At 67.0% G+C, this 55,764-nt stretch carries 55 protein-coding genes (2 of these 55 only partly in view); 39 read left to right on the top strand and 16 right to left on the bottom strand.

From position 1 onward, the window contains the following. Positions 1–282: the 5' end (the start) of a DUF3348 family protein gene (locus ACVOLJ_RS04475; RefSeq protein ID WP_475278998.1), read on the bottom strand. It extends 372 nt beyond the left edge of the window; only the first 282 of its 654 coding nucleotides appear in the window; it begins with the start codon at positions 280–282; the stop codon falls past the left edge of the window. 144 nt (positions 283–426) lie between these two features. Here ACVOLJ_RS04475 and ACVOLJ_RS04470 point away from each other — a divergent pair, with 144 nt between their 5' ends. After that, positions 427–1,344: a M14 family metallopeptidase gene (locus ACVOLJ_RS04470; protein ID WP_481563565.1), complete on the top strand. Its 918-nt coding sequence runs from the start codon at positions 427–429 to the stop codon at positions 1,342–1,344. A gap of 145 nt (positions 1,345–1,489) precedes the next feature. On the opposite strand, the gene ACVOLJ_RS04465 is transcribed toward ACVOLJ_RS04470, so the two are convergent. Next, positions 1,490–2,239 carry a class I SAM-dependent methyltransferase gene (locus tag ACVOLJ_RS04465; protein ID WP_481563564.1) on the bottom strand — a complete coding sequence of 250 codons (750 nt, stop codon included), beginning with the start codon at positions 2,237–2,239 and terminating at the stop codon, positions 1,490–1,492. A gap of 11 nt (positions 2,240–2,250) precedes the next feature. Beyond that, positions 2,251–4,356: a TonB-dependent receptor domain-containing protein gene (locus ACVOLJ_RS04460; RefSeq protein ID WP_481563563.1), complete on the bottom strand. Its 2,106-nt coding sequence runs from the start codon at positions 4,354–4,356 to the stop codon at positions 2,251–2,253. A gap of 219 nt (positions 4,357–4,575) precedes the next feature. Here ACVOLJ_RS04460 and ACVOLJ_RS04455 point away from each other — a divergent pair, with 219 nt between their 5' ends. Next, positions 4,576–5,223 (top strand): hypothetical protein, encoded by a 648-nt coding sequence (locus ACVOLJ_RS04455; RefSeq protein WP_481563562.1) that lies wholly within the window; start codon positions 4,576–4,578, stop codon positions 5,221–5,223. A 14-nt stretch (positions 5,224–5,237) separates the two neighbouring features. Here ACVOLJ_RS04455 and ACVOLJ_RS04450 read toward each other — a convergent pair whose 3' ends face one another. From ACVOLJ_RS04450 to ACVOLJ_RS04425, 6 genes are read right to left on the bottom strand one after another with little or no spacing between them, the layout of a single operon-like run. Continuing rightward, positions 5,238–5,615 carry a GNAT family N-acetyltransferase gene (locus ACVOLJ_RS04450; protein WP_481563583.1) on the bottom strand — a complete coding sequence of 126 codons (378 nt, stop codon included), beginning with the start codon at positions 5,613–5,615 and terminating at the stop codon, positions 5,238–5,240. A gap of 15 nt (positions 5,616–5,630) precedes the next feature. Continuing rightward, entirely contained in the window at positions 5,631–5,777 is a 147-nt protein-coding gene (locus tag ACVOLJ_RS04445; RefSeq protein ID WP_481563561.1) for a hypothetical protein, read from the bottom strand. 37 nt (positions 5,778–5,814) lie between these two features. Then, complete coding sequence (locus ACVOLJ_RS04440) at positions 5,815–7,260, bottom strand: efflux transporter outer membrane subunit (RefSeq protein ID WP_481563560.1); 1,446 nt, start codon at positions 7,258–7,260, stop codon at positions 5,815–5,817. Next, on the bottom strand, positions 7,257–8,141 hold the full coding sequence (locus ACVOLJ_RS04435) for an HlyD family secretion protein (protein ID WP_481563559.1): 885 nt from the start codon (positions 8,139–8,141) through the stop codon (positions 7,257–7,259). Before ACVOLJ_RS04435 ends, ACVOLJ_RS04440 begins: the two co-directional genes overlap by 4 nt. Beyond that, positions 8,138–8,353 carry a DUF1656 domain-containing protein gene (locus ACVOLJ_RS04430; protein WP_481563558.1) on the bottom strand — a complete coding sequence of 72 codons (216 nt, stop codon included), beginning with the start codon at positions 8,351–8,353 and terminating at the stop codon, positions 8,138–8,140. The genes ACVOLJ_RS04435 and ACVOLJ_RS04430 overlap by 4 nt, the downstream gene beginning before the upstream one ends. Positions 8,354–8,357: 4 nt before the next feature. Next, positions 8,358–10,310, bottom strand: coding sequence for an FUSC family protein (locus ACVOLJ_RS04425; RefSeq protein ID WP_481563557.1), 1,953 nt, complete (start codon positions 10,308–10,310; stop codon positions 8,358–8,360). Positions 10,311–10,389: 79 nt separating this feature from the next. Between ACVOLJ_RS04425 and ACVOLJ_RS04420 the strand changes: the two genes are divergently transcribed. Further along, the gene (locus ACVOLJ_RS04420) at positions 10,390–11,211 is read left to right on the top strand and encodes an AraC family transcriptional regulator (RefSeq protein WP_481563556.1); all 822 of its coding nucleotides are present in this window, start codon (positions 10,390–10,392) and stop codon (positions 11,209–11,211) included. On the opposite strand, the gene ACVOLJ_RS04415 is transcribed toward ACVOLJ_RS04420, so the two are convergent. Next, positions 11,178–11,603, bottom strand: a complete 426-nt coding sequence (locus tag ACVOLJ_RS04415) for a YbbD-related protein (RefSeq protein WP_481563555.1) — start codon at positions 11,601–11,603, stop codon at positions 11,178–11,180. The two genes, ACVOLJ_RS04420 and ACVOLJ_RS04415, sit on opposite strands and share 34 nt — an antisense overlap. A gap of 21 nt (positions 11,604–11,624) precedes the next feature. On the opposite strand from ACVOLJ_RS04415, the gene ACVOLJ_RS04410 reads away from it, so the two are divergent. Beyond that, entirely contained in the window at positions 11,625–11,981 is a 357-nt protein-coding gene (locus ACVOLJ_RS04410) for a hypothetical protein (RefSeq protein ID WP_481563554.1), read from the top strand. A 77-nt stretch (positions 11,982–12,058) separates the two neighbouring features. On the opposite strand, the gene ACVOLJ_RS04405 is transcribed toward ACVOLJ_RS04410, so the two are convergent. After that, entirely contained in the window at positions 12,059–12,433 is a 375-nt protein-coding gene (locus ACVOLJ_RS04405; protein ID WP_481563553.1) for a hypothetical protein, read from the bottom strand. Between the two features lie 580 nt (positions 12,434–13,013). Here ACVOLJ_RS04405 and ACVOLJ_RS04400 point away from each other — a divergent pair. Continuing rightward, positions 13,014–13,343 (top strand): hypothetical protein, encoded by a 330-nt coding sequence (locus tag ACVOLJ_RS04400; RefSeq protein WP_475278982.1) that lies wholly within the window; start codon positions 13,014–13,016, stop codon positions 13,341–13,343. On the opposite strand, the gene ACVOLJ_RS04395 is transcribed toward ACVOLJ_RS04400, so the two are convergent. Continuing rightward, positions 13,337–13,741 carry a ribonucleotide reductase subunit alpha gene (locus tag ACVOLJ_RS04395; RefSeq protein ID WP_475279142.1) on the bottom strand — a complete coding sequence of 135 codons (405 nt, stop codon included), beginning with the start codon at positions 13,739–13,741 and terminating at the stop codon, positions 13,337–13,339. The genes ACVOLJ_RS04400 and ACVOLJ_RS04395 overlap by 7 nt on opposite strands. 194 nt (positions 13,742–13,935) lie before the next feature. On the opposite strand from ACVOLJ_RS04395, the gene moaA reads away from it, so the two are divergent. The 19 genes from moaA (at position 13,936) to ACVOLJ_RS04300 (ending at position 33,694) form a co-directional block, all read left to right on the top strand. Beyond that, a complete protein-coding gene (gene moaA, locus ACVOLJ_RS04390; protein ID WP_481563552.1) occupies positions 13,936–14,916 on the top strand; it encodes a GTP 3',8-cyclase MoaA in 981 nt (326 codons plus the stop codon). A gap of 8 nt (positions 14,917–14,924) precedes the next feature. After that, positions 14,925–15,923, top strand: coding sequence for a bifunctional molybdenum cofactor biosynthesis protein MoaC/MoaB (moaCB, locus tag ACVOLJ_RS04385; RefSeq protein WP_481563551.1), 999 nt, complete (start codon positions 14,925–14,927; stop codon positions 15,921–15,923). Continuing rightward, complete coding sequence (locus ACVOLJ_RS04380; protein ID WP_481563550.1) at positions 15,920–17,173, top strand: molybdopterin molybdotransferase MoeA; 1,254 nt, start codon at positions 15,920–15,922, stop codon at positions 17,171–17,173. The genes moaCB and ACVOLJ_RS04380 overlap by 4 nt, the downstream gene beginning before the upstream one ends. Further along, positions 17,173–17,433: a MoaD/ThiS family protein gene (locus ACVOLJ_RS04375; protein WP_475278978.1), complete on the top strand. Its 261-nt coding sequence runs from the start codon at positions 17,173–17,175 to the stop codon at positions 17,431–17,433. The genes ACVOLJ_RS04380 and ACVOLJ_RS04375 overlap by 1 nt, the downstream gene beginning before the upstream one ends. Positions 17,434–17,436: 3 nt before the next feature. Continuing rightward, positions 17,437–17,925 (top strand): molybdenum cofactor biosynthesis protein MoaE, encoded by a 489-nt coding sequence (locus tag ACVOLJ_RS04370; protein WP_475278977.1) that lies wholly within the window; start codon positions 17,437–17,439, stop codon positions 17,923–17,925. A 132-nt stretch (positions 17,926–18,057) separates the two neighbouring features. Next, positions 18,058–18,555: a molybdenum cofactor guanylyltransferase gene (gene mobA / locus ACVOLJ_RS04365; protein ID WP_481563582.1), complete on the top strand. Its 498-nt coding sequence runs from the start codon at positions 18,058–18,060 to the stop codon at positions 18,553–18,555. After that, positions 18,552–18,917, top strand: coding sequence for a hypothetical protein (locus ACVOLJ_RS04360; protein WP_481563549.1), 366 nt, complete (start codon positions 18,552–18,554; stop codon positions 18,915–18,917). The genes mobA and ACVOLJ_RS04360 overlap by 4 nt, the downstream gene beginning before the upstream one ends. A gap of 144 nt (positions 18,918–19,061) precedes the next feature. Further along, on the top strand, positions 19,062–20,480 hold the full coding sequence (locus tag ACVOLJ_RS04355; protein ID WP_481563548.1) for a NarK family nitrate/nitrite MFS transporter: 1,419 nt from the start codon (positions 19,062–19,064) through the stop codon (positions 20,478–20,480). 69 nt (positions 20,481–20,549) lie between these two features. After that, positions 20,550–24,293 (top strand): nitrate reductase subunit alpha, encoded by a 3,744-nt coding sequence (locus tag ACVOLJ_RS04350; protein WP_481563547.1) that lies wholly within the window; start codon positions 20,550–20,552, stop codon positions 24,291–24,293. After that, entirely contained in the window at positions 24,293–25,837 is a 1,545-nt protein-coding gene (gene narH, locus ACVOLJ_RS04345) for a nitrate reductase subunit beta (protein ID WP_475278973.1), read from the top strand. The genes ACVOLJ_RS04350 and narH overlap by 1 nt, the downstream gene beginning before the upstream one ends. Next, a complete protein-coding gene (gene narJ / locus ACVOLJ_RS04340; RefSeq protein ID WP_481563546.1) occupies positions 25,837–26,517 on the top strand; it encodes a nitrate reductase molybdenum cofactor assembly chaperone in 681 nt (226 codons plus the stop codon). The genes narH and narJ overlap by 1 nt, the downstream gene beginning before the upstream one ends. Then, complete coding sequence (narI, locus tag ACVOLJ_RS04335) at positions 26,514–27,221, top strand: respiratory nitrate reductase subunit gamma (protein ID WP_481563545.1); 708 nt, start codon at positions 26,514–26,516, stop codon at positions 27,219–27,221. Before narJ ends, narI begins: the two co-directional genes overlap by 4 nt. 3 nt (positions 27,222–27,224) lie before the next feature. Continuing rightward, on the top strand, positions 27,225–28,124 hold the full coding sequence (locus tag ACVOLJ_RS04330) for a peptidylprolyl isomerase (RefSeq protein ID WP_481563544.1): 900 nt from the start codon (positions 27,225–27,227) through the stop codon (positions 28,122–28,124). A 23-nt stretch (positions 28,125–28,147) separates the two neighbouring features. Then, positions 28,148–29,479 carry an MFS transporter gene (locus tag ACVOLJ_RS04325; RefSeq protein WP_481563543.1) on the top strand — a complete coding sequence of 444 codons (1,332 nt, stop codon included), beginning with the start codon at positions 28,148–28,150 and terminating at the stop codon, positions 29,477–29,479. A 103-nt stretch (positions 29,480–29,582) separates the two neighbouring features. Beyond that, positions 29,583–30,797, top strand: coding sequence for an oxygen-independent coproporphyrinogen III oxidase (locus tag ACVOLJ_RS04320; protein WP_481563542.1), 1,215 nt, complete (start codon positions 29,583–29,585; stop codon positions 30,795–30,797). Between the two features lie 11 nt (positions 30,798–30,808). Then, positions 30,809–31,585: a helix-turn-helix domain-containing protein gene (locus tag ACVOLJ_RS04315; protein ID WP_475278967.1), complete on the top strand. Its 777-nt coding sequence runs from the start codon at positions 30,809–30,811 to the stop codon at positions 31,583–31,585. Between the two features lie 20 nt (positions 31,586–31,605). Beyond that, positions 31,606–32,349: a molybdate ABC transporter substrate-binding protein gene (gene modA, locus ACVOLJ_RS04310; RefSeq protein WP_481563541.1), complete on the top strand. Its 744-nt coding sequence runs from the start codon at positions 31,606–31,608 to the stop codon at positions 32,347–32,349. Between the two features lie 3 nt (positions 32,350–32,352). Next, entirely contained in the window at positions 32,353–33,036 is a 684-nt protein-coding gene (gene modB, locus ACVOLJ_RS04305) for a molybdate ABC transporter permease subunit (protein WP_475278965.1), read from the top strand. Continuing rightward, a complete protein-coding gene (locus ACVOLJ_RS04300) occupies positions 33,026–33,694 on the top strand; it encodes an ATP-binding cassette domain-containing protein (RefSeq protein WP_475278964.1) in 669 nt (222 codons plus the stop codon). Before modB ends, ACVOLJ_RS04300 begins: the two co-directional genes overlap by 11 nt. A gap of 94 nt (positions 33,695–33,788) precedes the next feature. Here the strand turns inward: ACVOLJ_RS04300 and ACVOLJ_RS04295 are convergent, their stop codons facing one another. The 4 genes from ACVOLJ_RS04295 to ACVOLJ_RS04280 form a co-directional block, all read right to left on the bottom strand. After that, positions 33,789–35,318 carry a diflavin oxidoreductase gene (locus ACVOLJ_RS04295; RefSeq protein WP_481563540.1) on the bottom strand — a complete coding sequence of 510 codons (1,530 nt, stop codon included), beginning with the start codon at positions 35,316–35,318 and terminating at the stop codon, positions 33,789–33,791. After that, on the bottom strand, positions 35,315–35,743 hold the full coding sequence (locus tag ACVOLJ_RS04290) for a PAS domain-containing protein (RefSeq protein ID WP_481563539.1): 429 nt from the start codon (positions 35,741–35,743) through the stop codon (positions 35,315–35,317). The genes ACVOLJ_RS04295 and ACVOLJ_RS04290 overlap by 4 nt, the downstream gene beginning before the upstream one ends. 163 nt (positions 35,744–35,906) lie before the next feature. Further along, positions 35,907–36,221: an AzlD family protein gene (locus ACVOLJ_RS04285; protein ID WP_065723444.1), complete on the bottom strand. Its 315-nt coding sequence runs from the start codon at positions 36,219–36,221 to the stop codon at positions 35,907–35,909. Beyond that, complete coding sequence (locus ACVOLJ_RS04280) at positions 36,218–36,952, bottom strand: AzlC family ABC transporter permease (RefSeq protein ID WP_481563538.1); 735 nt, start codon at positions 36,950–36,952, stop codon at positions 36,218–36,220. Before ACVOLJ_RS04280 ends, ACVOLJ_RS04285 begins: the two co-directional genes overlap by 4 nt. Before the next feature lie 127 nt (positions 36,953–37,079). Between ACVOLJ_RS04280 and ACVOLJ_RS04275 the strand changes: the two genes are divergently transcribed. The 15 genes from ACVOLJ_RS04275 to ACVOLJ_RS04205 all read left to right on the top strand — a co-directional run. After that, the gene (locus ACVOLJ_RS04275) at positions 37,080–37,544 is read left to right on the top strand and encodes an Lrp/AsnC family transcriptional regulator (RefSeq protein WP_294996037.1); all 465 of its coding nucleotides are present in this window, start codon (positions 37,080–37,082) and stop codon (positions 37,542–37,544) included. Positions 37,545–37,979: 435 nt separating this feature from the next. Next, a complete protein-coding gene (locus tag ACVOLJ_RS04270; RefSeq protein ID WP_475278961.1) occupies positions 37,980–38,660 on the top strand; it encodes a TonB C-terminal domain-containing protein in 681 nt (226 codons plus the stop codon). Positions 38,661–38,676: 16 nt separating this feature from the next. After that, positions 38,677–39,207, top strand: coding sequence for an RNA polymerase sigma factor (locus ACVOLJ_RS04265; RefSeq protein WP_475278960.1), 531 nt, complete (start codon positions 38,677–38,679; stop codon positions 39,205–39,207). 69 nt (positions 39,208–39,276) lie between these two features. Further along, a complete protein-coding gene (locus ACVOLJ_RS04260) occupies positions 39,277–40,257 on the top strand; it encodes a FecR family protein (RefSeq protein WP_475278959.1) in 981 nt (326 codons plus the stop codon). 58 nt (positions 40,258–40,315) lie between these two features. Then, positions 40,316–40,867 carry a hypothetical protein gene (locus tag ACVOLJ_RS04255; RefSeq protein WP_475278958.1) on the top strand — a complete coding sequence of 184 codons (552 nt, stop codon included), beginning with the start codon at positions 40,316–40,318 and terminating at the stop codon, positions 40,865–40,867. A 120-nt stretch (positions 40,868–40,987) separates the two neighbouring features. Then, positions 40,988–41,572, top strand: a complete 585-nt coding sequence (locus ACVOLJ_RS04250) for a hypothetical protein (protein WP_475278957.1) — start codon at positions 40,988–40,990, stop codon at positions 41,570–41,572. A gap of 57 nt (positions 41,573–41,629) precedes the next feature. Further along, entirely contained in the window at positions 41,630–42,067 is a 438-nt protein-coding gene (gene gspG, locus ACVOLJ_RS04245; protein ID WP_475278956.1) for a type II secretion system major pseudopilin GspG, read from the top strand. Between the two features lie 9 nt (positions 42,068–42,076). After that, positions 42,077–42,982 carry a type II secretion system minor pseudopilin GspK gene (gspK, locus tag ACVOLJ_RS04240; protein ID WP_475278955.1) on the top strand — a complete coding sequence of 302 codons (906 nt, stop codon included), beginning with the start codon at positions 42,077–42,079 and terminating at the stop codon, positions 42,980–42,982. Further along, complete coding sequence (gspL, locus tag ACVOLJ_RS04235; RefSeq protein ID WP_475278954.1) at positions 42,979–44,142, top strand: type II secretion system protein GspL; 1,164 nt, start codon at positions 42,979–42,981, stop codon at positions 44,140–44,142. Before gspK ends, gspL begins: the two co-directional genes overlap by 4 nt. Further along, positions 44,139–44,666: a type II secretion system protein GspM gene (gene gspM / locus ACVOLJ_RS04230; RefSeq protein ID WP_475278953.1), complete on the top strand. Its 528-nt coding sequence runs from the start codon at positions 44,139–44,141 to the stop codon at positions 44,664–44,666. The genes gspL and gspM overlap by 4 nt, the downstream gene beginning before the upstream one ends. After that, on the top strand, positions 44,663–47,044 hold the full coding sequence (gene gspD / locus ACVOLJ_RS04225; RefSeq protein WP_475278952.1) for a type II secretion system secretin GspD: 2,382 nt from the start codon (positions 44,663–44,665) through the stop codon (positions 47,042–47,044). Before gspM ends, gspD begins: the two co-directional genes overlap by 4 nt. Beyond that, a complete protein-coding gene (gspE, locus tag ACVOLJ_RS04220) occupies positions 47,041–48,483 on the top strand; it encodes a type II secretion system ATPase GspE (RefSeq protein ID WP_475278951.1) in 1,443 nt (480 codons plus the stop codon). The genes gspD and gspE overlap by 4 nt, the downstream gene beginning before the upstream one ends. A 7-nt stretch (positions 48,484–48,490) precedes the next feature. Next, on the top strand, positions 48,491–49,690 hold the full coding sequence (gspF, locus tag ACVOLJ_RS04215; protein WP_475278950.1) for a type II secretion system inner membrane protein GspF: 1,200 nt from the start codon (positions 48,491–48,493) through the stop codon (positions 49,688–49,690). A gap of 254 nt (positions 49,691–49,944) precedes the next feature. After that, entirely contained in the window at positions 49,945–51,129 is a 1,185-nt protein-coding gene (locus tag ACVOLJ_RS04210; RefSeq protein WP_475278949.1) for a substrate-binding domain-containing protein, read from the top strand. 190 nt (positions 51,130–51,319) lie between these two features. Continuing rightward, positions 51,320–55,764 carry the beginning of a filamentous haemagglutinin family protein gene (locus tag ACVOLJ_RS04205; RefSeq protein ID WP_481563537.1) on the top strand. The gene runs 7,939 nt beyond the window's last position, so 4,445 of the gene's 12,384 nt are visible here — the first part of the coding sequence; the start codon lies at positions 51,320–51,322; the stop codon falls past the right edge of the window.

Here is a 55,764-nt window from a genome sequence, read left to right as displayed (position 1 = left end):
CAGGCGTTCGGCCTCGGCATCCTCGCTGAGCGAGGCACGCAGGCTGGTTTCGGCCTGGGCACAATCGGCGAGCAGGTCATCCAGCGCTTCAGCGGCCTCGCCAGGCTCGGCCAGGCGGCCATCCAGCGCCCCTGCCAGGGCCACGGCACGGCTCCAGTCCACCCACTGGCCGAGGCGATCGGTCAGGGCGGGACTGGAAGCCGGCATCGCGCCGTCGCTGAGACGGGCGAGCAGACGAAGGAAGTCCGGTCCACCCAGGACCGGCTGCGCTGCGTTCGCCATCAAGGGGGTGGGGGCCAAAAACCGTTGATTTTACAACCAGATGAGCGCGGCCGTATGAAGGGGCGGCCAGGGGGCAGCGCCGATCGGGCCACAGGGCTTAAAATGTCCGGCTGTACCACTGCACCCCGACCCTTGGAGCTTGAGATGACCGTTGCGCAGTTCTACCCGATCGGCACCCCCGGACAGCCCTGGGGCGATGCCGAACGCGCGCAGTGGCGGGCCCGCCAGCAGCGTCAGCGCAGCTACCACGAAGACGTGGTGTCGGCACTGGAACGGCTGGACGAGCGCTTCGACGTGGTGCAGTACGGCCAGCTGGACTACGCGCCTGACCACTACCCGCTGTTTGCGGTGGTGAACCACGAGTGGAACCCGGCGCTGCCGACCGCCCTGGTCACCGGCGGCGTGCACGGTTATGAAACCAGCGGTGTGCATGGCGCCCTGCAGTTCCTGGAACAGCACGCCGAACGCTACCTGGGCCGCTTCAACCTGATCGTGGCGCCGTGCGTCAGCCCCTGGGGCTATGAGCGCATCCAGCGCTGGAACCCGAATGCCATCGACCCCAACCGCAGCTTCCGTGACGGTGGCCTGATCGAGGAAGCCGCCTCGCTGATGCGCTGGGTGGCCGAGCGCAAGGCCAACATCCGCGTCCACCTGGACCTGCACGAGACCACCGACAGCGACCTGCACGAGTTCGATCCGGCGCGCTGCGCCCGCGATGGCAAGCCGTTCGAGCGCGACACCATTCCCGATGGCTTCTATGTGATCGGCAACAGCGAAGACCCGCAGCACGATTTCCAGAAGGCGCTGATTGCCGCCGTAGCGCCGATCACCCACATTGCCCCGGCCGATGCCGAAGGCAATCTGGTGGGCATGCCGCTGCAGTCGCCGGGGGTGGTGTGGGGCGAGTCGCGTTCGATCGGCGCGTGCGCCGGTTTCACCGATGCGCTGTATGCCACCACCACCGAGGTCTACCCGGACAGCCCGAGCACCCACCCGCAGGAATGCAACGACGCGCAGGTGGCGGCAGTGTGTGCAGGCCTGGATTTCGCACTGGCCAACTGATCGGCGAGCTGAACGGCCGGGCCTGTGCTTGGCTGCATCGGCCGGCCGCATGATCAGCCGTCGGTGGTGCACGCGTCGCGGATGGAATAGACCACAGAGAAAATTTTCCAGCCCTCATCACGCCAGCGTGGCTGCGTCGCCGGCCTCAACAGGGCTCGGCCACAATGATGTAGTCGTGGCCGTGCTGCAGCCCGCCCAGTTGCTGCGACAGCGCAAGCGCACGCATCTGCAGGTCGTCCACATGACGCAGCAGCTCCACTGCCAGCCGACGATCGGCCAGCTTGCCCGCGGCGTGGCTGCACATGGCCAGCTGGCTCTGGATGAAGCGCGGGCCATAGGTGATCGGCACCTGCTGCGCGTCAATCACACGGAAGCGTGCGGCCTCCAGGCTGCGCAGCGCCCATTGCAACGGGTACTCGCGGTAGGGGCTGTCGCCGCAAAGCAGCAGGCAGGCATCGCGCAGCCTGCCGATCGCGTTCACCATGGCGCCGGCCGCACCGTCGGGCCGGCCGTGGATGTAGGGCTGCAGTCCGATCATGTACAGCCGTTGCCCCACCAGCGGGCGCAGGCGTTCAAACAGGCGCCCCTGCCAATAGGGCGCAAAGCCCTCGATGGCGCCCAGCAGGTAATCGGCCAGCACGACATCGAAGCACTCGCCCTGCAGCAGGGTGGGGTCCATCCAGTTGCCCACCAGCAGGCGGTCCTGCTCGCGGGGCGGGGCCGTCATCGTGCTGCGCGTCTTTTCTTCCATCTGTGCCGCGCCGGTCACCGCGGTCCAGCGTTGGCTGTTCAGCCCCTGCAGCCACTGCATGGAGGCGGGACCGGTACCGGCGTCCAGCACCGAGTCCCACGGCCGATGGCCGTGGAGCTGGGCGATGCGTTCGTACAACGTCATCGCGTGCGGCCTCAGAACGCGTAGCTGAAGCCGACGGTCACGTTCCGGCCTGGCTGCGGCACCGTGCTGGCCAGGAACGAGGCATGGTTCCAGACCTGTTCGTTCAACAGGTTGCTGCCACGCAGGAATACCCGGCTGTTGCCCACCGACAGGCGGTAGGACACGGTCAGGTTGAGCATGTCGTAGGCCGGCGATTCCACTTCGTAGTCGGCGATATGGGTCTGCCGGTTCACCCGGTACAGTTCCAGCTCGCTGTCGAATGCCCCTATGGCCAGGTTGGCGCGGCCACCGAAGCGTGCAGCGGGAATGCGTGGCACGTTGCCGCCGCCATCGGCGAAGCGCGCACGGGTGCGGTCACCAAACACGGTTACCTTCAGCTGTTCGTTCAACTGCAGGCTTACTTCGGCTTCAACACCGCGGAACTCCACATCGGCCTGGGTGTACTTGATCAGCCGGAAGGCTTCGTGCTGGTCCAGCGTGCGCGCGTAGATGTAGTTGTCCACGTTGTTGGCAAAGGCGCCCACGCTGAAGGTCAGCGGGCCCTCGGTCCTGCGCAGCATCAGCTCGGCGTTCTTCGAGGTTTCCTTGCCGTAGTCGGCGTTGTTGGCCGCGCCGCCGCAGGTCAATGCGCTGGGCAGCAGTCCGCATTCGTAGGTATTGGTGGCCATGTGGATGCCCCGCGCGTACAGCTCCTGCGCGTGTGGCAGGCGCTGCGAGCGCGACAGCGAGAAGGTGAGCGACAGGTCGGGGCGGAACGACCAGATGGCCGCGCCGGAGAACGAGCTTGCGGTGTCGTCGAACTTCGGTCGGTTGCGCGCATCATCGCGCGGGGTATGGGTCAACCATTCGTGGCGCGCGCCCAGTTCGAAGTGCCACTGGTCGTTCACTTCCAGGTGTTCCACCAGGAACAGGCCGGTGGCGCGGGTATCGACCGTCGGCAGGAAGGCTTCCACGCCCTTGGCGGCAAAGGTGGTGTCGCTGTGCTGCACACCGAAGACACCGGTCCAGCCGCCCACTGGCACGTGTTCCAGCTCCACCCGGCTGTCGTAACCCTTGTTGCTGAAGGTGGTGGTCACCTCTTCGCCGTCTACCTCGTCGTGGCTGTAGTCGGTGTGGTTGGCGCGGAATCGGATGCGGCTGATGCCCGCGAACGGATCCGCATATTCACCGCGCAGGTCCACCCGCTTGCTGGTCAGATTGATGGCGGCCACGTGGTCGTGATCGTGGTCATGGCCGTGATCATGGTCGTGCCCGGCTTCGGCGCCATGGTCGTGCGAGCCGCAGTGCAGGGTGCTGCCATGCGGGTGGCAACCCTCGTACTCGTGGCTGTGGCCGGGCAGGCCGTAGTGGTCATCGCGGTAGGAATAGGCCAGGCCGATGTAGCCCTTGTCGGTCACCCAGCTGGCGCCCACGCTGCCGTTCTTCGAGCGGCTGAAGGTGGCATCCACGCGCGATTCGTCCAGGTCCGGCGCGCGATAGTTGTCGGCATCCTTGTAGGAACCTTCGGCATGCAGCACCAGGTTGTTGCCGATCTGGCCGGTGATGGCCGCGGCGGCCACCTGTTCGTCTGCCACGCTGTTGCCGCGCAGCAGCAGGCGACCTTCCAGGCCATTGTCGGGCAGGCGCGAGGGAATCTTGTTGTCCAGCACGTTCACCACGCCACCGATTGCGCCGCCGCCGTAGAGCAGCGTGGCCGGCCCGCGCAGCACCTCGATGCGTTCACCCAGCAGCGGGTCCACGGTTACTGCGTGGTCCGGCGAGATATCCGAAGCGTCCAGTACCGCCGAACTGTCGGACAGCACCTTGACCCGGGGCGCGGTCTGGCCGCGGATGACCGGGCGGCCGGCACCGGCACCGAAGGTATCGGCTCGCACGCCAAGTACGCCGTCGAGCACCTCGCCCAGGGTGCCGCCGCCCTGCTGGATCTTCTCGGCGCTGATGACGCTGACCGGCGAGGCGATCTTGCTGGCGTCTTCCAGCATGCCGGTGACCTGCACAGTGTCCAGCGTGGAGGGCCTGGGTGTGGGGGATTCGGCCCAGGCGGCCTGGGTGGCAAGGCCGGTGGACAGCAGCGCAATGGCGATGCTGGTGGAAAGAGAGGTAGGAGAAGTCGTCATGCGGTTTCCATGGCAGGGAAGAGGTGCCGGCAGTGGCGAGGTCGTCTGGGCGCGCAGCGGCGCCTGGATGGTGAGGCGATGTTATAACATCACATTAACGAATGAGCCAGAGACGATGGTCCCTGTGTCTTCCGGGCCGTAACCGGGCTTCACGGACGGCGAGCGGCGGGCGCGGGAAGATGGAGCGTTCCTGCTCCGCTGCACGAGATGCAACCGCGAATGCTTCAGCAACTGCTTCACCTGGCACCCCTGATCACCGCTGCCATGACCTGTGTGACCGCACTGATCTGGGTGGTCTACCTCAGCGTGTTCCTGCGCAGCTATCGCCGCCAGCAGCGGCCGTCCATCCTGATCACCTCCGGCGCCGGCAAGCACCTGGACGCGCACTGTTTCGTGACCAACCTCGGGCTGGAGCCGGTGTACCTGCTCGATGTGGTGATCGATCTGATCGAACCCGACGGCAACGTGGTGCGAGCGGTCATTCCCGAGCGCACCGAGCACGTCAGCAAGGGGCCGGCGGCCGAGGATGAGGACATCCGCCGCGCGACCAACGTGGGCCCGCTGAGCAGCGGGGGCGAGCGCGATCTGGGCCGGTTCCGCACCCTCATCGAGCGCGCCAGCACCGAGAATCCCGCGATCAAGGCCGGGGTTGCCTTCACCAGCCTGGAGATCACGGTGGTGCTGGTCACTGCCAGCCAGGCTGAACTGTGTGGCGCCTCACGCTGCTATCGCATTGAACACCCGGCCGCAGGCGAGCCGCGGCTGCATGCACGCACCATCAAGGCGCGGCAGCTGCAGGGCTACTTCGCACGGCGCAACCTGTCGGGGTTGCTGACGGCACAATTGCGCGCCGGGGCCGAGGGTTAAGCCCGCGCGCGTGCCTATGCTGTGGCGGCCGGCAGGAACAGGTACCAGTACAGCGCGACGTCGGCGCTGACATCGCCGGGCAACTGGCTGTACAGGAAGCGGTCCGAACCGCCCAGTACGAAGCCGCAGCGGGCATAGAAGCGGCACGCCGCCACATTGGATGACTGCGTTTCCAGGCGGATCGCGCGCAGCTTCAACGCTGTCGCCCACGCCACCGCGCTGTCCATGAGTTGTGCGGCCACACCCGCGCGACGGCAGCGCCGCGACACCGCAATGTCGTCGATGCTCGCGCAGCCGTTCCAGCTCACCGTGGCCAGCAGGTAACCGGCGAGCTCCTCGCCGTGCCATGCAGCCAGCAGCAACCGCTCCGGGTCGGCTGCGGCATCACTCAGCGACGTATCGCTGTCCTAGCGCTTGGTGCGTGGCGCCACGGCTTCCACGCGGGGCATTCCCGGGCCGTCGAACGGTGGCACCGCCGCCTCGGCGATCTCGAAGGAGAAGTCCGCAGCGGCCAACGCCTGCGCGGAAATGCTGTCAACGCGTTCGATCCGCATGCAGGCTCCGGCCCTGGGCGTCCATCATCGGCAGCTACTATCTCAGCCTGCTGGCCGCGCCTGCAATCGTGTCCGCGTCGGTCCAGCCGCCGCCCAAGGCGAGGAACACATCCACCTGCCGATCCACCTGTTGCGAACGCGACGCGGCCAGTGCCGACTCAGCGTCTGCAAGGGCAGCCTCGGCAGCAAGCACATCGATGAAGCCGACCCTGCCGAAGCGATACAGCTGCCCGGCCTGACCGCTTGCGCGCGCTGCATCATCGCGGGCCAGGGCCAGGCTGTGCTCGCGCTCGATCTCCTGCGAATAGGCCGACAGTGCGGTTTCGGTCTGCCGCAGCGCGTCCAGTACCGCGCCATCGAACGCGGCCAGTGCGGCATCGGCAGCAGCACCGGCAGCATCGATGCGCGCCCTGGCCATCCGCCGGTCCGGCCAGCGCCACGACAGCAGTGGCCCGATGCTGGCGCCCACGCTGTTGCTGGACAGCAGGTGCCTGAACGCGTTCGCCATCCCCGCCGATGCGCCGATGCTCACCTGCGGATAGAGACCCGCCGTTTCCACGCCGATGGTGGCGGTGGCGGCCGCAAGCGTGCGCTCGGCCGCGCGCAGGTCGGGGCGTCGCTGCAGCAGGTGCCAGCCATCGCCCACCGGAATGGCGTGCTGCAGGTGCGGGGGCTGCGGGCACTCCGCCACGTCCTGCGGGTAGTTGGCAGGGGCACGGCCCATCAGCGCGGCCAACTCGAACAGGGCAGCCTGCCGCTCTGCCAGCAGGCGTGGCACGGCTGCCGCACTACGGTTGACCGCTGCACGGGCCCGGCTCACGTCGAAGTCCGTACCGCGGCCACCGGCCGCCAGCCGCACCGTGGCATCCAGGGTGGCGCGCTGCGTGCCCAGCACCCGCCGCGTTGCCGCCAGGGTGTCGTTGCTCGAACAGATGTCCACGTAGGCGCGGGTAACGGCGGCGGCAACCACCACCCGTACCTGGTCGCGCGCTGCCGCTACGGCCTCTGCATCCGCGCTGGCCGCTTCGATACCGCGGCGGATGCCGCCGGCCAGATCCAACGGGTAGGACAGCTGGATGCCCAGGGCATACACCTGCGGCGAGGCCGAAGGCTGGGTGTAGCCACCGGCATGGGTCAGCGTGCCCGATGCACTGACCTCGGTACTCGGTGCGCCTTGCGCCCGGTACTGCAGCACCACCGCTGACGCGCGGCGCAGGTTGGCGTCAGCGGCGCGTAGATCGGTGTTGGCGCGCAGTGCTTCTGTCACGTACGCATCCAGTCGCGGGTCGTCATACAGCTGCCACCAGCGGTCTGCGGGTTCGGCCTGCGTATACGCCGCAGACTGGCTGGAAACGAAGGCGCGCCCAGCCTCGGGCGCTGCGGCCATCGCGTTGGCGGGCAGATGATAGTCCGGGCCGGAAACACAGCCGGCCAGCGACAGTGCCAGCGTGGCCGCAGCCACGCGGCAAGGCGTGCTGATCATTCACAGGCCCCCGGCGTACGCGGCACAAGGGTAACGCTGGCAGTGCGGCCGACGATGAGGCGGGTCTGTGGCGAGGCATCATCGATGCGGATGCGCACCGGGATGCGTTGCGCCAGACGCACCCACGAATAAGTGGGGGTAACCGCCGGCAGCAGGTTGTGGGTGCTCGACCGCTGGTCATCGGCAATGCCTGCGGCGATGCTCTCCACATGCCCGTGCACTTCGCGGTCATCGCCCATCAGCCGTGCAATGGCGGCATCGCCTTCGTTGATGCAGTTGAGCTTGGTTTCCTCGAAGTAGCCTTCGATGCGCAGGCTGCCGGTATCGACCAGCGCCATGGCCTGCGCCCCCGGTTGCAGGAAATCACCCGCGTGCAGGTCCAGGTTGGTCACGACGCCATCGGTGCTGGCGCGCACTTCGGTACGTTGCACGTTCAACAGCGCCACGCGTCGTTCGGCGCGGGCCTGGGCCAGGCTGGCCAGTTCCGTTTGCACCTTTGCCATATTGCGTTCGCGGGTTTCCGAAGCGACCAGGTTGCCCAGTGCACCGTCGCGTTCTGATTCGCGGCGGGCCAGCGTGAGCGCGGCCTGCGCGCTGCTCACGGCGGCATCGGCCTTGTCCAGTGCGGCGGAAAACCGCGGCTGGTCCAGTACCAGCAGCAGCTGCCCGGCAGTGACGTGCTGGTTGTCACGCACCAGCACCTGGGTCACCAACCCACCCATGTCCGAAGCGATCCGCACTACGTCCGCGCGCACCCGCCCATCGCGCGTCCAGGGTTGCTTCTCGTAACGGTTCCAGATGGACAGGGCCGCGATACTGGCGATGGCGAACAGGCAGAGCGTTGCGCTCCAGCGTCCAATGACGGCAAGCAGGTGTTTCATTGCAGTTTCTCTAGCAGGGGCACAAGCCGGATCAGCAGCTCGGCGAAGATCACAAACAGCGACAGACCTACCAACGGGCGATAGGCGAACAGGCGATACAGGCCCAGGTTGGCCAGCAGGCGCGATACCAGCATCGACAGCACCAGTGCGATGAGCGCCAGCGCCAGCAGGCCGGGAATGAAGACGCCATCGATGGAAAGATCGGAGAGCATCGCTTCAGCTCCCCTGCGCAGACTGCGGCGCGAAGAGATCGCGGCGCAGGTCGGAAAGCACGCGCAGCAGCTGCTGCGACGCCGGCGATGCATCGCCAGCAAGCGCCATGCGCGCATCTTCAATGGCCCTCTGAAGCAATGCGCACGGCTCGCGGCGCGGCGTGGCAGGGTTGCCGACGTGGCTGGTGGCGCCGTCCAGCAATACGGCAAGGCAGCCCGCATCACCGACCGTGATCTCTTTCGCCAGCCTGCGCAATTCGGCCAGGTCACTGGCGGCGCGCATATCGGCAAACAGTGTGCGCAGCGTCTTCGCCGCTTCCGGGTCACCGCGCAGGCGTGGCGCCAGCAGCCCCAGCCGGTCAACCATGCGGCTGGTCCATTCGTCGCCATCACGGATCTTGCCGGCGGCGCGGCGCCCGATATCGCGCCGGGTCAGCTGCAGCAGGCGCATGCGGCTGCGGCGCGCATCCAGTGTCTGCAACAGCAGCATGCTGCACAGCGCTGCTGCAGTACCCACGAAAAGCGCCACGCTGCTGTTGAGTGCACCGACGATGTTGGTTGCGTTTGTTGCACCCAGCCCTGCGATGAGCGGGAACGTAAGCACCACACCCAGCGCAGCCATGATGAACGGCGGCCGCGCCAGGAACGAGCCGCAGACCAGCAATGCCGGCGCCAGTGCCAGCGCCAGACCAGTGAAATCGGACAGGCCGGGCAGGATCAGCAGCCCGTAGATCAGCCCGACCGCTACGCCGATGCACGACCCCAGCAGGTAGCGCATCACATGCCCGGCAGGGGCTTCGGTGGTGCCGAACAGCACGCACGCGGTACCGATGATCGACACCGCCGTTGCGCCATCGGACCACGCGGTGGCGATCCACAACCCACAGCTCAGCACGATGCCGATGAAGGCGCCCAGCGCGCTGCGCAGGGCCAGCCGATGATCGCGGTGCAGCACATGGCCCCTGGCCTTGTTCGCAAGATGCGCTGGAACCTGCCTGCGCCAGTCCGGGCGCGGCTGCCGCAACAGGGCCTGCAGCAGGCGGCAATCGCGGTGGGCGGCATGCAGTAGGGCCAGGTCCGAGCGGACGCCGGCCTGCAGCAGCTCACGCCACGCAGGGGAGGGGCCTGCCGATGGCGTGCGCAGCGCGGTCAGCGCATCGTCCACCGCGCTGGACAGCATCAGCACATCCAGCATCCTGTCGTGCAGCGCCCGCAGCATCTGTGCCTGCGCTGCGCCATCGGCGCTGTCGAACGGCAGATGGATGGACAGCGTGTGCAGCTCCAGCAGGTCCGCTGCAACCCTGGAGCGATCCTCCGCCAGGACGCTGTCCCTGGCCCCGGCCTGCATGTCGTGGGTCCAGCGTTCGGCATCGGCCAGGATCGAGGCCACACGTGCCTGCATGCGCTGCGAAACCCGGCGCGGCAGCACCAGCGCATGCACCAGCGTGGCGGCGAAGATGCCAATGGAGATTTCCTGCACGCGGGTGATGGCGATGGTGAAAACCGCATCGGGCGTCATCACCGCAGGGAACCCGATCAGGCTGGTGGTGTACCCGGCCAACAGGAAGGCGTACGCGCGCGGGGTGCGGTCGAGCATGGCCATGTACAGGCACAGCGCCATCCAGGCGGCCAACACCGTGCTGAGCACCAGCGGCGCATTGGCGAAGTTCGGCACCAGCGCCACCGTGGCGAGCGCACCGCCAACGGTGCCCAGCAGGCGGAACAGCCCCCGGCTGAGCGTCGCGCCGGACAGCGGTTGCGATACCAGGTAGACCGTTCCGATGACCCAGAACGGCCGAGTCAGGCCGATGCGCAGCGACAGGTACAGGCCGACAATCGCGGCGAGCAGGCACTTGGCCGAGAACAGCACGGCCTCCTGGTCGGTCCGCAAGGCGGGCAATTTCAGCAACGCCAGGGCGCGTGCGGGAATGGGGCGGGGAGGGGCCGGTGTCTGCATCGGCCCATCGTATTCAGCAGGGCGGTACGCCGGATTTCGTTAGAATGTCAGCCTATCGCTAAAACCGGTCAATTTGAGAATGACTCGCATTGCGTTGCCGGGCTTTGATCTGGACCCGGATGCCAGCGATCGGCCCGCCGTGGCGAGCCGGCTGCAGGTGGCCGACCACGATGCCGAGATACCGGTGCACGACCACCGCAAGGGGCAGTTGATCCTGGCGCTGCACGGCGCGGTGACCTGCGAGGTGGCCAACGCATTGTGGATCGTGCCGCCGCAGTGCGGCGTGTGGATTCCCGGCAGCATGCCGCACAGCAACCGCGCTACCGCCAACGCGCGGCTGTGCTACCTGTTCGTGGAACCGGGCAGCGTGGCCCTGCCGCCGCAGTGCGTGACGCTGACCATCTCGCCGATGCTGCGCGAAATGATCCTGCACCTGGCCGATGGGCCGCAGGACTACCCGCGCGGAGGGCACACCGAGCGACTGGTGCGCGTGCTGCTGGACGAGCTGGTGCAGATGCCGGCCGAGCAGGTGTACCTGCCGGTAAGCAACCACCCCAGGATCCGTGCGTTGGCGGACGCGCTGTCGGTCAATCCGGCCGACCGCAGCACCATCAGCCAATGGGCCAGGCGGCTGGCGCTGGGCGAACGCACGCTGACGCGCCTGATCGAACGCGAAACCGGATTGTCGTTTGGCCGTTGGCGGCAGCAGCTGCATCTGCTGGTCGCCATTCGCGAGCTGGCAGCCGGCATGCCGGTGCAACGGGTTTCCGAACTGCTCGGCTACGAATCGGTGACGGCATTCATCACCATGTTCAAGAAAGCGCTGGGGCAATCGCCTACGCGGTATTTTGCGGCGCGGTTGCGGAATCAGGATGCTGAAGTACGCCAGAAAAGCACGTGATCGCCGGTTCTGCTTGTTGCGACGAAGACCGCTCTGTCCAATTCCGTTCCGCAACGGAAGAAGGTGTAGGAGCGCTCCAGCGCAGCCTCGCTTGGCCACCAGGTTCGATTGAATATTGCCGGGCGGGTCGCGCTGTGATCGACGGGCCGGCAACCGGGCGGCAACACCAGCTGACTGCTGCGTGGCTTGCGGAAGGCCAGCGCGCTCAGGTTCGTATCGAGGTCGTGCACCTCACGCAGGTCGATCGCCTCGTCGGGCACCCACGCCGGAATCCAGCCCTTGGCAATCATTTCGGCCTCGACTGCTTCCTGCTTCGTGGCGAAGGCGCTGTCCATCACCAGGTCGCAGGAGGTGATCATTGTAGTGAGAGCGAAGATAATGGCCAGCCTCATGCTGTGTCTGGCAATCTGCAGATGAAAGTGATCGTTGCTGCTTTCACGGGAATGGTCCTGGTATCCGGATGTGCGATGTCGGGCGGCGATATGATTATCCGCGTTTCGGGAAAAATACGTCCATCCAGTCAACGGTACGCGCTTGGTCCGGTATGCGAGTTGAGCATGCTGGACGAAGGCGGACGTGTTGTTTCGTCGAAACCCGTTGCTGGCCAGTTCTCGGTGGCAATGATGGTCGTTGCAGCACGGCAACCGGCGCGCCATCACTTGACTGTGCATTGCAATGACGGCCGCGTGTTTGACGCTCAGTCGGTTCAGATCAGCAGCCGGCGCGACTACCCACGCGCGTTCGACATGGGCGAGCTTCCCGAGCGTTGACCGGGACCGGCGTGACGTCGGCCTCTGCCCATGGTTGTTGGTGGAGCCGCGGGGGCGGCTCCAGATCCGGGACGCGCTCACACCGCCGGCCGCATCCGCGCGCTCACCTGGTCGGTCAATGCCAGGCAGGCCATCATCAGGCCTTCCATCACGCGATCGCCCAGATAATCCGCGTCCGGGCCGTTCTGCCGGATGCGCTCGCACGCCAGCACCATTTCCTGGGTGATGCGCAGGCCAGCCAGCGCGCAATCGGCGTCGGCCAGCGCGATCATCCGGCCCTGCTGCTGCAGCCGCTCGGGCCACGGCTGGCCGTCGGCGGCCGCACCACTGCCGATGCGGTGCAGGGTGGCGATGAAGCCGGGCGGGGCGAGCGGGGAGGCATCTTCAGGCGCGTCATCGGCGTTGGCCGGGATACGGCTTGCGTGCAGATGGGAATGATCAGATCCGTTCATGGCAAGGCTCCGTGCAGTGCAATCGGTAGCCGCCACGCAGAAGGTGGCGGACGGTACGTGGTTCGAATCCGGGTTGACCTCAAGCCGGCGGGCGCGAACGCCCCCACGCACCGCCCGCCATAGCCGGCAGACGGATTGCCGACCGGCGCCACGGAATGTGGACGCCGGCCGGCAAGCGCAATCACTCAAGGTCAACACGGGGATTCGAAGCCCGGCCACCCTTTTCCGGTGGCACGCCATCTGAGCCCGCGTCGCTGTGCAATGCCAATCAGAAGAGTTGCAAACATCGTTTGATTGAAGACGCTTTCGACATTGTCGCCCGCTGTTAAGTACCGGCAGCGCTGGCTGGCGCTGTGGCCCGCCCTTGCCGAGCAATCTGCGACAGGTGTCGCGGTCGGGGGAGGAGCGCGCGCAGTGGGGGTGGTCCGATGACGACAGTCTGTCGGTAGCGCCGGGCCATGCCCGGCGGGCACGGAATATGGCGGGCATGGTCCGGCGCTACCGATTCCGTCCTTCCTTGACGTTACCGGCCACCAAGCGCAGGCTTGCCCAGCATGCTTCCTAAACAGAAGGGAGACTTATGACAGCAACTGCTTCCCTGCACCCCGCGCCGGACACCCCAGGCCGTACGCGCCTGTGGAATGTGTTCTGGTTGCAGGGCGTCATTCCCAGCAACATTCTGTGGGCCGTTGCCCTGTGGGGCCTGGCCAACCAGCGCACCACGCTGGTGCTGGCACTGTTCGCCGTGCTGCTGCTCTATACCGGCTGGATCATCCCGGCGGTCTGGCGGGCGGCGCCCACCGCGCGCACCCCCAACCTGGGTGTTGCCGCACGTGGGCTGACCGTGGCCTGGGGCCTGAACACCGTGCTGGTCATCTTCTTCCTGACCCTGCAGCTGGTGGCTCAATAGAACTGGATCGGCTCGCCGCTGCGGTCGAAGGCGGCGAACCGGCCAATCTGGCCGTCGTTGATGGCATTGACCATCAGCCGCAGTGGCCGGGTGGCTTCGTCGGTGGTGGGGGCAAAGCCCGCGCGGCCGTCCATCGCGGCCACGAACACCATGTCCCATTCCACCCCGGTGGTGGTGGATTCGCTGGCCAGTGCCTGGAAGCTGGGCACTTCGGCCGGCAGCTTGTCTACGCACAGCACCGGCGACAGGGTGCCGCCCTCGCGCTGTTCATGCCGCTGCTGCTGGTCGGCGGTAGGCGATTCGGGCAGGTCGGCACGGGCGAACACGAACAGCAGGCGTTGCGGTTCGGTCTGTTCACCGGCGGCCTGCAGCAATTGCTGGAAATCGTTCATCATCATGATGGCTGTCACACGCACGCTGCACGGAAAGCCGCATGCTGCCACAACGCCCGGGTGAGGTGGCTGGCGCCGATTGATTTAAGTCATCCCGCTGGCAAAGGCCACCGCGTAGTCTGGCGTCAGTCTCAGCAGGCGAGGGTATCCGGGCCGTTCCGGGCACAGGCAAGACGGTGGAACAACAAGGTGGACCAGCCATGAGCCAACTCACCGACGGATTCGGGCGCAGCTTTCCTTACCTGCGCCTGTCGTTGACCGAGGCCTGCAACTTCAGTTGCAGCTATTGCCTGCCCGATGGCTACCAGGCCGATGGCCGCCCGCGTTTCCTGGCGGTGGACGAGATCGCGCGCCTGGTGCGCGCGTTCGCCACGCTGGGCATGACCAAGATCCGCCTGACCGGTGGCGAACCCAGCCTGCGCAAAGACCTGGACGAGATCATCGCTACGGTGGCCGCTGTACCGGGCATCGCCAAGGTGGCCATCACCACCAATGGCACGCTGCTGCCGCGGCGCCTGCCGGGCTGGCACCGTGCCGGGCTTACCGCGCTGAACGTGAGCATGGACAGCCTGCAGCGCGAGCGCTTCAGAACCATTACCGGGCACGACCGCCTGCCGGAGATCCAGCAGGGGCTGGAGATGGCGCAGGCGCTGGGGCTGCCGGCCATCAAGCTCAATGCGGTGCTGCTGCGCGGCCTGAACGACGACGAGCTGCCGCACTGGATGGAGTTCCTGCGCGACCGGCCCTTCAGCGTGCGCTTCATTGAATTGATGCGTACCGGCGACAACGAAGCCTATTTCCAGCGCCACCACCTGCGCGCTGAACACGTGATCGAGCAGTTGCATGCCGCCGGCTGGCACGAGCGTGCGCGTGCGGCCGATGCTGGCCCGGCGCGCGAGTTCAGCCACCCCGGCCATCGCGGCACGGTGGGCATCATTGCCCCGTACTCGCGCGATTTCTGCAAGGGCTGCAACCGCCTGCGGGTAACCGCCAAGGGCGACCTGCGGCTATGCCTGTTCGGCGAGTTCGGCGTGCCGCTGCGCCCGCTGCTGCAGCGCGACGAGGACCATGACGCGCTGCTGGCACGCATCACCACCCAGCTTGGCCTGAAAGCGGCCGGGCACGGATTGCACCAGGGCCAGACCGGGTTGACCCCGCATCTGGCTTCGATCGGAGGATGAGGAACACGATGAGTGGTGAACTGAATGCGGCCTTCCATATGGCCGACGTACGCGATAAACGCATCACCCGCCGCCGCGCGGTGGCGGTGGGCGAACTGCATGCCGGGCCCGTGGCGTACCCGTTGATCGTGGAGCGCCGCCTGCCCAAGGGCGATGCGATGGTGATGGCCGAGATTGCCGGCCTGCAGGGCGCGAAGATGGCATCGCTGCTGATGCCGCTGTGCCACCCGCTGCCGCTGGAACTGGTGCAGGTGTACTGCACGCCGGTGCCGGAACGGCAATCGATCCGCGTGTGGTGCGAGTGCGCCAGCGAAGCGCGCACCGGCGTGGAAATGGAAGCGCTGGCCGGGGTGAACGCCGCACTGCTGACCCTGTACGACCTGAGCAAGCCGGTGGAACCGGCGCTGCGCATCGAAGGCATCCGGCTGCTGTTCAAGGAGGGCGGCAAACGTGGCCTGTGGCTGCATCCTGATGGCATGGACGATGCCGAGCGCGCGCGCTTCAAGCCGCGTGCGCCGAAGGGACTTGAGGGCGCAGCGTGTGCGGTGATCACGCTGAGCGACCGCGCCAGTGAAGGCACCTACGAAGACCAGTCCGGCCCGACGTTGGCGGCAGGGCTGAAAAAATTGGGCGGCGAGATAGTGGCTGCCGAGGTGCTGCCCGATGGTATCGAACCGCTGGCCAGCCGCCTGCAGGCATTGGCAGCCGGGGGAGTGCGGCTGTGCCTGTGCACCGGCGGTACCGGCCTGGGCCCGCGCGACCTGACACCGGAGGCATTGCGATCGTTGAACGCACGCCCGGTGCATGGCCTGGCGCAGATGGTACGTGCGCTGAGCGCGCAGCACACGCCGATGGCCTGGTTGAGCCGTGCCGAGGTGGTGCAGCTGGGTGGCATGCTGGTGTTCGCACTGCCGGGCAGCCCGCGTGCGGCGGCGCAGTGCCTGGATATCCTGGCGCCGGTGCTGGGCCACGCGGTGGCGATGGTCGATGGCGGTGGCCACGCATGATTCCCTACAACGAAGCCCTGCAGCACCTGCTGGGCGCCGCCGCGCCGCTGCCGGCCGAGCGCCTGCCACTGCATGGCGCGGCGGGCCGCACGCTGGCCAGCGACATCATCAGCGGGCAATCGCTGCCGCCGTTCGACAATTCGGCCATGGATGGTTTCGCGCTGCGCGCCAATGGCGCTGCGTTCGAGCCGGGCACTGAATTCGTGGTGCAGGGCTGGCAGGCCGCGGGCGATGCCGGCGCGCAGGGGGGCGAAGGTGCCTGGGAGATCATGACCGGTGCGCGCATGCCGCTGGGCCTGGATACGGTGGTGCCGATCGAGCAGGTGCAGATACTGGCCAGCGATGATGGCCGCCCCACCCGCATCGCCTTGAAGGGGCCGGTGAAGCCGGGCCAGCACGTGCGCCTGCGAGGCCAGGATGTCAGCGAGGGCGAGCGCGTGCTGCAGGCCGGGCAGGCGCTGGACATCAATGCACGCACGCTGCTGCACGCCATTGGCGTGGGCGAAGTGGCGGTGGTGGCACGGCCGAAGGCGGCGGTGATCGCCACCGGCAAGGAGCTGGTGACCGAGGCGGCGCAGGCGCTGGAATCCGGGCAGATCCGTGACAGCAACCGGCCCTATCTGGTTGGCCGGTTGCAGGCGGCCGGGGCCGAAGTGGTATGGCAGGGCACGGTGGGCGACGAGGTGGCCGCCTTCGATGCGGTGCTGGATGCCGCGCTGGCGGCAGGCGCACGGGTGCTGATAAGTACCGGCGCGGTGTCGGCCGGCCGCTACGATTTCGTTCCCGATGCGCTGCGCGCCCGCGGTGCCCGCATCGTGTTCCACAAGGTGGCGATCCGCCCGGGCAAGCCGCTGCTGTTTGCGGTGCTGCCCGATGGCGCGCTGTATTTCGGCCTGCCCGGCAACCCGGTATCGGCGGCGGTGGGCCAACGCTTCTTCGTTGAGCCGGTGCTGCGACGGTTGCTGGGGCTGGCCGCCGAGCCGGTGCTGCAGTTGCCGTTGCAGGCCGATGTGCGCAAGCCGCCGGGCCTGCGCTTCCATGCGCGTGCGCGGGTGGAAGTGGACGGGCAGGGGCGCCTGAGTGCGCGTGTGCTGTCGGGCCAGGAATCGTTCCGTTTGATGTCGATGCTGCAGGCCAACGCCTGGGTGGTGCTGGACGGCGAGGGTGACCTTGCCGCCGCGGGTACCCCGGTGCGGGTGCAGGGCTGGGGTCACCAGGACCCGCTGCAGCTGGCGAGCCAGGAGTCATGATGAAACAGGTGAATCTGCAGTTGTTCGGTGCGTTTTCCGATCTGGATGCCAGCCGCGAGATCGCGCTGGAGGTGGCGGGCGGGACCGTAGCCGACCTGCGGCAGGCGCTGCGCGAGCTGCTGCCGGCACGGTGGCCGGGCTTCCGTGCCGGGTTGCTGGACTATTCGGCCTTCGCCGACCAGCAGCGGGTGCTGCGCGACCACGAAGCGTTGCCGGCCGATGGCAAGGTGGCGATCCTGCCGCCGGTAAGCGGGGGCTGAGCCATGAGCGCGAATGTGATTGCGAAAGTGGTGGACCGTGCGCAGGCCGCCATTGATGCGGCCGAGGGGATCGCTGCGGTGTCCGACCCGGCGTTTGGCGGCATTGACGTATTCATCGGCAAGGTGCGTGACTTCAATGTCGGCCGGCCGGTGACCGGTATCACCTACGACCTGTTCGAGCCGCTGGTATTGAACGAGATCCAGCGCCTGGCGGCGGAGATCGAGGCCACCTTCGGGCCGAAGCTGAAGCTGTATGTGGCCCATGCCAAGGGGCGTCTGGGCATCGGCGATGTAGCGGTGGTGGTGGCGGCTGGCAGCCCGCACCGCGATGAAGCGTTCAGGGCGTGCCGGCAGTTGATCGAGGCGGTGAAGCATCAATGCCCGATCTGGAAGCAGGAACATTACGAAGATGGCGACAGTGAGTGGAGCGAGGGCTGCACCCTGTGCCATGCCGACAGCGAACCTGCACATGATCACCCGCACACCCATTGAATCCAGTAGATCCACGCCACGCGTGGATGGGGCCATTTCCGCGCGCCCGGGTGGCGCAGCCACGCATGGCGTGGCGCTACCGTGAGCGGATCGATCGCCGGCATCGTGCTGGCCGGGGGCCTGTCCAGCCGGATGGGCCGGGACAAGGCGCTGCTGCCGTGGCAGGGGCGCACGCTGCTGGAACACATGCGCGGCATCCTGAAGGCAGCCGGCGCCGACCGGGTGTGGGTCAGTGGTCGCTATCCGGCGTTTGACGGCGTGCCCGACCGGGTAACGCGCTGCGGGCCGCTGGGCGGGCTGTACAGCGTATCGCTGCAGATACCCGATGGCCCGGTATGGGTGGTGCCGGTGGATACGCCGCGGATGACACCGCAACTGCTTCAGCAATTGCGTGACCGCCATCGCGGTAGCTGCACGATCTTTGACGGGCATCCGCTGCCGATGCTGTTTAATGTGGACAATGAAAGTCGTAATCTCCTCGAATCCATGATCCACGATCCCTTGGGCCCGCGTTCGCTGCAGGCCTTCCAACGTCGGCTTGACGTGCAGACCCTTCGCCTGGCGCCGGCCGATGAAAGCGCCCTGGTCAACTGCAATACCCCCACGCAATGGGAGGACGTCGCCTCATGAAGGTGCAGTTGCAAGAACAAGCGATGCGCCTGCGCCTGGACGAGGCCGAGCTGGCCCAGCTGCTGGCCGGCGAATCGGTCGAGAACCTGACCCGGTTCGGTGGCAGCGGCGGCTGGGGCACTGCGGTATCTCTGCATGCCGGCGATCAGGCCGTACTGCTGGACGGCGGCACCGACTGCCGCCTGGTGCTGCCACGGGTCTCGGTTGAAGCACTGGCCGGGCGCCTGCCGTGCCGCGATGGCCTGGCATTTGCGCTGTACCTGGACGATGGCACCACCCTGCAGCTGCAGTTTGATGTGGACGTGCGCGACAGCGTGCGCCAGCGCGGGGTGACCCGCCGCAGTTCCGCGTCACCGGTTTGACATTTGTCAGGGGCAGGGTGGAAACCCGCTCCTGATTGATCCAGATCAACCCCGTTGTTGTGCAGTGCGGGCCTAATTGGCCCATGACGACGGGTTACAACTTGAAAGCAGTACCCACGTCATTCCACAGCCTTGGAGCCATGTATGACCGTCGGTAGCGATCCTGTTGTCCGCAGCACTGCCAGTCCTGGTCGCGTCATCAGCGACTGGACGCCGGAAGACCCCGGCTATTGGGAGCGCACCGGCAAGCGGGTCGCCACCCGCAATCTGGTCATTTCCATTCCTTCACTGCTGCTGGCGTTCTCGGTGTGGGTGCTGTTTTCGGCGGTGACCATCAGCCTGCCGAAGATCGGCTTCGGTTTCAGTACCGATCAGCTGTTCTGGCTGGTGGCGCTGCCCAGCCTGTCCGGCGCGACCCTGCGCATCTTCTATTCGTTCGTGATTCCCATCTTCGGTGGCCGCCGCTGGACGGCGTTGTCCACCGCATCGCTGCTGCTGCCCACGGTGTGGCTGGGCTTTGCGGTGCAGAACCCGGCGACGCCCTACTGGGTATTCGTGGTGATCGCGATCCTGTGTGGCTTCGGCGGCGCCAACTTCTCTTCGTCGATGTCCAACATCTCCTTCTTCTACCCCAAGCAGAAGCAGGGCCTTGCATTGGGCCTGAATGCCGGCCTGGGCAACGTGGGTGTGTCGGTGGCGCAGGCGGTCATCCCGCTGGTGATCACCGTGGGCGTGTTTGGCGCGCTGGGGGGCGCGCCGCAGCCGGCGGTGGACGGTGGCGCGGCGCTGTACCTGCAGAACGCCGGTTTCATCTGGGTGCCGGCCATCGCGATCTGCGCGGTGGCAGCGTGGTTCGGCATGAACGACCTGACCAGTGCGCGTTCGTCGTTCTCCGAGCAGGCGGTGATCTTCCGCCGCAAGCACAACTGGCTGATGTGCTGGTTGTACATCGGCACCTTCGGTTCCTACATCGGTTTCTCGGCCGGCTTCCCGATGCTGGTCAAGAGCCAGTTCCCGGACGTGAACCCGCTGGCCTACGCCTTCATCGGCCCGCTGCTGGGTGCGTTGATGCGTTCTGTGGGCGGCAGCATGGCCGACCGCTGGGGCGGTGCACGCCTGACCTTCTGGGTGTTCGCGCTGATGATCGCCGCGGTATTCGGGGTGCTGCACTTCCTGCCCAGCGATGGCCAGGGCGGCAACTTCTACGGGTTCCTCTTCAGCTTCATGGCGCTGTTCGTGCTCAGCGGCATCGGCAACGGCACCACCTTCCGCATGATTCCGGTGATCTTCCGCACACTGCATGAGCGCTTGTCTGCCGGTGCCAACGCCGAGGGCAAGGCTGCTTCCGCACACCAGGCCAGCATCGAATCGGCGGCGGTGGTGGGTTTCTCCGGTGCGATCGGTGCCTACGGCGGCTTCTTCATTCCCAAGAGCTACGGCTCTTCCATCACCTTGACCGGCAGCCCCGACATGGCGCTGTACGGATTCGTCGTTTTCTATGTCACCTGCCTGGCCGTGACCTGGTGGTGGTACTACCGGCGCGGCGCAGAGACGCCCTGCTGACATGAAAACGCACCGCAGCCAGATGACACACACAGCCACGATGCAGATGTCCGCAAAGGGAGATCCACGATGAGTTATTTCCTTGATCGCTTGCAGTTCTTCAAGCGTGACCCCCAGCCCTTTGCCGATGGCCATGGGTTTGCCAAGAGTGAAGGCCGTGACTGGGAAAACAGTTACCGCCAGCGCTGGCAGTACGACAAGATCGTCCGCTCCACCCACGGGGTGAACTGCACCGGCTCGTGCAGCTGGAAGATCTACGTCAAGAACGGCCTGGTGACCTGGGAAACCCAGCAGACCGATTACCCGCGTACCCGCCCGGACCTGCCCAACCACGAGCCGCGCGGCTGCCCGCGAGGTGCCAGCTATTCGTGGTACCTGTACAGCGCCAACCGGCTGAAGTATCCGCTCATCCGCGGCACGCTGCTGCGCCTGTGGCGCGAGGCGCGCAGGAGCAAGGGCCCGGTGGATGCCTGGGCCAGCATCGTGGAGGACAAGGAGAAGGCGCGTTCCTACAAGACCCGCCGTGGCATGGGCGGTTTCGTGCGCCTGCAGTGGGAAGAGGCCAACGAGATCATCGCCGCCTCCAACCTGTACACGGTGAAGCAGTACGGCCCGGACCGCGTGGTCGGCTTCTCGCCGATTCCGGCGATGTCGATGGTGTCCTACGCCGCCGGTGCGCGCTATCTGTCGCTGCTGGGTGGCGCCTGCCTGTCCTTCTATGACTGGTACTGCGATCTGCCGCCGGCATCGCCGCAGGTCTGGGGCGAGCAGACCGACGTGCCCGAATCGGCCGACTGGTACAACAGCCGCTACATCATCGCCTGGGGCTCGAACGTGCCGCAGACGCGCACGCCCGATGCGCACTTCTTCACCGAGGCGCGCTACAACGGCACCAAGACGGTATCGATCTGCCCGGACTATTCCGAGCTGGCCAAGCTGACCGACCACTGGCTGCACCCCAAGCAGGGCACCGATGCGGCACTGGCCTTTGCCTTCGGCCACGTGATCCTGCGCGAGTTCCACGTCGATACGCCCTCGCAGTACTTCCAGGACTACTGCCGCCAGTATTCGGACATGCCGATGCTGGTGCGTCTGGAACGCCGCGATGACGGCCGCCTGGTGGCGGGCCGCTTCCTGCGCGCCAGTGAGCTGGGCGGACTGGGCGAAGCCAACAACCCGGACTGGAAGACCTTGGCCTATGACGAGACCAGCGGCCAGATCGTGGTGCCCAATGGCTCGATCGGCTTCCGCTGGGGCGAGAAGGGCCGCTGGAACATCGAAGAGAAGGCCAGCAACGGCGCCGATACGCGCCTGCGGCTGAGCCTGTCTGACACCAACGACGGCATCGAGGCGGTGAGCTTCCCGTACTTCGGTGGCATCGAGAGCGATGGCTGGACCGCCGCGCCGGCCGAGGAAGTGCTGGACCGCAATATTCCGGTGCGCCGCCTGGCCATGGCCGATGGCAGCGAAGCACTGGTAGCGACCGTGTACGACCTGCTGCTGGCGCAGTACGGCGTGGACCGCGGCTTCGGTGGCGCCAACGTGGCGGCAAGCTTCGATGACAACGTGCCGGGTACGCCGGCCTGGCAGGAACGCATCACCGGCGTGTCGCGTGGCGAAGTGATCGAGATCGCGCGCGAGTTCGCCCGCACTGCCGACAAGACCCATGGTCGTTCGATGATCATCGTCGGCGCCGGCATGAACCACTGGTTCCACAACGACATGAACTACCGTGGCCTGATCAACATGTTGATCATGTGCGGTTGCGTGGGCCAGACCGGTGGCGGCTGGGCGCACTACGTGGGCCAGGAAAAGCTGCGCCCGCAGACCGGCTGGCAGCCGTTGGCCTTCGGCCTGGACTGGAGCAAGCCGCCGCGCCACATGAACGGCACCTCGTTCTTCTACTTCAACACCGGGCAGTGGCGTTACGAAAAGCTGCAGGTGGATGAGCTGCTTTCGCCGCTGGCCGACGCCAGCAAGTACAGCGGCAGCCTGGCTGACCTGAACCTGCGTGCGGTGCGCATGGGCTGGCTGCCGAGCGCACCGCAGCTGGACCGCAACCCGCTGCAGCTGGTGCGCGAGGCCGAGGCGGCCGGCGTGGCACCTGCCGACTACGCGCTGGGCAAGTTCAAGGACGGTTCGCTGGACTTCGCCTTCGCCGATCCGGACGCGCAGCAGAACCACCCGCGGATGATGTTCATCTGGCGCTCGAACCTGCTGGGTTCGTCGGGCAAGGGCCATGAGTACATGTTGCGCCATCTGCTGGGTACGCGCCATGGCCTGCAGGGCAAGGACCTGGGCGAGATGGGCGCGGTCAAGCCGCAGGAAGTGAAGTGGCGCGATGAGGCGCCGGAAGGAAAGCTCGACCTGCTGGTGACGCTGGACTTCCGCATGTGCACCACCGCGCTGTATTCGGACATCGTGCTGCCCACGGCCACCTGGTACGAGAAGGACGACCTCAACACCTCGGACATGCACCCGTTCATCCATCCGCTGTCGAAGGCGGTGGACCCGGCCTGGGAATCGCGCAGCGACTGGGACATCTTCAAGGAAGTGGCCCGCACCGTAAGCGAGATGGCACCGGGCGTGCTGGGCGTGGAGAAGGATCTGGTGCTGGTGCCGACCCTGCACGACACCCCCAACGAGCTGGGCATGCCGTTCGGCGTGGCCGACTGGAAGAAGGGCGAGTGCGAGGCCATTCCGGGCCAGACCATGCCGTCGATGACGGTGGTCGAGCGCGATTACCCGAACCTGTACCGCAAGTTCACCTCGCTGGGGCCGCTGCTGGACAAGCAGGGCAACGGCGGCAAGGGCATGAACTGGGATACGAAGCACGAGGTGGAATTCCTCGGCAAGTTGAACCACACGGTGCGCGAGGAGGGCGTCAGCCAGGGCCGCCCGGCCATTTCGACCGCCATCGACGCGGCCGAGGTGATCCTGCACCTGGCGCCGGAAACCAACGGCCATGTGGCGGTGAAGGCCTGGGAATCGCTGGGCGGTTTCACCGGTCGCGAGCATACCCACCTGGCGGTGGGCAAGGAACACGAGGCGATCCGCTTCCGTGACATCCAGGCGCAGCCGCGCAAGATCATCTCCTCGCCGATCTGGTCGGGCCTGGAAGATGACAACGTCAGCTACAACGCGGGCTATACCAATGTGCACGAGCTGATTCCGTGGCGCACGGTGACCGGCCGCCAGCAGTTCTACCAGGACCATGAGTGGATGATCGACTTCGGCGAGGCGTTCATGAGCTACCGGCCGCCGGTCAACACCCGCACCATCGAGCCGCTGTTGAACCAGCGTTCGAACGGCAACAAGGAGATCGTGCTGAACTGGATCACCCCGCACCAGAAGTGGGGCATCCACAGCACCTACAGCGACAACCTGATCATGCAGACGCTGTCGCGTGGTGGCCCGATCGTGTGGATCAGCGAGGATGACGCGCGCAGTGCTGACATCGTTGACAACGACTGGATCGAACTGTTCAACGTCAACGGTGCGATCGCCGCGCGTGCGGTGGTCAGCCAGCGCGTGATGCCGGGCATGGCGATGATGTACCACGCCCAGGAACGCATCATCAACGTGCCGGGCTCCGAGATTTCCGGCACCCGCGGCGGCATCCACAACTCGGTGACCCGCATCGTGCTCAAGCCCACCCACATGATCGGCGGCTACGCGCAGCTGGCGTACGGCTTCAATTACTACGGCACCTGCGGCACCAACCGCGACGAATTCGTGATCGTACGCAAGATGGACAAGGTGGATTGGCTGGACGATGAAGCAGTACCTGCCGCTGTGAAGGAGGTGGTGTGATGAAGGTCCGTGCACAGATCGCGATGGTGCTGAACCTGGACAAGTGCATCGGCTGCCATACCTGCTCGATCACCTGCAAGAACGTCTGGACCTCGCGCGAGGGCGTCGAGTACGCCTGGTTCAACAACGTGGAAACCAAGCCGGGTATCGGCTATCCGAAGGAATGGGAAAACCAGGAAAAGTGGAACGGTGGCTGGGTGCGTACCGGCAGCGGCAAGCTGGTGCCGCGTGCCGGCGGCCGCTGGCGGATGCTGGCCAAGATCTTCGCCAACCCGGACCTGCCGCAGATTGACGACTACTACGAGCCGTTCGATTTCGACTACCAGAACCTGCACACCGCCAAGGACAGCCAGCACCAGCCGACCGCACGGCCGCGCTCGCTGATCAGTGGCGAGCGCATGCAGAAGATCGAGTGGGGCCCGAACTGGGAGGAGATCCTCGGTTCGGAGTTCAGCAAGCGCTCGCGCGACTACAACTTCAATGAAGTGCAGAAGGAGATCTACGGCGCCTTCGAAAAGACCTTCATGATGTACCTGCCGCGCCTGTGCGAGCACTGCCTGAATCCGGCGTGCGTATCGGCGTGCCCGTCGGGCGCGATCTACAAGCGCGAGGAAGACGGCATCGTGCTGATCGACCAGGACAAGTGCCGCGGTTGGCGCATGTGCGTGTCGGCCTGCCCGTACAAGAAGATCTATTACAACTGGAAGAGCGGCAAGTCGGAAAAGTGCATCTTCTGCTACCCGCGCATCGAGATGGGTGAACCGACCATCTGTTCGGAAACCTGTGTCGGCCGCATCCGCTACCTGGGGGTGATGCTGTACGACGCCGATCGCATCGCCGAGGCCGCATCGGTTGCGGCAGAGAAGGATCTGTACCAGGCCCATCTGGACATCTTCCTGGACCCGCACGACCCGGCGGTGATCGCTGCCGCCCGCGCCGAAGGCATTCCGGACAGCTGGCTGGAATCGGCCAAGCAATCGCCGGTGTACAAGCTGGCCATCGACTGGAAGCTGGCCCTGCCGCTGCACCCGGAATACCGCACGCTGCCGATGGTCTGGTATGTGCCACCGCTGTCGCCGATCCAGTCGGCTGCAGAACGCGGCCGCATCGGCATGAGCGGCGAACTGCCGGACGTGGCCTCGCTGCGCATCCCGGTGCGCTACCTGGCCAACATGCTGTCGGCCGGTGACGAGGCGCCGGTGGTACGTGCGCTGGAACGCTTGATGGCCATGCGGGCCTGGCGCCGGGCCAAGAACGTGGACGGTGTGGAAGACACCGCCGTGCTGGACCAGACCGGACTGACCGTGGCCCAGGCCGAAGACATGTACCGCTACCTGGCCATTGCCAACTACGAGGACCGTTTCGTGATTCCCTCCGCACACCGCGAGTATGCCAACGACGCCTTCGGCGAGCGCGGCGGCTGCGGCTTCACCTTCGGCAACGGCTGCAACGGCGACAGCCCGGCCGATCTGTTCGGCCAGCGCAAGAGCACCGGGTTCGTGGTGAACAACGGCCCCAACCACCGTCGCAAGGAGGTGGTGTGATGAGCGTGCTGAAGCTGGTGGGGGTGCTGCTGGACTATCCCCGCGACGAACTGTGGCAGCACGGCGAGGAACTGCTTGCTGTCTGTGACGAGGTGGCGCTGTCGCCGACGCGTCGAAAGCAGCTGCGTGGTTTCGTGCAGCAGCTGCTGGACAGCGATCCGCTCGATGCACAGGCCGCGTGGCTGGCGACCTTCGATCGCGGCCGCTCGATGAGCCTGCTGCTGTTCGAGCACATCCACGGTGAGTCGCGCGACCGCGGCCAGGCCATGGTCGATCTGGTGGAAACCTATCGCAAGCACGGTTTCGAGCTGGATGCGCGCGAACTGCCGGACTACCTGCCGCTGCTGCTGGAGTTCCTGGCCCACCGGCCGGAAACCGAAGCCCGCGAGTGGCTGCACCACGTCGGCCATATCGCCGGCATGCTGGCCGCACGCGCGGCCGAGCGCGAGCTGCCGCATGTACCGCTGCTGGAAATCCTGGTGGAGGCCGGCGACGGCAAGGTCAACCTGGAGGCGCTGCGGCAACGCGCAAGTGAAGAACCCCGCGACGATACGGCCGAGGCGATGGACAAGCTGTGGGAGGAGGAGGCGGTGCGCTTCGGCGCCGAAGCGCCCTCCGAAGACTGCAAGCCACCGACGCGCTCGCCGGCCCGTCCCGTGCACCGTGAGGTCCAGCCATGAATTACTACCTGCATCAATTCGCCTTCCAGTACTACCCGTACATCGTCGTGGCGGTGCTGCTGATCGGCAGCTGGGCGCGCTATGACAAGGCCATGTACACCTGGCGCACCGGTTCCAGCCAGATGCTGTCGGACAAGGGCATGCGGATCGGCAGCAACTGCTTCCACATCGGCATCCTGGCCATTCTCGGTGGCCATCTGGTTGGCCTGCTGACGCCGCACGCGGTGTACGAGCACTTCATCACTTCTTCGCAGAAGCAGATGCTGGCCATGGTGGTAGGCGGCGTGTTCGGCGCACTGTGCTTCATCGGCATCAGCATCCTGCTGGTGCGCCGCCTGACCAATGCCCGCGTACGTGCCACCGGCAGCTTCGGTGACACCCTGGTGCTGGTGCTGCTGTTCGCGCAGCTGTGCCTGGGCCTGTACAGCATCCGCGTGTCCTCGGGCCATCTGGACGGCGGCGTGATGGTGCAGCTGGCCGAATGGGCACAGCACATCGTGACCTTCCGCGCCGGTGCGGCCGATTACATCGAAGGCGTCAGCTGGGTCTACAAGATGCACATCTTCCTGGGCCTGACCCTGTTCCTGATCGCACCGTTCACCCGGTTGGTGCATGTGTGGAGCATTCCGGTCAGCTACCTGTGGCGCCCCTACCAGGTGGTGCGGCGCCGCCAGGCGACGCTGCGCTACGGGCCGAAGGAGTAAGCCATGGGCAACCTGCCGAAGTTCCTGCCGATCACCGTGATCGATTCCGCCCAGCCGGTACCGGCCGAGGCCCACCAGCACCAGCACGCGGGCGCGGAGCAGGGCCCGCGCTCGCTCGGGCAACCGGCGCCGTGCCGGTTGTTCGTGGAGGACACCGCGATCAGCGAGGCCGATATCGCCCGCGAGATGCAGCATCACCGGGCGATGCGCCCGGAACAGTCGCGTGCCGAGGCGGCGCGTGCGCTGGTGGTGCGCGAGCTGCTGCGGTTGGAGGCCGAGCGGCTGGGGCTGCTGGCACCGGGCGGTAGTAGGGTGAGCGATGAAGAAGTGCTGATCCAGCAGCTGCTGGAAGATGCCATCGAAGACCGCGTGCCGAGCGACGAGGACTGCCTGCGTTACTTCGAACAGAATCCGGAGCGTTTCCGTTCGCCGGACCGGGTGCGCCTGCGCCATATCCTGCTGGCCGCGCCGGCCGACGATGTGGCCGGGCGGCTGGAAGCCCGCACCGAGGGCGAGCGCCTGGCCAACGAACTGAAGGAGGCCCCGCACCTGTTTGCCGATTTCGCGTTGCGCCATTCGCGTTGCCCGTCCAGCAGCGAAGGCGGCGATCTGGGGTGGCTGCAGCGTGGGCAGACCACGCCGGAGTTCGATCGCCAGGTCTTCCGCCTGCGCGAGGGCCTGGCCGGTTTCCCGGTGGAATCACGCTGGGGCTACCACGTGGTCAGCATCGATGGCCGCGAAGAAGGCCAGCCGCTGTCGTTCGAGGTGGTGCTGCCGCAGATCCGCGATTACCTGGAACTGCAGGTGCGCCAGCGCGAGGTCCAGGCCTACCTGCTGCAGCTGCAGGAACGCTACCCGGTGCGCGGGCTGGAAGAGATCGAAGCTGAAGCCGAGATCGGCTGACCTACCTTGAACAAGGAGAACCCATGAACCAGGCCCTTGCCCCCGCCAGTGCCGGGCAGCAGCAGCGTGCGCTGTGGCTGAGCACCTTTGCCTTCACCGTGTGCTTTGCGGTGTGGATGATCTTTTCCATCATCGGTATCCAGATCAGCGAGCAGCTGGGCCTGACCGATACCCAGTTCGGCCTGCTGATCGCCACCCCGGTGCTGACCGGTTCGGTCAGCCGCGTGTTCCTTGGCATCTGGTCGGACCAGTTCGGCGGCCGCAAGGTGATGGCGCTGGTGATGCTGTGTGGCGCGGTGGCCACCTGGATGCTGACCTATGCGCACACCTACCCGCAGTTCCTGTTTGCCGCGCTGTGCGTGGGTATTGCCGGTGGCAATTTCTCGGTGGGCGTGGCCTATGTGTCCAAGTTCTTCCCGGCCAGCAAGCAGGGCACCGCGCTGGGCATCTTCGGTGCCGGCAACATCGGTTCGGCGATGACCAAGCTGCTGGCGCCGATGGTGATGGTGGCGGCCGGCTGGATGATGGTGGCCAAGGTGTGGGCGGTGGCGCTGGCGATTACCGCCGTGCTGTTCTTCCTGTTCAGCAAGGAAGATCCGTCGCTGGAACAGCGTCGCCGTGATGGCGTCAAGCCGGTGCCGTTTTCCGAGCAGATGGCGCCGCTGAAGAACCTGCAGGTGTGGCGGTTCTCGCTGTACTACTTCTTCGTGTTCGGTGGCTTTGTTGCCCTGGCGTTGTGGTTGCCGCACTACCTGGTGGGCGCCTACGGCATGGACGTGGGCACGGCCGGCATGCTGGCCGCCTGCTATTCGATTCCCGCCAGCCTGTTCCGCGTGGTCGGTGGCTGGATGTCGGACCGGATGGGCGCGCGCCGCGTGATGTACTGGACCTTCGGTGTGTCGGCCATCTGCACTTTCCTGCTGGCCTACCCGGATACCGAATATGTGGTGAAGGGCATCCACGGCCCGATCCACTTCCACCTGGCCATCGGCGTGGTGATGTTCACCGTGCTGGTGTTCGTGCTGGGCTTCTTCATGTCGCTGGGCAAGGCCGCGGTCTACAAGCACATTCCGGTGTACTACCCGCGGCACGTGGGCGCGGTGGGCGGGGTGGTCGGCATGATCGGCGGGCTGGGTGGCTTCATCCTGCCGATCGTGTTCGGTGCCCTGAATGATGCACTGGGCATCTGGAGCAGCTGCTTCATGCTGCTGTTTGTGGTGGTGTCGGCGGCACTGGCCTGGATGCACTTTGCGATCCGTCGCATGGAGCGCCGTCACTTCCCGCAGATCGACCGCGAGACCGACCTGCCCGAAGCGATCGATGCGGCCGCCGCCGAACGGATGCGCGGCGGGTGAAGGGTGCTGCCGGCCAGCGGCCGGCACTACCGGGGCGGTGCAGATGGGCTGCGCTTGATTTGAATCAGGGCCACAGCAGGAGAGACGCGCGAGGATGTCTGCCATGAGCTTCCATGTTGATGCCAGCGAGGACACGGCGCTGCAGGCCGCATTGCTGCGGCAGCCACGGCACGTGCTGTTTCCGCCGGCTGACCAGTTCAGCGCTGGCTTTGGCGAAAGCGGCTGGCGTGCCGCGGTGCGGGCCAGCAACGAGCACCTGATCCCGCGTGGACTGACGTTGGGCTTCCAGGCCGGCCGCCTGGCCCATGATGTGCCGGCAGAACGTTACCTGGACACCCTGTTGACCGCGTTGCGCCTGCACGCTGATGCACTGGCCGACGACCGCGAAGCGGTGGCGATGGTGCTGCAGCTGGGGTTGGCCGAAGCCTTGCCGCCACGCCTGCTTGGCCAGTTGCTGGATGCGGTGCCGCAGCACCTGCGCACCGTGGCACGGCCGCAGGTGGAGGTGCGGCTGGATGCCGGCAGCGACCTGGCGCCGGCGCAGCTGCGGGCGGTCGGCTGTACCCGCCTGAATGTGATCGATCGCGCCGATGCACCCGGTCCGGCGCTGCTGGTGCAGGCGCGTGGTGCAGGGTTCACTGCACGCTACTACCAGCTGCGCGTGCCGGGCGCCGGCGATGAGGGTTTCATCGGCCGCCTCCAGGCGGTGCTGGACGAAGCGCCCGAACGGGTGCTGCTGCCGGCGCCGTGTGCGCTGCCGGCGCAGCCATCATCCGAACGCTGGCTGCAGGCCTGGCGGCTACTGCGTGAGGCCGGCTACGTGGGCATCGGCGGCGACCACTACCAGCGCGGCGACCTGCCGCACCCCAACGGTGCTGGCGACGGCCAGCGGCACTGCGACCTTGCCGGCGTGCCACGGCGCGACCGCAGTGATTTCATCGGCATCGGCCTGGCTGCGTGCAGCCAGATCGGCGAAGTGTTCTGCCGCACCGAAGACGGGCTGGAGCACTGGCAGGCGCGCCTGCAGGCCGGGCACGTGGGCGTGGCCGCCGGCTTGATCCTGTCTGAAGAAGAGCGGCTTGCCGCCGAGGTCGCGCAGAGCATCGCCTGCGACCACGCTGTGGATGCGGCTGCGTTCGAATGGCGCAACGATGTTCCCTTCGAACAGTGCTTTGCCGATACCTTGCCTTCACTTGTGCCGCTGCTGGCGCGCGGCTGGGCCCACTGGGACGGGCGCGTGCTGCGCCTGGCCGAAGAGGGACGCCTGCTGTGGCGTATGATGGCAGCCTGCTTCCGGCCGGCGGCCGCCATCGCTTGAGTGTTGTCACGATGTCCTCAACTCCGCCACCCCAGGGCCGTCTCGGCCGGGCCACACCGAACCCCGCGGCTGCCGACGATGGCGATGCACTGCATTTCTGCAGCACCTGCGCGTTTTCCGATGCGTGCATGTCGCAGGGCTATGACAAGACCGCGCTGGGTGACCTGCATGTGCTGGTCGACCACGTCGGTCCGTTCCACGCCGGCGACTACATCTTCCGTGCCGGTGAATCGTTCGATTCGATTGCGGCGGTGCGCGCGGGCATGGTCAAGACCTTTGTCGATGACAGCCAGGGCAATGAACAGGTGCTGGGCTTCAGCCTGCCGGGCGAGGTGATCGGCCTCAACGCGATCCACGGGTCGCGCTTTCCCTGCAATGCGGTGGCGCTGGATACGGTGCATCTGTGCCGGATCTCCTTCCCCAAGCTGAGCCTGCTGGCCACGCGCATGCCGGGGTTGCAGGCCAAGCTGTTCAGTCTGCTCAGTGCCGAGATCGGCAAGGTCGCCACGCTGGCGGCCAACCACCGTACCGAGGAACGCATGGCCGCTTTCCTGCTGGACATGTCCGAGCGTTATGCGCGGCGCGGTTTCTCCGCCACGCGTTTCAACCTGACCATGGCCCGCACCGAGATCGCCAACTACCTGCGCATGGCGCCGGAAACCGCCAGCCGCGTGCTGCGGCGGTTGAGCGATGACGGTGTGATTGCGGTGAAACAGCGCGAGATCCTGCTGCTGCAACCCGAGCGGCTGGCGGCACTGGCCGCAGCCGACGAGAACGAACCCGATTGAGTCAGGCCAAGGAGCCGACGATGAAGCGTTGCGTGATGGTGGTGCTGGGGCTGCTGGCGACACTGCCTGCATGGGCTGCCGACCTTACCGTGTCGGCCGCATCAAGCCTGACAGAGAGTTTCCGCGAGCTGGGAAGCGCCTACGAGAAGGCCAACCCCGGCAGCAGGATCGACTTCAACTTCGCCGCGTCGGGCGTGCTGCAGCAGCAGATCAGCCGCGGCGCACCGGTGGATGTGTTCGCTTCGGCCGATGAAGCGACGATGGACCAGGCGGCACAACAGAAGCTGCTGGCCGCCGGCACGCGCGAGGTGTTCGCGGTGAATGCGCTGTGGGTGGTGGTGCCGCCGGATGCGAAATCGCCACCGCGTGCACTGACCGACCTGGCCGGGAATACCGTGCAGCGTATCGCGCTGGGCAACCCGGACAGCGTGCCGGTGGGCCGCTATGCGAAGGGTGCGCTGGAAAAGGCCGGCCTATGGCCGGCGGTGCAGGGCAGGGTGATCAGCACGCAGAACGTGCGGCAATCGCTGGATTACGTGGCACGCGGCGAAGTGGATGCAGGCTTTGTGTACGCCACCGATGCGCAGGCGATGCCTGACCGTGTGCGGCGTGCCTTCCAGGTGCCGGTGGCCGGACGCATCGCCTATCCGTTGGCGGTGGTGCAGGCCAGCGCGCAGCCGGTGGAAGCCCGGCGCTTCGTGGCCTTCGTACGCTCGGCGCAGGGCCAGGCGATCCTGCAGAAGCACGGGTTCGGCAAGCCCTGAGTGATGGACCTGGACTGGAGCGCCCTGGGGTTGTCGTTGAAGGTGGCCGGCTGGGCCACCGCGATCAATCTGGTGGTTGGCGTGGCGCTGGGGGCACTGCTTGCACGGCGGCGCTTCCCAGGCCGGGAACTGCTGGATTCGATACTGACGTTGCCGATGGTGCTGCCGCCAACGGTACTGGGCTATTACCTGCTGGTGCTGATTGGCCGCAATGGTCCCATTGGCGCCTGGCTGCAATCGTGGTTCGGCATCAACCTGGTGTTCACCTGGCAGGCTGCGGTGATCGCCGCAGCGGTGGCCTCGTTGCCGCTGGTGTTCAAACCGGCGCGCGCAGCCTTCGAAGGCGTGGACGGACAGTTGGAACAGGCGGCGCGCACGCTGGGCGTTTCCGAGGCCGCCGTGTTCTTCCGCATTACCCTGCCACTGGCATGGCGCGGGATTCTCGCCGGCCTGCTGCTTGCGTTTGCGCGTGCGATGGGTGAATTCGGTGCCACGCTGATGGTGGCCGGCAGCATTCCCGGCCGCACCCAGACGCTTTCAATCGCGATCTACGAGGCCGTGCAGGCCGGGCAGGATGGCAAGGCCAACGCGCTGGTGATCCTGACCTCGATCGTATGCATCGTGATCCTGCTGCTGGCTGCACGCTTGGTCGGCGGCCGCCGCCAGGAGTTGCGCGATGTGGCTTGACCTGCAGGTGCAGCGGCGCTTCAACGGTGCCGGCCAGGATTTCGTGCTGGACGTTGCGCTGCAGTGCACGCAGCGGCAGGTGGTGCTGTTCGGCCCCTCGGGTGCGGGCAAGAGCCTGACCCTGAAGGCGGTTGCCGGCCTGCTGCGGCCCGGGCAGGGGCATGTGCGCCTGCAGGGGCAGACGTTGTTCGATGCTGGTGCCGGCGTGGACCTGCCGCCGCAGGCGCGCCGGCTGGGTTATGTATTCCAGGACTACGCGCTGTTTCCGCACCTGAGCGTGCGCCAGAACGTGGCGTTCGGGCTGCAGCGCGGCTGGTTGAATCCGCGCCGTGGCCAGCGTTTCGACGCCGTGGAGCAATGGCTGCAGGCATTCCGTATCGACCAGGTGGGCGATCTGCTGCCCTCGCAGGTCTCGGGCGGGCAACGCCAGCGTACCGCCTTGGCACGAGCGCTGGTGACGCAGCCGCAGGCACTGCTGCTCGACGAACCGTTCTCCGCGCTGGACCATGACCTGCGGCAGCATCTGCGCCAGGAGCTTGAGACGGTACTGGACAAGACTGGCATTCCGTTGCTGCTGATCAGCCACGATCCGCAGGACGTCGCTATGTTTGGCCAGCAGGTGGCACGCGTTGTAGACGGCCGCATCGTCGGCGGTTGACCTGCTTCCTGTAGAGCCGAGCCCATGTTGGGCTGCCGTCGACAGTGTCGCGGAGAGCAGTCGAGCATGGGCTCGGCTCTACAGGATCAACGGATCAATACAATTCGCAGTGGGTGCGGCCTTCACTACGCAATGTGTCCCAGTGCCCTTCGCCACCGATGGCATCGATGGCCTCGCGCACCGCGCCTTCCAGATGGCTCTTGTTGCCGCACAGGTACAGATGCCCGCCGCGGGCCAGCACGTCGCACACCTCGTTGGCACGTTGCTGCAGCACGTGCTGCACATAGACCTTCTGTGCGCTGTCGCGTGAGAACGCGGTATGCAGGCCGGCCAGTACGCCGCGCGACTGCCAGTCCTGGAGCTGTTCGCGGTACAGGAAATCATGCGCATGCTGTTTCTCGCCGAACACCATGTGCACCTCGCGCCGGCAGCCGGTGGCCTGCAGTTCCTGCATCAGGCCCATCAACGGCGCGATCCCGGTGCCGGTGCCGACCAGCAGCAGCGGTGCATCGCCCGCATCGGGCAGATGGAAGCCGGGATTGGAGCGGCAGTACACGCGCGCGGTATCGCCCCCATGCAACAGGCTGCCGGTGGCGGTGCCGAAGCGCTCGCGGCCGCGCAGCGTGTAGCGCACTTCGCGCACGCACAGGCTCAGCTGGTCATCGCGCGGGTGCGAGGCGATCGAATAGGCACGCGGCAGGCGTGGTGACAGCAGCTCGCGAAGGCGGGCCAGCGGGATGCTGTCCGGGCTGGCGTGGTCCTGCAGGATGTCCAGCAGGTCCAGCCCATGCAGATACGCCTCCAGTTCGCGCTTCTGGCTGACCTTCAGCAGGCCCTTCAGTGCCTCGCTGCCGCCCAGTTTGGCCAGTTCACGCAACACGCCCTTGCTCAGCAGGCGCAGTTCGCGGTCGTGCAGCGTGGTCACGGCAGCGTTGTCGCCGTACCAACGGGCCAGTGCCTGCAGCAGTGCCGGATCGTTTTCCGGCACCAGATGCAGGGTGTCGCCCGCGCGATAGGCCATGCCGCTGCCGGCAATGTCCAGCTGCAGATGCCACGCGGCCGGATCGCTGCTGTTCAAGCGGCGACGTTCGAGGATGCGCGCGGCAAAGGCATTGTCATCGCCATAGGCGGTGACCTGCAGGCGCAGGTCCTGGCCGGCGGCGGTGTCACCTTCCAGCACCTGGCCCAGTACCGGCTGCCATTGCTGGAAGAAGTTCTCGTAACCCAGATCGGCATCGACACGCTGCAGCAGCGGCTGTGCCTGGCGCGCGCTCAGGGCGGCATCCAGTGCCTTGGTGAAGCCGCAGAAGCTCGGGTAGCCGGTATCGCCAAGCCCGAATACCGCGTAGCGCAGGCCGGGCAGGGCCGGGGCCTGGCGCAGCGATTCAAAGAAGCGCTCGCCGTTGGCGGGCGGCTCGCCATCGCCGAACGAGCTGGAGATGGCCAGCAGTACATCGCCTTGGCCGAGGCTGGCCACATCGATGTCGTTGAATGCGAGCACCTGCGGCTGGTGGGGCCGCAGGTCCGCGCCCAGGCGCTGGGCCAGGGCGCGGGCATTGCCCGACTCGGAGGCGAAGCCCACCAGCAGACGGCTGATGGGCAGGCAGGTCGGGATGGCGTTCACGCCGCCTCGTAGAAGTCGTCGAACTTTTCCTTGCTGAACTCGACCAGGTCGTAGTTCTGCATCAGGTCGTTCACCACGCGGCGGATGCTGATGTAGGAGGTGATGTTGCCATCGGTATCGAACAGCGGCTGCACGGTGGTATCGACCACGTAGAGCACGCCGCCCTTGCCCAGGTTCGGCACGATGCCGGTCCAGGTCTTGCCGGCCTTGATGGTGTCCCACATGTCCTTGTAGACCGCCTTGGGCACATCCGGGTGGCGCACGATGCTGTGCGGCTGGCCGATCAGTTCTTCGCGCCCGAACCCGGTGAGCGTGCAGAACAGGTCGTTGGCGTAGGTGATGTTGCCCTGCAGGTCGGTGGTGGAGATCACCATGACGTTCTGCATGGCATTCAGCAGCTGGGCGTTGTCGGGGGGGTAGCTCATCGCAGGTCCTTTGGATGCCGGTGACGCCGGCGTATTGGGTTCCTGCATAGAGATACGCCCGCGCGGCGGCGGGCGGATTGACATTGATCAAGACGGTGGCGGGATCGGCTGCGACCGGGTGTCGCAGGGGGTGTTTCGCCGGACATGGCCCGGCGAAGAGGCGTCAGCCCATCAGGTAACGCAACACCCCGGCCGATACCACACCGATCAACACCGTGGGCAGCATCGAAAACCGCGTGGCGACCAGCAGCGTGATGGCCAGCGCGGCCAGATCGGCCGGCTTGTCCGCCACGAAGTCCGGGGCGATCACCGAGATCAGCACGCAGCCCGGGGCGGCTTCCATCACGGTCACTGCGCGCTTGCTGAGCGTGCGGTTGCGCAGCGCGAGAAAGCCGATGATGCGGGTCAGATAGGTGGCGGCCGCCATCAGCACGATGGTCAGCACCGAGGTCCAGTGGATCAGTCCGTTGAAGATCATGCGGCGTCCTCGGCCAGCAGCCAGGCGGCGGCCAACCCGGCCAGCGCACCGCTGGCGACATACCAGGCACCCGGCACCAGCAGGTAGGTGGTCGCTGCCACCAGCAGGCTGACCAGCCAGGGGCGCGCGGCCTTCACGCCCTGCCACATGCCACGCAGCAGCACCAGGAACACCGCCGGGAAGGCCATGTCGAACCCGTAGGCGTGGATGTCGCCCAGCAGCGGGCCAACGATCGCACCCAGTGCGGTGCAGGCCACCCAGACCGTGTACAGGCCGGCCGAGACGCCCAGGTAGTAGGACAGGCTGAAACCGAGGGCGCGCCGGCGGGCGTCGGCCACGCCCATCGCCCAGCTCTCGTCGCACATGAAGAACAGGGCCGGCAGTACACGGCGGCGCGGCAGGTGCTGCAGCAGCGGTGCGAGTGCGGCGCCCATCAGCAGGTGGCGGCTGTTGACCAGGGCGGTGATGGCCACGATCAGGGCGATATGCGGCGGCGATGTCCACAGTTCGACGGCGGCGAACTCGGAGCCGCCGGCGAAGTTGAGGCCGGTCATCAGTGGCACTTCCAGTGCGGTCAGGCCCTTCTGCGCGGCCTGGGCACCGAGCACCAGCGCAAAGGGAATGAAGCCGATCATCACCGGCACGGCCGCGCGCAGGCCACGCAGGAATTCGGCGCGCGGGGCGGTATCGCAGGCGGCCTCAGGCAGGGGGAGGGTGGTACGGGCGTCCATGGAACGACACAACGAAGTGGGGGTGGCCCATGCTAGCGGTCCGATCGCGAAATCGGGTTGCGTTGATGCCATTGAAACGCTGACTATTGATATTCCATGCGCTCAAGACCGCCTGCGGTGAAATCCAATGCAGTACCAGCTCGATAATCTGGACCGGCGCATTCTCGATGCGCTGCAGCGCGATGGCCGCCTGCAGAACCTGGAGCTGGCGCGCCAGGTCGGGCTCTCTCCTTCGGCATGCCTGCGCCGGGTGCGGCTGCTGGAGGATGGCGGTTACATCGACCGCTACGTGGCCCTGCTGAACGAAGCAAAGGTGGGCCGCGGCTTCACCGTGTTCGTGCGGGTGTGGCTGCGCGGGCAGGACGAGGACACCACCAATCACTTCATCAACAGCATCAAGTCCTTCCCGGAAGTGCTTGAATGCCATCTGATGGCCGGTGACTGCGATTTCCTGCTGCGGGTGGCGGTGGCTGACCTCGATGCGTACCGCCAGTTCCAGATGCAGCACCTGAACCGGATCGCCGGGGTGCAGAACACCAAGACCGAGATCCCGATGCAGCGGATCAAGCAGACGACGCAGTTGCCGCTTTGAGGAATGGAGGGTTTCCGGCCGGGTTGCACCCGGCACCCGCGGTAGTGCCGGCCGCTGGCCGGCGACCTCAGGAGCAGCAGCAACAGCTGGCCTGCTGAGGGATGGCGGGGTGGGTCCGGTTACGGGGGACGCTGCAAGTACGTCCCTGTAAGCTCGGTCGCCGCATCCATGCGGCTCACGCCCCCGCAACCGGACCCACCCCGCCTTCGACAGTTCCCCGCGATCTTTCGGGGTCGGATCCCGTTGCTGCGCAACGGGCTCTGACCCCAGGAGCAGATGGCGTCACGGCGCCCGGCTCGACGTCGGCCGTAGGCAGCGGTCATCGCAATGACATCTGGCGCCGGTACGGTTTGAGCCCGCTTGCTGGTCGCGCGCGGGCCGGGTCGCCGGTCGTGCTGCGCTGCTGCTGCAGCTGCTGTCGCTGCCGAGGGTCATGTGTTCTACGTCAGGGGGCTGAATGGACACCGTGCGGTCAGAATCTGGAAGGTGGCCATCGCCGCAGGGCTGCTGCTGTGCTTTGCCGCTGCCGCACAGGACGGTGGCCATGCCTACGACATCCCTGCGCAGCCGCTGGAACAGGCGGTCGAGCGCTTCAGTGTCATCAGCGGGTGGTCGGTGATGTATCCGGGCGACCTGGCTGCCGGGCGCCGCAGCCATCCGCTGCACGCGCGCCTGCCAGCGCTGCCTGCGTTGCAGATGCTGCTGCAGGACAGCGGCATCGAGGCCGAGGTGATTGGCGACCAGCGCGTGGTACTGCGCCGGGGCGCGCCGGCCGGGGGTGATGCCGTGGTGCCGGACGAACCGCCCGCTGCCGAGCGTCGCCGCCGCTATGGCGACCTGCAGCAGCGCCTGCGCGCGGCGTTCTGTGACGACCCCGATCTGGCGCCCGGCCGCTATGCCGCAGCGCTGCGCTTCCGCATCAACCACGACGGCCAGGTGCGCGAGGCCGAGCTGCTGTCCGGCAGTGGCAGTGCGCGGCGTGACACACGCCTGCTGCAGGCGCTGCAGGGCCTGGTGCTGGCCGCCGACGCGGCTGCGCTGCCACAGCCGGTGACGCTGCAGATCCGGCCTTCCAGCACCGACCACGATTGTGGCCGGCGCGCGTCCCCTCCATGACTTCAAGGATCTGAACATGAGCAACGGTACGGCTGGGGCAGTTGACCTGATGGACCACCTGTTGGGCGCCTACGACGAGCTGAAGCGCCGCTTGGTGCGCAAGCTGGGTTCGGAGGAACTGGCGGGCGATGCGCTGCAGGACACCTGGATGCGGCTGAGCGCGCGCCGTGATCGCCTGGACGCGGTGCAGAACCCGGCGGCCTACCTGCTGCGCATGGCGATGAATACCGTGATCGACCGCCAGCGGGCCGATCATCGCCTGCTGAGCCTGGAAGAGGTGGACACGCTGATGGACCTGGCCGACCCGGCGCCGGGCCCGGCACAGGCCGCCGAGCTGGAGTTCGCGCTGGAGGACATGGTGGCCCTGCTGCAGCGCATGCCCGAGCGCCGCCGCCGCATCCTGCTGGCGATCCGCGTGGACGGGCTGCAGCAGCGCGACGTGGCCGATCACCTTGGCGTGTCGTTGCGGCTGGTGCAGCGTGAGCTGAAGGCCGCGCAGGACTACCTGGCCGAACGCAATGGCCAGGGGCGCCAGGTGCGGTTCTGAGCGACGGCATCCGTCTACACTTTGACGCCGAGCAGAACCCCGCAGCGTGCGGGTCCGGCATGAGCTCCCATGGACGCTGACGATCGCCCGCAACGCCCGCTGGATGCCGTCGAGCGTCAGGCGCACGCGTGGGTGGTGCGGCTGACCTCCGGCGAAGCCACCGCGGCCGAAGGGCGCAGGTTCCGGGCGTGGTGCGAGGCCGATCCGCGCCATCGCGAGGCGTTCGGCCGTGCACGCCGGCAGTGGCAGCAGGTACGCCTGGCGGGCGAGCAGCTGCCGGCCGCCGCGCGCCAGCCGGTAGCGCCCGGTCCGGCGCAGCGCTGGAGCCGCCGTGCCTTCCTTGGCGCTGCGATTGCCGCACCGGCCAGCCTGGCGGTGGTGGCAGCGATCCGTCCGCCGCTGGGGCTGTGGCCGTCGGTCAGCGCGATGGCGGCCGATTTCCATACCGGCACCGGCGAGCGGCTGCAGATCACGCCCTCGCCACGGCTGACGATCGAACTGGACACGCAGAGCAGCCTGCGGCGTCGCGCTGACGGGCAGGGCGAGAGCTTCGAGCTGGTGCAGGGCCAGGCCGCGATCGAGACCCGGGCCGGTCTGCGCCTGGCGCTGTTCTGCGGGCCAGGCTGCGTGATTGCCGACGAAGGGGCGGTGCGCCTTGACGTGCGCAATACCCAGGGCCAGGTGCGGGTGACCTGCCTGCGCGGCAGTGCCCGCATCGAGCACCCGCAGGGCAGGTTGCAGCTGCAGGCCGGCCAGCAGACCCGTTACGACGAGCGCCTCAGTGGCGTGGTGGCCGAGGCCGTGGCCGCCGAAGTCAGTGCCTGGACCTCGGGCATGCTGGTGTTCCGCCGTGCACCGCTGCGCGATGTGGTGGAGGAGATCAACCGCTATCGGCGCGGCAAGGTGCTGCTGGGTGAATCGGCACTGGCCCGCGCGCCGGTCAGTGGCCGCTTCCGCATCGACGATCCGGATGCCGCACTGGAGCAGCTGCGACTGACGATGTCACTGGACCTGCGTCGCTTTCCGGGTGGCATTGCCGTCCTTGGGTAGATGATGAATCCGGCCGTGCGCGCTGCGCAGGGCCATCGCAAGCCAGGAGAGGCCAAGGATGCGCAACGAGACCGTGGGCGTGCTGGACCTGCGCCGGAATCTTTCAGCACTGCTGGAAACCACGCAGCGACAGCCGTTGACGGTGCAGCGCTATGGCTCACCCTGGGTGTGCGTGGTATCCGATGCGCAGTGGCAACGGCAGGCGGCGCTGTTGCACTTCGAACCGCAGGCGCATCCGCTGGCGATGCTGTTGCGGCTGCAGCGGCAGGCACTGCCCCTGCCGGAGAATGGTGTATTGCCTGCGGCCGCGATGGCCCGTGCGCTGCTGTTGATGGCCATGCATGGCGTCGGCGATCTGCCGCAGTTGCACGAACAGGTGCAGTTCCACCGCCTGTGGCACTGGTTCGTTGCCGGCACCGAGGGCGTGATGGACGGTTGGCATCTGCCTGCACTGCGTGTTGCGATGGCGTCATGGATGGATGACGCAGACATGACCGATGCACTGGTTGCGTTTTCCGAGCGCAGTGACGTTGCGATCCTGGCGCGGCGCTGCGGTGGTCAGGCGCCGCGGCTGGAGCGCGAAGCCTGCAGGTTGATGACGCTGTCGTGACGTTCCGCATGAAGCGCAACGCAGTGCGCAGAGATGCATTTGCGCTGTCGCTTCATCTGCCTTGCCGACGTCTTCTCCAGAGTACGACGCACCACGCGTCGCGGAGCGCAGGCGACGCCGATGGCAGACAGTCGCAGGATCAGCATGCTGGAGCTGGACCGTCACCTGAGCCAGTCACTGGAGCAGGCGCGGCATGCACCGTTGAACGTGCAGCGTTACGGGCATTCCTGGGTCTGGGTACTGTCCAGCGACGCCTGGGCTGACGCCGCGCGCTGGGCTTCATTGGACAGCACGGCGCACCCGCTGCTTGCATTGCGCGGTGCACTCGACCCACAGCTGCGGCCCTGGCCCGAGTGCGCGGCGATGCTGCTGCCGCTGGACGCAGGCGATGCGCGCGTGCTGCAACGCGCGGCACTGCTGGTGGTGATGCGTGGGTTGAACAGTGCGCAGCGCGTCTACGACGACCTTCGCTACCACCAGGCCTACCGGCAGTTCATCGGCATCGACCACGGCACGGTGTGGTCACCGATGCACTGCGTACGCCTGTTGCAGGCCAGCGCGCATCCGCTGCTGCGTGCCTGCATCGACGAAACGCTGGGCACGCTTCCTTTGCCGTTGCTGCAGGCGGCGTGCGTGCCCACCGTACGTGCTGCACCACTGCAGGCACAGCCGCAGCGAATAGCGGGCGGATGTTTATCGTACTGACACATGCACCGCTGACCATGGCGCAGCGGTCTCTTCCTGGATGACGAGGGCGGAACAATGGCAAGGCAGGTGGCTGGTCGCAGGGCTCGGCAGCAGGGTTTCAGCCTGATCGAGATCATGGTGGTGGTGGTGATCATCGGCATCCTTGCCGCATTGATCGTGCCGCGTTTGATGGATCGCCCGGACCAGGCCCGCGTGGTTGCAGCGCGCCAGGATATCGCCGCGTTGATGCAGGCATTGAAGCTGTTCAAGCTGGACAACGGCCGCTACCCCAGCGCGGAGCAGGGACTGCAGGCGCTGGTGAAGCCGCCGCAGGGCAGCGGCGCGATGCCGGCTACCCCGTATCTGGACCGCCTGCCAAATGATCCGTGGGGTCACCCGTACCAGTACCAGATTCCGGGCAGCCACGCTGATATCGATGTGTTTTCGCTGGGCGCGGACAGCAAGCCCGGCGGCGACGCCGGGAACGCGGACATCGGTTCCTGGCAGCTCTGAGGCGCGCCGATGGCAGCCCGGATGCGATCGGTTCCGCGCGCCCGCCAGCGCGGCATGGCGGTGATCGTGGCGATGCTGGTGGTGGCACTGGTGGCGGTGATCGCCACCGCGCTGCTGACCCGGCAGTCGGCGCAGCTGCGCGCGTTGCGCGGCGACCAGCTGCGCGCCCAGGTGCGCATGGCGGTGGACGCCACGTTGGAACGTGCGGCGCAGCAGCTGCGCGCGGACGCGCACGAACAGCTGACGACCGTGCGCAGCGGGCGCTGGGCACAGCCGTTGCAGCTGCAGGCGCCGCTGCCGGTGCAGCTACAGCTGGTCGATGCGCAGTCGATGTTCAACCTGCGCAATCTTCTTGCCCATGGCAGGGCGGACCCCGATGCCCGGCAGGCATTCATTGCGTTGTGCTCCGGGCAGGGCCTGGGGCCGGGCGCCTGTGCATCTGCGGCCAACCACATCCAGGCGCGCCTGCGCGATGGCGATATCCAGGCGCAGGCCCCGCTGCCGCGTGAATCGCTGATCGCGCAGGCATTGCCAGGTGCAGACCCGGCCGCCGTACAGGCATTGGCGCGGCGCACGGTGGTGCTGCCGGCACAGACGCTGGTCAACGCCAACACCAGTGATCTGAGCGTCCTGCAGGCGGTCACCCCAGGTATCGATCCCGGGCGCCTGCAGGCGCTGCTCGGCGAGCGTGACGGCGGCCACTGGCTGCTCAACCGCGGCGATATCGCCAACCGGCTTCAACTGAGCAACGCGCAGATGGCGGTAGTGCCCCTTGGCATTCATAGTGAGTGGTTCCTCGCCGTCGGCCAGGTGCAGGCCGATGGCAGCACGGTCGACTTCCGGGCGCTGATCTGGCGCGAGTACCGCGACGACAGCGTGCGCGTGCAGCGGGTGTGGACGAGGATCGGCGCATGAGCGTGCAGCTGAGGATTCGCCTGCCGGCGTTGCAGCGGCTGCGTGCCGACAGCGCGGTGGAATGGGCGCAGCTGCACAAGGGCCAGCTGCTGGCCCACGGCTGCGAGGCGTTGGCCGTGCTGGGCCAGCGTCATCCGCAGGCTGCGGTGCTGGCCGGTCTGGATCCGCACGACCTGATCCTGCTGGAGCTGCAGTTGCCGCCGTTGTCAGGGCGTCGCCTGCAGGCCGCCGTGCAGGGTGAAGTGGAGGCGATGCTGCTGGACGACCTGCAGGAGGTGGCGTTGGCGCATGGAGCGCAGGCGGCCGATGGCAGCGTGCCGGTGGCCTGGCTGGGCCAGCACGCGATCGCGCAGGCACAGCAGGTGTTGGCGTCGTGCGGCCTGCAGCTGCAGGCGCTGTATCCAACGCCGTTGCTGCTGCCCTGCAGGCAGGCCCAAGCCACGCTGCAGGCCTGCGGTGAGCACCTGCTGGTGCGCAGCGGGCGCGATCGTGGCTTCGTGCAATGGTGCGGCGGGCGTGACACCGGTGTGGTCATGCAGGCCTTGGCAGCGCGCCTGCAGCAGTCCGGCGTGCAGGCCGTGCAATGGATCGACAGCGTGCCGTCGGCGTGGCCGCAGAGCCTGCCGGCAACCGCACTCGCGCAGGAACTGCAGGCGAGCGGGACCCTGCCGGCGTGGTCATTGCCGCTGCCGGGCCGCAGCAGGCAGGCACCGCGGCTGGCGATCGGCCTGGCATTGGCAGCGGTGGTGCTGGCGGCGTTGGGCCTGCAACTGCAGGTCTCGCGCTGGCGCAACGAGGGCGAGACGCTGCAGCAGGACATGGCACGGCAGTTCAGCGCGCACTTCCCGGAGATCACCGATGTGGTGGACCCGGTACTGCAGGCGCGGCGCGCGCTTGCAGTGCCACCACCGGCGCCCCCCTTGCCGCCAGTGCAGCGGCAGGTGGCCAGCACGCTGCAGGCCGTCCCCGAACTGGGCGGCCAGGTGCGTGGCCTGCATTACGCACCGGGCCTGCTGGAACTGGAGCTGGACGACGACGCGCGAGCATTGGCCGATGATCCGCAGCGGCTGGAACAATGGCAGCAGGCCGCGCAGGCGCAGGGCCTGCAGCTGGTGCGCGAGGCCGGTGGGCGGCTGCGCGTGAGCGGGGGCGGGCAGTGACGGCCGCGCGCCTGCGCCTGCACGAGGGCACGGCTGGCCTGCAGCAGCGCTGGCAGCGCCTGCCGCCGCGCGATCGCGGCATGCTGGCACTGATGGTGATGGCGTTGCTTGCAGCAGGCCTGTGGTCGTTCTGGCTGGACCCGCTGCTGAAGCAGCGCAGCCACTGGCAGGCCGAACTGCCGCGGCTGCAGGTACAGGCGCGCGCCTTGGCGCCGCTGCTGCGTGCCCGCGAGCAGCAGCGACAGTTGCAGGGGCAGCTGCCGACGCTGGCCGCGCTGCGCGGACAGATCAAGACGGCCGGCCTTGCCGACGGACTGCATATCGAAGCACGCGATGGGCGCTGGCACCTGCAGGTGCAGGCCGTACCCGCCGACGCGCTATGGAACTGGCTGTTGCCGTTGCTGGCCGACCCGGCCATCGAACTGCAGCAACTGCAACTGACACGGACAGGGGATGCGAACATGCCGGCGGCGCGGATTTCCGGAAACATCGTGATGGCCCCCACGGCGGGTGGCCGTCCATGAGGGCGATGCGCAGCCTTGCCTGCAGCGCCGCGCTGGCCGTGGTGGTGGGCATGGCCCCTGTACCAGCGCCGGTGCTGGCGCAGGATGCCCGCGATGAGCCGGTACAGTTGAACCTGGTCGATACCGATATCGGCGGTGTGCTGCGCATGGCGGCGCGCTTCACCGGTCGCCAGTTCCTGGTTGACCCACGGGTGACCGGCAAGATGACCGTGGTATCCGACGGCCCGGTCAGCCGTACCCAGGCCTACCAGTTGCTGCTGGGGGCGCTGCGCATGCGCGGCTTTGCCGTGGTCGAGAACGGCGGTGTCAGCCGGGTGGTGCCGCAGGCCGATGCCAAGCTGCTCGGTGGCCGTGTGGGCGCCGGCGGTGCGGGCGGCGAGGTGGCCACGCGTACCTTCGCGCTGCGTTACGAGAATGCCGCTGCGCTGGTGGCGGTGTTGCGGCCGATGATCAGCCCGGACAATCCGATCACGGCCAACCCGGGCAACAACACGCTGGTGATCACCGACTACGCCGATAACCTGGAACGCATCGCGCGGGTGATCGCCAGCGTGGATACCCCGGCCGGCATGGACACCGATGTGGTGAAACTGCAGCAGGGCATCGCCGTGGACGTGGCGGCGATGGTCGCCCCGCTGCTGGACGCGCAGGGCGCCGAGCCCTCGCAGAAGGTGGTGGTGATGGCCGATCCGCGCAGCAACAGCGTGCTGCTGCGCTCCAGCAGCCCGGGTCGCACGCGGTTGGCGCGGCAGCTGGTGGAGAAGCTGGACAAGGCACAGGATGAATCCGGCAACCTGCACGTGGTGTACCTGCGCAACGCCCAGGCCACGCAACTGGCAGGGGTGCTGCGCGGCGTGGTGGCAGGACAGACCGATGCACCGGCGATGGGCAGCAACGAAGGCATCACGGCGCAGTCCACCGACAACAGCCGCGCCACGCCCGCGCAGCCGTCGCAGACGCAGCCGGCCAAGCCCGGTGGCAATGCGCTGGAGTCGCAGCGGCTGGACCCGAACCGCCGCGACCCGATCGACGCCGGCAGCACCGGCTTCAGCCAGAACGGCGTCTCGGTGCAGGCGGACGTCGCCACCAACACGTTGCTGATCTCGGCACCGGAACCGGTGTACCGCAACCTGCGGCGGGTGATCGACCAGCTCGACCAGCGCCGTGCGCAGGTGCTGGTGGAAAGCCTGATCGTGGAGGTGAACCAGACCGATGCAGCCGAACTGGGCGTGCAGTGGATGCTGGGCAATGGGCGCACCTTCGGCGGCACCCATTTTGGCGGCGTCACCGGCGGCAGCGGCCTGAGCACCACCGCACGTACCACCCTGGATGTGCTGCCCAGGGATGGCCTGAACATCGGTGTGATCGACGGCACCATCAACCTGCCCGGCGTGGGCCAGATCCTCAACATGAAGGCGCTGGCAAACGCGCTGCAGAGCAAGGGCGGGGCCAACATCCTGTCCACGCCGAACCTGATGACGCTGGACAACGAGGCGGCCAGCATCATGGTCGGGCAGACCGTGCCGTTCGTCAGCGGCCGCTACGTGACCGACGGTGGCGGCGGCAGCAACAACCCGTTCCAGACCATCGTGCGCGAGGACGTGGGCCTGAAGCTGCGGGTGCGCCCGCAGATTTCCGAAGGCGGCACGGTGAAGCTTGACATCTACCAGGAGGTCAGCAGCATCGACGCGCAGAGCGCGAACAGTACCGCCGGCATCATCACCAACAAGCGTGCACTGGATACCAGCGTGCTGCTGGATGACGGGCAGATCATGGTGCTGGGTGGCCTGCTGGAAGACAGCGTCAGCCATGGCCGTGATGCCGTGCCGGGTCTGGGAAAGATCCCGGTGCTGGGTGCGTTGTTCCGCAGCGACACCCGCAAGCGCGCCAAGACCAACCTGATGGTGTTCCTGCGCCCGCACGTGGTGCGTGACCCGGCGGCTGGCCAGCGCTTGACCCGCGACCGCTACGACTACATGCGAAATGCCCAGGCCGCTGCACAGCCGGTACAGAGCTGGGCATTGCCGGCGCTGTCGGCACCGCAGCTGCCGCCGCAGGACCTGTCCGTGCTGGGCCAGGGCAATGCGCGCGATGGACAGGGCCAGCCGTTGCAGAACACCAGCCTGGCGGCGCTGTACCCGGCCGGTGATGGCGATGCGCAGCTGGTGCAGTTCGCGCAGGGCCTGGACCATGCACGGGCCAGCCAGGGTGTCGCGCAGGTGCGGGCACTGGGCCTGCAGGCCTACGCCGAGGCCACGCCGGGCGAGGGCAGCCAGCGCCTGCGGGTGCGCCTGCCGCGCGATCCGGCGAAGCTGGACCCGGCACTGCAGCAGCTGCGCGGGCTGGGCTACACGCCGGAACTGGTGATCGGGCCGTGACCACGACGTCGCCGCTGCCAACATTGCCGTATGCCTGGGTGCGCAGCCATGGCGTGATGCTGGCCGAGGCCGACGGTGAGCCCGTGCTGCTGGGTCGGCCTGATACGGCGGCATGGGCCGTGGCTGAACTACGTCGCCGGCATGGCCCATTGCCATTCCAGACACTGGATGCCGGCGCGTGGCAGCAACGCCTGGGCGAGCAGTACCGTGATGGCGGCGATGCCGCGGCCGTGGTCGGCGCCGCTGAAAGCGAAGTCGATCTGGACCGGTTGATGCAGGACATGCCGGAGGTCACCGATCTTCTGGATGCACAGGATGATGCGCCGGTGATCCGCATGATCAACGCGTTGCTGGCACAGGCTGCCCGTGATGGCGCCAGCGACCTGCACATCGAGCCCTTCGAGACCCATTCGGTGGTGCGCTACCGGGTGGACGGCACCCTGCGCGACATGGTGCAGCCGCGGCGTGCACTGCACGCAGCGCTGGTCTCGCGCATCAAGATCATGGCGCACCTGGATATTGCCGAAAAGCGCCTGCCGCAGGACGGACGCATTGCGATCCGCGTTGGCGGGCGGCCGCTGGATATCCGTGTCTCCACGGTGCCGACCGGGCATGGCGAGCGTGCCGTGCTGCGCCTGCTGGAAAAGGATGCCGGCCGCCTGCAGCTGCAGCGGCTGGGCATGGCCGATGACACCCTGGCGACCTTCACCGGGTTGATCCGCCAGCCGCATGGCATCGTGCTGGTCACCGGCCCGACCGGCAGCGGCAAGACCACCTCGCTGTATGCCGCGCTGGGCCAGCTCGACAGCAGCACCAGCAACATCCTCACCGTGGAAGATCCGGTGGAGTATGACTTCGCCGGCATCGGCCAGATCCAGGTCAACGCACGCATCGGCATGAGCTTCGGCACCGCGCTGCGCGCCATCCTGCGGCAGGACCCGGACACCATCATGATCGGCGAGATCCGCGACCTGGAGACCGCGCAGATTGCGGTGCAGTCATCGTTGACCGGGCATGGCGTGCTGGCCTCGCTGCACACCAACGACGCCATCTCGGCGGTGACCCGCCTGGCCGACATGGGCGTGGAGCCATTCCTGCTGGCCTCGTCGCTGCGTGGTGTGCTGGCGCAGCGGCTGGTGCGGCGGCTGTGCACGCAGTGCCGGCGCGCCGAGGTGGATGGCGAAGGCCAAACCGTGTGGCGTGCGGTGGGCTGCCCGGCCTGTGCCAACAGCGGCTATCGGGGGCGCACCGGCATCCATGAACTGTTCGTGGTCGATGACAGCGTGCGTGCACTGATCCATGAAGGGCAGGGCGAGCCTGCGCTGCGCGAGGCCGCGCGACGTGCCGGCATGCGCACGCTTCGGCAGGATGGCCAGCGCTGGGTCGACAGCGGGGTGACCACGCTGGAAGAAATCGTGCGCGTCACCGGCGACGACTGAGGCCTGCATGGCACTGTTCGATTACCAGGCCGCCAACGCACAGGGCCGCATCGAGAAGGGGCAGCTGGATGCCGACAGCCCGCGTGGTGCGCGCCAGCTGCTGCGCGGGCGTGGCTTGACCCCTGTGCAGGTAAGCGCGGCGCGCAGCGCCGGCGGTGGCTGGGGCGCGCGCAGGCTTTCGGCAAGCGAGCTGGCGTGGGCCACGCGGCAGCTGGCCAGCCTGCTGGCTGCCAGCCTGCCGCTGGAAGGCGCGTTGAGTGCGGTGATCGAACAGGCCGAGCGCCCGCACGTCGCGCAGGCGCTTACCGCGGTGCGCGCCGATGTGCGCGCCGGCCAGCGCCTGACTGTTGCACTGGCAGCGCGGCCACGCGATTTTCCACCGATCTACCGGGCACTCGTGGGCGCGGGCGAAGACTCCGGTGATCTGGCGCGCGTGATGGAGCGTCTGGCCGACTACATCGAAGAACGCAATGCGCTGCAGGCCAAGGTACTGACCGCTTTCATCTACCCGGCCGCGATCAGCCTGGTATCGGTGGCGATCGTGATCTTCCTGCTCAGCTACGTGGTGCCGCAGGTGGTGACCGCGTTCGTGCAGGCACGGCAGACGCTGCCGATGCTGACCCAGGTGATGCTGGCGGCCAGCGCGTTCGTACGCAGCTGGGGCGTGTGGGCAGGGCTGGGAATAGGTGCGCTGGTGGTGGCATGGCGACTGGCCTTGCGCAGGCCCGAACTGCGCCTGCGCTGGGACGCGATGCTGCTGCGGGTGCCGATGGTCGGTCGTTTCGTGCTGGGCGTGAACAGTGCGCGCTTCGCCTCGACGCTGGCGATCCTGCTGGATGCCGGTGTGCCGCTGCTGCGCGCACTGGAGGCGGCCCGGCAGACCTTGGGAAATGCGCTGCTGGCGCGCTGTGCTGCTGACGTGTCCGCGCGCGTGCGCGAAGGCGCCGCGCTGGGCGCTGCATTGAAAGTCCAGAAGGTATATCCACCGATCCTGGTGCATCTGGTGGCCAGCGGCGAAAAAACCGGCGCATTGGCGCCGTTGCTGGATCGCGCCGCGCAGACGATCTCGCGCGAGATCGAGCGTCGCGCGATGGCGCTGACCGCGCTGCTGGAACCAACCATGATCCTGGTGATGGGTGGCGTGGTGCTGACGATTGTGCTGGCAGTACTGATGCCGATCATGGAAATGAATCAGCTGGTGCAGTGATGCGCGACGCGCATCACCGGTAGTGCCGGGCCATGCCCGGCGGGTGCGCGGCGCCGCACGCTTTCTATTCTCCACACAATCCTCCACACCTTTTTTCGATCTTCCACAGGTTTCTTAAGCGGCCTGTCATCGGCGCCGACCAGCATAGCCACGTCGCCGCAGAGTGGGCTGGGAGGCCCTCGGCGGCAGCAGGCGTGTAGTGACCGTTCCTCCCTTGGTGTTTCCCTTCGCAGTAAACCCTTCAGGAGAAGATCATGAACAAGTACAAGACCCTGGCCGCGCTGGTTGCCACCGCGCTGCTCGCCACCGCTGGCGCCGCTTCGGCCCAGCAGGCCCTCGTCAACGGTGGCGGCGCGTCGCTGCCGGCCGATCTGTACAAGGGTTCGACCGACAGCATCCTGCCGGCCAACTTCAGCTACGCCGTGACCGGTTCGGGCACCGGCAAGAAGGCCTTCCTGGAAAACAAGATCGCGCTGTTCATCCCGACCGGCACCGGCAACGTGCATTTCGCCGGCAGCGACTCGGTGCTGAGCCAGACCGAGATCGACACCTACAACACCACCTACAACAGCGCCAGCTCGACCACCAAGTTCGGCCCGCTGCTGCAGCTGCCGTCGGTGGCCACCTCGGTCACCCTCCCGTTCAACAAGTCGGGTTCGGCTGTTGACCTGACCGTGGCCCAGGCTTGCGGCATCTTCTCGGGCAAGATCACCGACTGGTCGAGCATCGACACCGGCCGCAGCGGTCCGATCGAGGTCGTCTACCGTGGCGAGAGCAGCGGCACCAGCGAACTGCTGACCCGCTTCCTGGCCAATGCCTGCCAGCCGGCTGATGTCTCGGGTACCAGCCTGAAGCTGACCAACGGCGTGCCGGCCTTCTCGGTGCAGTCGACCTTCGCCAACCTGTTCACCACCGTGCCGTCGAACTTCATCGCCGCCCCGGCCACCGGCGGCACCTCGCTGTACAACGCCGTGTACGCCGTTGATGGCCGCGTCGGCTATGTCGGCCCGGACGTGATCCCGAACCTGCAGGACGCAACCAAGGTCGCCAAGCTGAAGGGCTATTCGCCGGATGAAGTGAGCGTTGCCGCCACCCTGAACACCATCGCGCCGCCGTCCAACGCTGCCGACATCGCCAACCCGGCCAAGTGGGTCCCGGTGTTCACCAACCCGTCGGCCGGTTACCCGATCGCCGGCTACACCAACCTGGTGTTCGGCCAGTGCTACCGCACCGCGCTGCCGCGTACCGCCGTGCGCAACTTCCTGGAAGCGCACTACAACCTCGGCGCTGCCGGCAACAACGATGCCGCCGTGCGTGCACACGGTTTCATCCCGCTGACCAAGGTCTGGCGTGAAGCGATTGCCAACAACCTGGTGGCCGCTTCGGCCCCCAACGGTCTGAGCAATGCCAACACCTGCACCACCGGCGTCGGCCGCTGATCCTGCGGTAACGCTGAAATGGGGCGCCGCCCGCGAGGTCGGCGCCTTTTTCGTTCTGGTGCTTCCACGCACCGCTTCTTGATGTCGGCTTCACGCTTCGAGCCCCGTCTAACAAGGGCGGGGCGCATATCGCCCCATCCATCAGACAGTGCTGCGGCCACGGCCGCCCAATCAGGTTGACGAGGTCCCGATGTCGCACCCGCTCACGACCGCTTCCCGCCCGTCGCTGGCTCGCCGCAACCATCCAATGGCCTGGGCCGTTGCGGTCGCGCTGGGTACGGTGGTGGCACCGCCCAGCCAGGCCCAGCAGGCATTCAGCCCAGGCTGGTTCGCTGATCGCGGCGCGGCCCAGGGTGCGGCGACGCAGAGCGGTCGGATGCCCAATGGCGTGCCGATCCAGTTTCAGCTGCCGGCCCAGCAGCAGGACGCCGCGCGCCAGAAGCTGCAGCAGTCCATCGACAACCTCGGGACGGCGGCGCAGGCCATTGCGCTGCAACAGCGGCTGCAGGAACAGGCCCGGCAGGCGCGCCGGGAGGCCGGTTTCATCGTGGCCGACGGCCTGGGCAAGGACGGCCTGAAGGTCGATGAGAATCCGCTGACCCGCGGCTGGCTGAACGCGCGCGAGGCAAGCCAGTTGCAGGGCGGTGATGGCCGCATCCAGGTCAGCATCGAGCAGACCGCCGACAAGGCGATCCTGAACTGGGAGACCTTCAACATCGGCGGCAACACCACGCTCACCTTCCAGCAGAATCCGGATTGGGCGGTGTTGAACCGGGTCAACGACCCCAATGCCCGGCCCAGCCAGATCCTCGGCCAGCTGAAGGCCGCTGGCTCCGTATTCGTGGCCAACCGCAACGGCGTGGTATTCGGCAACAACAGCCAGGTCAACGTCCGCAACCTGGTCGCTGCCGCTGCCCGCATCAGTGATGGCCAGTTCCGTGACAACGGTCTGTTCAGTGCCGACAGCAACACCGCCGCACTGACCGAAGCCTTCGGCGCGGTGATGGTCGAGCGGGGTGCGCGCATCATCACCCACGAACCGGGAAGCGCGACGCGTGGCGGCGGCTACGTTCTGCTGGCCGGCAGCAGCGTGGAAAACGCCGGGCAGATCGAGACCCGCAAGGGCCAGACGCAGCTGGCGGCGGGCGACAGTTTCGTGATCCGTCGCGGCGTCGGCACCGCGCAGAACACTGCTTCGACCACGGCAGGCAACGAGATCGCGCCGCGCTTCGTGCAGGGCAGCGGCGCGGGCGAGGTACGCAACAGCGGTCTGATCCAGGCGCGCGAGGGCGACATCACGCTGGCCGGCCGCAAGGTCGAGCAGGCCGGTGTTGCAGTCGCCACCACCACGCTGAGCCAGCGCGGCACCATCCATCTGCTCAACGCGCTCAGCGATCGCCAGGGCCAGGTAACCCTTGAATCCGGCGCGACCACCGCAGTGCTGATCGAAGACGATGGCAAGAGCGCGGTGCTGGACAGCCAGCGCGAGGCGTTGATCAAGGCATCGGCCGAGCAGGACCTGCTGCGTGCGGCAAGCAGTGCAGGGACGTTCGACAACCTCTCGCGGCTGCAGGACCGCCGCGACCAGTCGCGCGTGGAGATCGTTTCCGGTGTCGACATCAACTTCAAGGATGGCTCGTTGACTCTCGCGACCGGTGGCCAGGTGGTCAGCGACGCAGCGCGACGCAGCTACGTGGGCAACGCGGCACGGGTCGATGTCTCCGGCGCAGTCGGTGTACGCGTAGCGATGGAAAGCAACAACGTGCAGGTGAAGGTGCAGGGCAACGAGCTGCGCGATTCGCCTGACAACCGTGACAGCGGCACGCTGATCAGCAGCGAGGTCTGGATCGATCGTCGCGAGCTGCAGCGCGTGGCCGCCGGTACCGGCGGACATGCGGCCGAGCGCTGGTATGCCGGTGGTGGCCTGCTCGAAGTGGGCGGCTATCTGGACAACCAGCGCCACTCGATCGGCGAATGGGCGGCACAGGGCGGCACCGTGCAGCTGTCCGGCACCGAGGTGGTGACCCACGGCGGTTCCAGGATCAACCTGGCCGGTGGCAGCCTGGATGTGCAGTCCGGCGTGATCAAGCAGAGCTGGCTGCGCGGCACCGATGGGCGGCTGTATCGCCTGGACGATGCGCCGGCGGAGCAGCAGTACGCCGGCCTGTACAAGGGCTTCGAGGTCGAGCATCAGCGCTGGGGCGTCAATGAGGCCTTCCGCAATCCGCTGGTGGCGCCGGGCGAACGGGTCGACAACGGTTACACCGTTGGGCGTGATGCCGGCCGGCTGGTGATCTCCGCACCGACAGCGGTGCTGCAGGGTGACATCAATACGCAGGTGTTCCAGGGCGCACAGCAGGCCAAAGCGCCCGACCTGGGCAAGGATGGCTACGCGCAGGCACAGACAGCGGTGGCGCGCAACGCACAGCTGTGGCTGGGTCGCTATGACAGCGCAGGACGCAACGCGGTCTTCGATACCCAGGTGCGGATCGGGGAGGGCGCGTTGCCTGCGGCCGACTGGACGCTGCAGGCGCCCGTATCGGCACAGCAGCGCAACAGTGTGTGGCTGGATGCGGGTCGCCTGAGCGAACAGCAATGGGGACGCATCGACCTGGCCACCGCCGGCAGCATCGCCCTTGATGGCACGCTGCGCCTGCAGGATGGCGGACAGCTGGTGCTGACCGGCAGCGACGTCCGTCTCGGCGGTGACATCGCCATTGCCGGTGGCCAGTTGCAGGCCGGCAATCTGTTGGCCGTGGCGGGCAATCCCGTGGTTCCGCTGCTGCAGGCCGGACGTGGGCGGGTCGAGATCACCGATGGTGCACGTATCGACCTTGCCGGCCGCTGGAGCAATCTGTTGCTGGACCCTGGCGCGGCGCAGGGCCAGGCGTGGAGCGACGGCGGTCGCCTGCAGCTGGAGAACAGCCAAGATGTGGTGGTCGGGCGTGGCAGCGAATTGATCGTTGATGCGGGCGGTCGCGTCGATGGCGCGGGCAAGGCGCGTATCGGCAAGGGCGGCAGCGTGAGCCTGCAGGCCAATAGTCTGGACACCGGCAGAGGGGATGCCGGCCGACTGTCGTTGGCCGAGGATGCGCGCATCAGTGCGCTGGGCCAGGGCAGCGGCAGCCTGTCGTTGACGGATGGCGGGAATATCCGCATCGGTGGCGATGGTCAGGTCGACGACGTGCTGACGTTGCGCGGCGCGCTGTTCGGCAGTGGCTTCAGCAAGTACGACATCAATGCGCACAAAGGCCTGGAAGTGGCCGATGATGCGCAGGTCGAGGTGGTCATGCCGGGCCTGCGCCTGGCCAGCGACGCGGTGAAAGCAGTCACTCGCGAGGAAGCCGTTCAGGTATGGCTGGCCCCGCTCTACAGCGCCGACCCGTTGAGTGGCCGCATCAGCCAGCGGGCCGGCGCAGGCCTGTTGCTGCGTTCGCAGTTCGGCAGTCGCGGCGGCGATCTCCGCATCGGCACAGGCGCCAGCGTGCAGGTGGACCCGGTACAGTCCATTGAACTGCGGGGTGGGGGCAACCTTACCGTGGAAGGGCGCCTGCATGCGGCCGGTGGCCGGATCCGGCTCGACGACGTACGCACAGCGCTTGATCTGTTTGATGGGCAGCCCAACAGCCGTACCTTCCGGATCGCGGACGGCGCAGAGCTGGATGTCAGCGGTGATGCCTTCAGCGCGGAAGATGCAGTGGGCAGGCTGCGTGGGCTGACGCGCAAGGGTGGCAGCATCGAGATCGGCGGCGCGCTGGATTGGGAAGGCGCCGGTGAAGTGAGTGATCGTCCGCTGGATGCCTTCATCGTGATCGAGCGCGGCGCACGGCTGCGCGCCGACGGCAGCTCGGCAGCGCTTCACATCGACGGCCTGGGCACGCAGCAGGTGGACAGCGAGGGTGGCCAGATCGTTCTGCGTTCGGCCAATGCGCTCTACCTGCACGGTGACATGCAGGCCGCTGCGGGCGGTGCCGGCGCGCGTGGCGGTACCCTTGGCATCGCCTTCGGTGGTGGCATCTACGCAAAGGGTTCCAGCACCGACGTGCAGACGCCCCGTGTCCTGGCGCTGAGCCAGCAGCGCGTTGCAGCACCGGCGGCTACGGTACCGACGTATGGTGATGCACAGCTGTCGGTCGAGCAGATCCGCGACGGAGGGTTCGACAATCTGTCGTTGTTCGCGGCGGTTCGCAGCGAGGGGGACATCGATCTGCGGATGGGCCAGAGCCTGCGCCTGTCCGGCTCGATCGGCCTGCTGCCGGGTGCTGCACCGGCAAGCACCATCGCCGTGCACGCGCCCTATATGAAACTGGCCAATCCACTGTGGTCGGCGATCAGCGGCAATGACCTGGAGACCAGTGCCGGGGCGCCGCTGGCAACCGGGCTTCAGCATCGGTTACGCGCCGACGCGCAGTTGATCGACATCCGCGACCGTGTGGCGCTGGATGGATTTGACGACGTTGCCCTGAATAGCAGCGGTGACGTGCGCTTCCTGAAGGGGGCATCCAGCACCGGTGCGCTGGATGCCGATCTGCTGGCGGCCAATCGGCTGGAAATCACTGCCGCGCAACTGTATCCGGTAACCGGTGCAACGGCGCGGATTGGCGTCGGTTTCGCAACGGGCACGCTTTCCAGGGA

Source organism: Stenotrophomonas sp. STEN046 (genome assembly GCF_056759755.1).
Note: the sequence above shows the minus strand (reverse complement) of the source record. Positions and strands in the feature narration are given on the sequence as shown.

Excerpts from the sequence above, each read along its gene's own strand:
- gspF (WP_475278950.1), top strand. The coding sequence starts at position 48,491 with ATGGCACTGTTCGATTACCAGGCCGCCAACGCACAGGGCCGCATCGAG.
- ACVOLJ_RS04255 (WP_475278958.1), top strand. The coding sequence starts at position 40,316 with ATGCGCAACGAGACCGTGGGCGTGCTGGACCTGCGCCGGAATCTTTCA.
- mobA (WP_481563582.1), top strand. The coding sequence starts at position 18,058 with ATGGGCCGGGACAAGGCGCTGCTGCCGTGGCAGGGGCGCACGCTGCTG.
- ACVOLJ_RS04280 (WP_481563538.1), bottom strand. The coding sequence starts at position 36,952 with ATGGACGCCCGTACCACCCTCCCCCTGCCTGAGGCCGCCTGCGATACC.
- ACVOLJ_RS04430 (WP_481563558.1), bottom strand. The coding sequence starts at position 8,353 with ATGCTCTCCGATCTTTCCATCGATGGCGTCTTCATTCCCGGCCTGCTG.
- gspK (WP_475278955.1), top strand. The coding sequence starts at position 42,077 with ATGGCAGCCCGGATGCGATCGGTTCCGCGCGCCCGCCAGCGCGGCATG.
- ACVOLJ_RS04410 (WP_481563554.1), top strand. The coding sequence starts at position 11,625 with ATGAAAGTGATCGTTGCTGCTTTCACGGGAATGGTCCTGGTATCCGGA.
- ACVOLJ_RS04465 (WP_481563564.1), bottom strand. The coding sequence starts at position 2,239 with ATGACGTTGTACGAACGCATCGCCCAGCTCCACGGCCATCGGCCGTGG.
- ACVOLJ_RS04355 (WP_481563548.1), top strand. The coding sequence starts at position 19,062 with ATGACCGTCGGTAGCGATCCTGTTGTCCGCAGCACTGCCAGTCCTGGT.
- ACVOLJ_RS04350 (WP_481563547.1), top strand. The coding sequence starts at position 20,550 with ATGAGTTATTTCCTTGATCGCTTGCAGTTCTTCAAGCGTGACCCCCAG.
- narJ (WP_481563546.1), top strand. The coding sequence starts at position 25,837 with ATGAGCGTGCTGAAGCTGGTGGGGGTGCTGCTGGACTATCCCCGCGAC.
- ACVOLJ_RS04210 (WP_475278949.1), top strand. The coding sequence starts at position 49,945 with ATGAACAAGTACAAGACCCTGGCCGCGCTGGTTGCCACCGCGCTGCTC.
- ACVOLJ_RS04415 (WP_481563555.1), bottom strand. The coding sequence starts at position 11,603 with ATGAGGCTGGCCATTATCTTCGCTCTCACTACAATGATCACCTCCTGC.
- moaA (WP_481563552.1), top strand. The coding sequence starts at position 13,936 with ATGAGCCAACTCACCGACGGATTCGGGCGCAGCTTTCCTTACCTGCGC.
- ACVOLJ_RS04250 (WP_475278957.1), top strand. The coding sequence starts at position 40,988 with ATGGCAGACAGTCGCAGGATCAGCATGCTGGAGCTGGACCGTCACCTG.
- ACVOLJ_RS04370 (WP_475278977.1), top strand. The coding sequence starts at position 17,437 with ATGAGCGCGAATGTGATTGCGAAAGTGGTGGACCGTGCGCAGGCCGCC.
- ACVOLJ_RS04275 (WP_294996037.1), top strand. The coding sequence starts at position 37,080 with ATGCAGTACCAGCTCGATAATCTGGACCGGCGCATTCTCGATGCGCTG.
- ACVOLJ_RS04470 (WP_481563565.1), top strand. The coding sequence starts at position 427 with ATGACCGTTGCGCAGTTCTACCCGATCGGCACCCCCGGACAGCCCTGG.
- modB (WP_475278965.1), top strand. The coding sequence starts at position 32,353 with ATGGACCTGGACTGGAGCGCCCTGGGGTTGTCGTTGAAGGTGGCCGGC.
- ACVOLJ_RS04445 (WP_481563561.1), bottom strand. The coding sequence starts at position 5,777 with ATGCGGATCGAACGCGTTGACAGCATTTCCGCGCAGGCGTTGGCCGCT.
- ACVOLJ_RS04375 (WP_475278978.1), top strand. The coding sequence starts at position 17,173 with ATGAAACAGGTGAATCTGCAGTTGTTCGGTGCGTTTTCCGATCTGGAT.
- ACVOLJ_RS04300 (WP_475278964.1), top strand. The coding sequence starts at position 33,026 with ATGTGGCTTGACCTGCAGGTGCAGCGGCGCTTCAACGGTGCCGGCCAG.
- ACVOLJ_RS04440 (WP_481563560.1), bottom strand. The coding sequence starts at position 7,260 with ATGATCAGCACGCCTTGCCGCGTGGCTGCGGCCACGCTGGCACTGTCG.
- gspL (WP_475278954.1), top strand. The coding sequence starts at position 42,979 with ATGAGCGTGCAGCTGAGGATTCGCCTGCCGGCGTTGCAGCGGCTGCGT.
- moaCB (WP_481563551.1), top strand. The coding sequence starts at position 14,925 with ATGAGTGGTGAACTGAATGCGGCCTTCCATATGGCCGACGTACGCGAT.
- ACVOLJ_RS04265 (WP_475278960.1), top strand. The coding sequence starts at position 38,677 with ATGAGCAACGGTACGGCTGGGGCAGTTGACCTGATGGACCACCTGTTG.
- narH (WP_475278973.1), top strand. The coding sequence starts at position 24,293 with ATGAAGGTCCGTGCACAGATCGCGATGGTGCTGAACCTGGACAAGTGC.
- ACVOLJ_RS04380 (WP_481563550.1), top strand. The coding sequence starts at position 15,920 with ATGATTCCCTACAACGAAGCCCTGCAGCACCTGCTGGGCGCCGCCGCG.
- ACVOLJ_RS04325 (WP_481563543.1), top strand. The coding sequence starts at position 28,148 with ATGAACCAGGCCCTTGCCCCCGCCAGTGCCGGGCAGCAGCAGCGTGCG.
- gspG (WP_475278956.1), top strand. The coding sequence starts at position 41,630 with ATGGCAAGGCAGGTGGCTGGTCGCAGGGCTCGGCAGCAGGGTTTCAGC.
- gspD (WP_475278952.1), top strand. The coding sequence starts at position 44,663 with ATGAGGGCGATGCGCAGCCTTGCCTGCAGCGCCGCGCTGGCCGTGGTG.
- ACVOLJ_RS04455 (WP_481563562.1), top strand. The coding sequence starts at position 4,576 with ATGCTTCAGCAACTGCTTCACCTGGCACCCCTGATCACCGCTGCCATG.
- narI (WP_481563545.1), top strand. The coding sequence starts at position 26,514 with ATGAATTACTACCTGCATCAATTCGCCTTCCAGTACTACCCGTACATC.
- ACVOLJ_RS04395 (WP_475279142.1), bottom strand. The coding sequence starts at position 13,741 with ATGATGATGAACGATTTCCAGCAATTGCTGCAGGCCGCCGGTGAACAG.
- ACVOLJ_RS04285 (WP_065723444.1), bottom strand. The coding sequence starts at position 36,221 with ATGATCTTCAACGGACTGATCCACTGGACCTCGGTGCTGACCATCGTG.
- ACVOLJ_RS04290 (WP_481563539.1), bottom strand. The coding sequence starts at position 35,743 with ATGAGCTACCCCCCCGACAACGCCCAGCTGCTGAATGCCATGCAGAAC.
- ACVOLJ_RS04315 (WP_475278967.1), top strand. The coding sequence starts at position 30,809 with ATGTCCTCAACTCCGCCACCCCAGGGCCGTCTCGGCCGGGCCACACCG.
- ACVOLJ_RS04425 (WP_481563557.1), bottom strand. The coding sequence starts at position 10,310 with ATGCAGACACCGGCCCCTCCCCGCCCCATTCCCGCACGCGCCCTGGCG.
- ACVOLJ_RS04260 (WP_475278959.1), top strand. The coding sequence starts at position 39,277 with ATGGACGCTGACGATCGCCCGCAACGCCCGCTGGATGCCGTCGAGCGT.
- ACVOLJ_RS04460 (WP_481563563.1), bottom strand. The coding sequence starts at position 4,356 with ATGACGACTTCTCCTACCTCTCTTTCCACCAGCATCGCCATTGCGCTG.
- modA (WP_481563541.1), top strand. The coding sequence starts at position 31,606 with ATGAAGCGTTGCGTGATGGTGGTGCTGGGGCTGCTGGCGACACTGCCT.
- ACVOLJ_RS04400 (WP_475278982.1), top strand. The coding sequence starts at position 13,014 with ATGACAGCAACTGCTTCCCTGCACCCCGCGCCGGACACCCCAGGCCGT.
- ACVOLJ_RS04420 (WP_481563556.1), top strand. The coding sequence starts at position 10,390 with ATGACTCGCATTGCGTTGCCGGGCTTTGATCTGGACCCGGATGCCAGC.
- ACVOLJ_RS04360 (WP_481563549.1), top strand. The coding sequence starts at position 18,552 with ATGAAGGTGCAGTTGCAAGAACAAGCGATGCGCCTGCGCCTGGACGAG.
- ACVOLJ_RS04330 (WP_481563544.1), top strand. The coding sequence starts at position 27,225 with ATGGGCAACCTGCCGAAGTTCCTGCCGATCACCGTGATCGATTCCGCC.
- ACVOLJ_RS04435 (WP_481563559.1), bottom strand. The coding sequence starts at position 8,141 with ATGAAACACCTGCTTGCCGTCATTGGACGCTGGAGCGCAACGCTCTGC.
- ACVOLJ_RS04405 (WP_481563553.1), bottom strand. The coding sequence starts at position 12,433 with ATGAACGGATCTGATCATTCCCATCTGCACGCAAGCCGTATCCCGGCC.
- ACVOLJ_RS04320 (WP_481563542.1), top strand. The coding sequence starts at position 29,583 with ATGAGCTTCCATGTTGATGCCAGCGAGGACACGGCGCTGCAGGCCGCA.